At 34.7% G+C, this 57,671-nt stretch carries 55 protein-coding genes, 1 other RNA gene and 1 other annotated feature; of the genes, 49 read left to right on the top strand and 7 right to left on the bottom strand.

Annotation, left to right across the window (positions count from 1 at the left end; translation table 11 throughout):
* Positions 1 to 77: 77 nt before the first annotated feature.
* The 21 genes from ruvC to ACPLVF_RS05440 all read left to right on the top strand — a co-directional run bounded on the left by ruvC (position 78) and on the right by ACPLVF_RS05440 (position 19,708).
* On the top strand, positions 78 to 566 hold the full coding sequence (gene ruvC / locus ACPLVF_RS05540; protein ID WP_424906835.1) for a crossover junction endodeoxyribonuclease RuvC: 489 nt from the start codon (positions 78 to 80) through the stop codon (positions 564 to 566).
* Positions 567 to 569: 3 nt separating this feature from the next.
* On the top strand, positions 570 to 1,130 hold the full coding sequence (ruvA, locus tag ACPLVF_RS05535) for a Holliday junction branch migration protein RuvA (protein ID WP_424906834.1): 561 nt from the start codon (positions 570 to 572) through the stop codon (positions 1,128 to 1,130).
* A gap of 12 nt (positions 1,131 to 1,142) precedes the next feature.
* The gene (gene ruvB, locus ACPLVF_RS05530; protein ID WP_424906833.1) at positions 1,143 to 2,141 is read left to right on the top strand and encodes a Holliday junction branch migration DNA helicase RuvB; all 999 of its coding nucleotides are present in this window, start codon (positions 1,143 to 1,145) and stop codon (positions 2,139 to 2,141) included.
* A gap of 14 nt (positions 2,142 to 2,155) precedes the next feature.
* Entirely contained in the window at positions 2,156 to 3,487 is a 1,332-nt protein-coding gene (locus tag ACPLVF_RS05525) for a SpoIID/LytB domain-containing protein (protein ID WP_424906832.1), read from the top strand.
* Between the two features lie 9 nt (positions 3,488 to 3,496).
* On the top strand, positions 3,497 to 4,522 hold the full coding sequence (gene queA, locus ACPLVF_RS05520) for a tRNA preQ1(34) S-adenosylmethionine ribosyltransferase-isomerase QueA (protein ID WP_424906831.1): 1,026 nt from the start codon (positions 3,497 to 3,499) through the stop codon (positions 4,520 to 4,522).
* Between the two features lie 24 nt (positions 4,523 to 4,546).
* A complete protein-coding gene (locus ACPLVF_RS05515; RefSeq protein WP_424906830.1) occupies positions 4,547 to 5,179 on the top strand; it encodes a transporter associated domain-containing protein in 633 nt (210 codons plus the stop codon).
* Positions 5,179 to 6,288 (top strand): tRNA guanosine(34) transglycosylase Tgt, encoded by a 1,110-nt coding sequence (tgt, locus tag ACPLVF_RS05510; RefSeq protein ID WP_424906829.1) that lies wholly within the window; start codon positions 5,179 to 5,181, stop codon positions 6,286 to 6,288. Before ACPLVF_RS05515 ends, tgt begins: the two co-directional genes overlap by 1 nt.
* 82 nt (positions 6,289 to 6,370) lie before the next feature.
* Positions 6,371 to 6,670 (top strand): preprotein translocase subunit YajC, encoded by a 300-nt coding sequence (yajC, locus tag ACPLVF_RS05505; protein ID WP_424906828.1) that lies wholly within the window; start codon positions 6,371 to 6,373, stop codon positions 6,668 to 6,670.
* Between the two features lie 62 nt (positions 6,671 to 6,732).
* On the top strand, positions 6,733 to 7,116 hold the full coding sequence (locus ACPLVF_RS05500) for a TIGR04086 family membrane protein (RefSeq protein WP_424906827.1): 384 nt from the start codon (positions 6,733 to 6,735) through the stop codon (positions 7,114 to 7,116).
* A 103-nt stretch (positions 7,117 to 7,219) separates the two neighbouring features.
* On the top strand, positions 7,220 to 7,369 hold the full coding sequence (scfA, locus tag ACPLVF_RS05495; RefSeq protein WP_424906826.1) for a six-cysteine ranthipeptide SCIFF: 150 nt from the start codon (positions 7,220 to 7,222) through the stop codon (positions 7,367 to 7,369).
* Between the two features lie 119 nt (positions 7,370 to 7,488).
* Positions 7,489 to 8,730 (top strand): protein translocase subunit SecD, encoded by a 1,242-nt coding sequence (gene secD / locus ACPLVF_RS05490; RefSeq protein WP_424906825.1) that lies wholly within the window; start codon positions 7,489 to 7,491, stop codon positions 8,728 to 8,730.
* Positions 8,731 to 8,743: 13 nt separating this feature from the next.
* On the top strand, positions 8,744 to 9,610 hold the full coding sequence (gene secF, locus ACPLVF_RS05485) for a protein translocase subunit SecF (protein ID WP_424906824.1): 867 nt from the start codon (positions 8,744 to 8,746) through the stop codon (positions 9,608 to 9,610).
* 22 nt (positions 9,611 to 9,632) lie between these two features.
* Entirely contained in the window at positions 9,633 to 9,947 is a 315-nt protein-coding gene (locus ACPLVF_RS05480) for a phasin family protein (protein ID WP_424906823.1), read from the top strand.
* Between the two features lie 82 nt (positions 9,948 to 10,029).
* A complete protein-coding gene (locus tag ACPLVF_RS05475; RefSeq protein WP_424906822.1) occupies positions 10,030 to 11,331 on the top strand; it encodes a magnesium chelatase in 1,302 nt (433 codons plus the stop codon).
* On the top strand, positions 11,328 to 12,959 hold the full coding sequence (locus ACPLVF_RS05470; protein ID WP_424906821.1) for a vWA domain-containing protein: 1,632 nt from the start codon (positions 11,328 to 11,330) through the stop codon (positions 12,957 to 12,959). Before ACPLVF_RS05475 ends, ACPLVF_RS05470 begins: the two co-directional genes overlap by 4 nt.
* A 95-nt stretch (positions 12,960 to 13,054) precedes the next feature.
* Positions 13,055 to 15,610 (top strand): single-stranded-DNA-specific exonuclease RecJ, encoded by a 2,556-nt coding sequence (recJ, locus tag ACPLVF_RS05465; RefSeq protein ID WP_424906820.1) that lies wholly within the window; start codon positions 13,055 to 13,057, stop codon positions 15,608 to 15,610.
* A 19-nt stretch (positions 15,611 to 15,629) separates the two neighbouring features.
* A complete protein-coding gene (locus ACPLVF_RS05460; protein ID WP_424906819.1) occupies positions 15,630 to 16,151 on the top strand; it encodes an adenine phosphoribosyltransferase in 522 nt (173 codons plus the stop codon).
* Between the two features lie 46 nt (positions 16,152 to 16,197).
* Positions 16,198 to 18,357, top strand: coding sequence for a RelA/SpoT family protein (locus ACPLVF_RS05455; protein WP_424906818.1), 2,160 nt, complete (start codon positions 16,198 to 16,200; stop codon positions 18,355 to 18,357).
* 14 nt (positions 18,358 to 18,371) lie between these two features.
* Positions 18,372 to 18,821 carry a D-aminoacyl-tRNA deacylase gene (gene dtd / locus ACPLVF_RS05450; protein ID WP_424906817.1) on the top strand — a complete coding sequence of 150 codons (450 nt, stop codon included), beginning with the start codon at positions 18,372 to 18,374 and terminating at the stop codon, positions 18,819 to 18,821.
* Between the two features lie 21 nt (positions 18,822 to 18,842).
* Positions 18,843 to 19,463: an MBL fold metallo-hydrolase gene (locus ACPLVF_RS05445; RefSeq protein ID WP_424906816.1), complete on the top strand. Its 621-nt coding sequence runs from the start codon at positions 18,843 to 18,845 to the stop codon at positions 19,461 to 19,463.
* A 14-nt stretch (positions 19,464 to 19,477) separates the two neighbouring features.
* Positions 19,478 to 19,708: a hypothetical protein gene (locus ACPLVF_RS05440; protein WP_424906815.1), complete on the top strand. Its 231-nt coding sequence runs from the start codon at positions 19,478 to 19,480 to the stop codon at positions 19,706 to 19,708.
* 36 nt (positions 19,709 to 19,744) lie between these two features.
* Here ACPLVF_RS05440 and ACPLVF_RS05435 read toward each other — a convergent pair whose 3' ends face one another.
* Entirely contained in the window at positions 19,745 to 20,902 is a 1,158-nt protein-coding gene (locus ACPLVF_RS05435) for a S1C family serine protease (RefSeq protein ID WP_424906814.1), read from the bottom strand.
* Positions 20,903 to 21,109: 207 nt separating this feature from the next.
* Between ACPLVF_RS05435 and hisS the strand changes: the two genes are divergently transcribed.
* From hisS to ACPLVF_RS05370, 13 genes are all read left to right on the top strand, one after another.
* Positions 21,110 to 22,384 carry a histidine--tRNA ligase gene (hisS, locus tag ACPLVF_RS05430; protein ID WP_424906813.1) on the top strand — a complete coding sequence of 425 codons (1,275 nt, stop codon included), beginning with the start codon at positions 21,110 to 21,112 and terminating at the stop codon, positions 22,382 to 22,384.
* The gene (gene aspS, locus ACPLVF_RS05425) at positions 22,384 to 24,156 is read left to right on the top strand and encodes an aspartate--tRNA ligase (RefSeq protein WP_424906812.1); all 1,773 of its coding nucleotides are present in this window, start codon (positions 22,384 to 22,386) and stop codon (positions 24,154 to 24,156) included. Before hisS ends, aspS begins: the two co-directional genes overlap by 1 nt.
* Positions 24,157 to 24,220: 64 nt before the next feature.
* Positions 24,221 to 24,406: non-coding RNA, 6S RNA (gene ssrS, locus ACPLVF_RS05420), on the top strand.
* Positions 24,407 to 24,513: 107 nt separating this feature from the next.
* Positions 24,514 to 24,798 (top strand): metal-sensitive transcriptional regulator, encoded by a 285-nt coding sequence (locus ACPLVF_RS05415; protein ID WP_424906811.1) that lies wholly within the window; start codon positions 24,514 to 24,516, stop codon positions 24,796 to 24,798.
* Between the two features lie 12 nt (positions 24,799 to 24,810).
* Positions 24,811 to 25,245, top strand: coding sequence for a SoxR reducing system RseC family protein (locus ACPLVF_RS05410; RefSeq protein ID WP_424906810.1), 435 nt, complete (start codon positions 24,811 to 24,813; stop codon positions 25,243 to 25,245).
* A 78-nt stretch (positions 25,246 to 25,323) separates the two neighbouring features.
* Positions 25,324 to 27,960: an alanine--tRNA ligase gene (gene alaS / locus ACPLVF_RS05405; RefSeq protein ID WP_424906809.1), complete on the top strand. Its 2,637-nt coding sequence runs from the start codon at positions 25,324 to 25,326 to the stop codon at positions 27,958 to 27,960.
* Between the two features lie 39 nt (positions 27,961 to 27,999).
* Positions 28,000 to 28,233 carry an IreB family regulatory phosphoprotein gene (locus ACPLVF_RS05400; RefSeq protein ID WP_424906844.1) on the top strand — a complete coding sequence of 78 codons (234 nt, stop codon included), beginning with the start codon at positions 28,000 to 28,002 and terminating at the stop codon, positions 28,231 to 28,233.
* 25 nt (positions 28,234 to 28,258) lie between these two features.
* On the top strand, positions 28,259 to 29,206 hold the full coding sequence (locus ACPLVF_RS05395; protein ID WP_424906808.1) for an aldo/keto reductase: 948 nt from the start codon (positions 28,259 to 28,261) through the stop codon (positions 29,204 to 29,206).
* Between the two features lie 16 nt (positions 29,207 to 29,222).
* Positions 29,223 to 29,660, top strand: coding sequence for a Holliday junction resolvase RuvX (gene ruvX / locus ACPLVF_RS05390; RefSeq protein WP_424906807.1), 438 nt, complete (start codon positions 29,223 to 29,225; stop codon positions 29,658 to 29,660).
* A gap of 37 nt (positions 29,661 to 29,697) precedes the next feature.
* Positions 29,698 to 30,006 carry a DUF1292 domain-containing protein gene (locus ACPLVF_RS05385; RefSeq protein ID WP_424906806.1) on the top strand — a complete coding sequence of 103 codons (309 nt, stop codon included), beginning with the start codon at positions 29,698 to 29,700 and terminating at the stop codon, positions 30,004 to 30,006.
* A gap of 72 nt (positions 30,007 to 30,078) precedes the next feature.
* Positions 30,079 to 30,273 (top strand) — a binding site (T-box leader).
* Positions 30,274 to 30,420: 147 nt separating this feature from the next.
* A complete protein-coding gene (locus tag ACPLVF_RS05380; protein WP_424906805.1) occupies positions 30,421 to 31,560 on the top strand; it encodes a pyridoxal-phosphate-dependent aminotransferase family protein in 1,140 nt (379 codons plus the stop codon).
* A 1-nt stretch (position 31,561) separates the two neighbouring features.
* Entirely contained in the window at positions 31,562 to 32,536 is a 975-nt protein-coding gene (gene serA, locus ACPLVF_RS05375; protein WP_424906804.1) for a phosphoglycerate dehydrogenase, read from the top strand.
* A 131-nt stretch (positions 32,537 to 32,667) separates the two neighbouring features.
* On the top strand, positions 32,668 to 33,060 hold the full coding sequence (locus ACPLVF_RS05370) for a Fur family transcriptional regulator (protein ID WP_424906843.1): 393 nt from the start codon (positions 32,668 to 32,670) through the stop codon (positions 33,058 to 33,060).
* Between the two features lie 54 nt (positions 33,061 to 33,114).
* Here the strand turns inward: ACPLVF_RS05370 and ACPLVF_RS05365 are convergent, their stop codons facing one another.
* Positions 33,115 to 35,826, bottom strand: coding sequence for a calcium-transporting P-type ATPase, PMR1-type (locus ACPLVF_RS05365; RefSeq protein WP_424906803.1), 2,712 nt, complete (start codon positions 35,824 to 35,826; stop codon positions 33,115 to 33,117).
* Between the two features lie 324 nt (positions 35,827 to 36,150).
* Here ACPLVF_RS05365 and ACPLVF_RS05360 point away from each other — a divergent pair, with 324 nt between their 5' ends.
* From ACPLVF_RS05360 to ACPLVF_RS05295, 14 genes are all read left to right on the top strand, one after another.
* Positions 36,151 to 36,450: a LysO family transporter gene (locus ACPLVF_RS05360; RefSeq protein WP_424906802.1), complete on the top strand. Its 300-nt coding sequence runs from the start codon at positions 36,151 to 36,153 to the stop codon at positions 36,448 to 36,450.
* Positions 36,407 to 37,006 (top strand): lysine exporter LysO family protein, encoded by a 600-nt coding sequence (locus ACPLVF_RS05355; RefSeq protein WP_424906801.1) that lies wholly within the window; start codon positions 36,407 to 36,409, stop codon positions 37,004 to 37,006. The genes ACPLVF_RS05360 and ACPLVF_RS05355 overlap by 44 nt, the downstream gene beginning before the upstream one ends.
* A 39-nt stretch (positions 37,007 to 37,045) precedes the next feature.
* On the top strand, positions 37,046 to 37,516 hold the full coding sequence (locus ACPLVF_RS05350) for a QueT transporter family protein (RefSeq protein ID WP_424906800.1): 471 nt from the start codon (positions 37,046 to 37,048) through the stop codon (positions 37,514 to 37,516).
* Positions 37,517 to 37,526: 10 nt separating this feature from the next.
* Positions 37,527 to 38,606 carry an endolytic transglycosylase MltG gene (gene mltG, locus ACPLVF_RS05345; RefSeq protein WP_424906799.1) on the top strand — a complete coding sequence of 360 codons (1,080 nt, stop codon included), beginning with the start codon at positions 37,527 to 37,529 and terminating at the stop codon, positions 38,604 to 38,606.
* Positions 38,607 to 38,632: 26 nt separating this feature from the next.
* The gene (locus tag ACPLVF_RS05340; RefSeq protein WP_424906798.1) at positions 38,633 to 39,859 is read left to right on the top strand and encodes a peptidase U32 family protein; all 1,227 of its coding nucleotides are present in this window, start codon (positions 38,633 to 38,635) and stop codon (positions 39,857 to 39,859) included.
* Positions 39,860 to 39,900: 41 nt separating this feature from the next.
* Positions 39,901 to 41,487 (top strand): peptidoglycan D,D-transpeptidase FtsI family protein, encoded by a 1,587-nt coding sequence (locus tag ACPLVF_RS05335; RefSeq protein ID WP_424906797.1) that lies wholly within the window; start codon positions 39,901 to 39,903, stop codon positions 41,485 to 41,487.
* Positions 41,488 to 41,628: 141 nt separating this feature from the next.
* The gene (locus ACPLVF_RS05330) at positions 41,629 to 42,915 is read left to right on the top strand and encodes a YjiH family protein (protein WP_424906796.1); all 1,287 of its coding nucleotides are present in this window, start codon (positions 41,629 to 41,631) and stop codon (positions 42,913 to 42,915) included.
* 97 nt (positions 42,916 to 43,012) lie between these two features.
* Positions 43,013 to 44,656 carry a urocanate hydratase gene (gene hutU, locus ACPLVF_RS05325; RefSeq protein ID WP_424906795.1) on the top strand — a complete coding sequence of 548 codons (1,644 nt, stop codon included), beginning with the start codon at positions 43,013 to 43,015 and terminating at the stop codon, positions 44,654 to 44,656.
* A gap of 14 nt (positions 44,657 to 44,670) precedes the next feature.
* Positions 44,671 to 45,906, top strand: a complete 1,236-nt coding sequence (locus ACPLVF_RS05320; protein WP_424906794.1) for a helix-turn-helix domain-containing protein — start codon at positions 44,671 to 44,673, stop codon at positions 45,904 to 45,906.
* Between the two features lie 92 nt (positions 45,907 to 45,998).
* Positions 45,999 to 47,648 carry a urocanate hydratase gene (gene hutU / locus ACPLVF_RS05315; protein ID WP_424906793.1) on the top strand — a complete coding sequence of 550 codons (1,650 nt, stop codon included), beginning with the start codon at positions 45,999 to 46,001 and terminating at the stop codon, positions 47,646 to 47,648.
* Between the two features lie 22 nt (positions 47,649 to 47,670).
* Positions 47,671 to 48,573: a glutamate formimidoyltransferase gene (gene ftcD / locus ACPLVF_RS05310; protein ID WP_424906792.1), complete on the top strand. Its 903-nt coding sequence runs from the start codon at positions 47,671 to 47,673 to the stop codon at positions 48,571 to 48,573.
* Positions 48,574 to 48,632: 59 nt separating this feature from the next.
* Positions 48,633 to 49,883, top strand: a complete 1,251-nt coding sequence (gene hutI, locus ACPLVF_RS05305; protein ID WP_424906791.1) for an imidazolonepropionase — start codon at positions 48,633 to 48,635, stop codon at positions 49,881 to 49,883.
* An 18-nt stretch (positions 49,884 to 49,901) separates the two neighbouring features.
* Positions 49,902 to 51,584 (top strand): formate--tetrahydrofolate ligase, encoded by a 1,683-nt coding sequence (locus ACPLVF_RS05300; RefSeq protein ID WP_424906790.1) that lies wholly within the window; start codon positions 49,902 to 49,904, stop codon positions 51,582 to 51,584.
* Between the two features lie 29 nt (positions 51,585 to 51,613).
* Complete coding sequence (locus ACPLVF_RS05295; RefSeq protein ID WP_424906789.1) at positions 51,614 to 52,240, top strand: cyclodeaminase/cyclohydrolase family protein; 627 nt, start codon at positions 51,614 to 51,616, stop codon at positions 52,238 to 52,240.
* Between the two features lies 1 nt (position 52,241).
* Here the strand turns inward: ACPLVF_RS05295 and ACPLVF_RS05290 are convergent, their stop codons facing one another.
* A complete protein-coding gene (locus ACPLVF_RS05290) occupies positions 52,242 to 53,327 on the bottom strand; it encodes a GerAB/ArcD/ProY family transporter (RefSeq protein ID WP_424906788.1) in 1,086 nt (361 codons plus the stop codon).
* Positions 53,314 to 54,807 carry a spore germination protein gene (locus tag ACPLVF_RS05285; protein ID WP_424906787.1) on the bottom strand — a complete coding sequence of 498 codons (1,494 nt, stop codon included), beginning with the start codon at positions 54,805 to 54,807 and terminating at the stop codon, positions 53,314 to 53,316. Before ACPLVF_RS05285 ends, ACPLVF_RS05290 begins: the two co-directional genes overlap by 14 nt.
* Positions 54,808 to 54,925: 118 nt before the next feature.
* Between ACPLVF_RS05285 and sigK the strand changes: the two genes are divergently transcribed.
* A complete protein-coding gene (gene sigK / locus ACPLVF_RS05280) occupies positions 54,926 to 55,648 on the top strand; it encodes an RNA polymerase sporulation sigma factor SigK (protein WP_424906786.1) in 723 nt (240 codons plus the stop codon).
* A gap of 18 nt (positions 55,649 to 55,666) precedes the next feature.
* Here sigK and ACPLVF_RS05275 read toward each other — a convergent pair whose 3' ends face one another.
* From ACPLVF_RS05275 to rd, 3 genes are read right to left on the bottom strand one after another with little or no spacing between them, the layout of a single operon-like run.
* Positions 55,667 to 56,881 (bottom strand): FprA family A-type flavoprotein, encoded by a 1,215-nt coding sequence (locus tag ACPLVF_RS05275; protein ID WP_424906785.1) that lies wholly within the window; start codon positions 56,879 to 56,881, stop codon positions 55,667 to 55,669.
* Positions 56,860 to 57,363 (bottom strand): ferritin family protein, encoded by a 504-nt coding sequence (locus tag ACPLVF_RS05270; RefSeq protein WP_424906784.1) that lies wholly within the window; start codon positions 57,361 to 57,363, stop codon positions 56,860 to 56,862. Before ACPLVF_RS05270 ends, ACPLVF_RS05275 begins: the two co-directional genes overlap by 22 nt.
* 3 nt (positions 57,364 to 57,366) lie before the next feature.
* Positions 57,367 to 57,528, bottom strand: a complete 162-nt coding sequence (gene rd, locus ACPLVF_RS05265) for a rubredoxin (protein ID WP_424906783.1) — start codon at positions 57,526 to 57,528, stop codon at positions 57,367 to 57,369.
* Between the last annotated feature and the right edge of the window lie 143 nt (positions 57,529 to 57,671).

Raw genomic sequence — 57,671 nt, 5'->3', positions numbered from 1 at the left:
ATTTAAAAGAAGGCTTTTTGTTTTATTGGAGGAAATTTTATTTTTTCTGAAGAAATTATAGTTTAGGTGGTTTTATTATGGTAGTTTTGGGTATAGATCCTGGTATTGCTATATGTGGTTATGGAGTAATAAATGAAAAAGGAAAAATTGAGGTTATAGATTACGGTATTATAGAAACTAAAAGGGAAATTTCTAAACCCCAAAGGCTTAAAAGGGTTTTTGAAGGGTATTTGGAGTTGATAGAAAAGTTTAATCCTGACGCGATTGCGGTAGAGGAACTTTTTTTCAATAAAAATGCCAAAACGGCGATAACAGTAGGGGAAGCCCGTGGAGTAGCACTACTTGCCGCTTCTTTAAAAGGTGTGGAAATTTATGAATATACTCCTCTTCAAATAAAACAGATGGTGGTAGGTTACGGAAGGGCAAAAAAGAATCAAATTCAGGAGATGACGAGGGTAATATTAAATCTCAAGGAATTGCCTAAACCCGATGATGCAGCTGATGCCTTAGCCGTGGCTTTATGTCATCTTTTTTATAAAAATATTGAAAAACTATACGGGGTGTAAAAAATGTTTGAATACATTAAAGGTATACTAATAGAGGCAAAACCGAGTTATGCTATAGTAGAAACAAACGGCTTGGGTTATAAACTAAATATTTCTTATTTAACTTATGAAAAAATTAAAGGACTCATTAATAAAGAAATAATGCTTTATAGTTTGCTTGTAGTTAAAGAAGATGCCTTAGAAATTTATGGTTTTTATGAAAGGGAAGAGAGAGAATTTTTTATAAAGCTAAATAAGGTTTCAGGGATTGGCCCTAAGCTTGCACTTTCTATACTGTCTTACTCTGATATAAATTTATTAAAAAGTGCAATAAATTCTGAAGATGTCAGCAAATTATCCTCAATTCCTGGAATAGGCAAAAAAACAGCTCAAAAAATGATATTGGAATTAAAGGATAAAATTAAGTTTAGTGGAGAAGAAGGGAATTCGATTTATGAAGCAAGGGAAGTATTGCTAACTTTAGGGTTTAGTTTGGAAGAAATAAATAAGGCCTTTTTAAACATAGATAAAACTAAGACAACTGAAGAAATAGTCAAGGAAGCCCTTAAATTTTTTTCAAAATAGAGGTGATTATATTTGAAGGAAAGAATAGTTACTCCTTTATTAAAAACTAATGAAGATGTGGATTTTGAAATTAATCTAAGGCCAAAAACCTTTGATGAATATATAGGTCAGGAAAGCGTAAAGGAAAACTTGAAGATATTTATAAAAGCTGCATTAATGAGGAGAGAACCGTTAGATCATGTATTATTGTACGGCCCGCCTGGATTGGGAAAGACAACCTTAGCTTTTATTATAGCAAAGGAAATGGGGGTAAATATTAGGATAACCTCAGGACCAGCAATAGAAAGGCCTGGGGATTTAGCTGCAATATTAACGGGATTGGGGGAAAGGGATATCCTTTTTATAGATGAGATCCACAGGCTCCATCCTGCTGTTGAAGAGGTTTTGTATCCCGCAATGGAGGATTTTTGTTTGGATATTGTCATCGGCAAGGGGCCTGCTGCAAAATCTATAAGGCTTAACTTAAGGCCTTTTACTTTGATTGGAGCCACAACCAAAGCTGGTATGCTCACCTCGCCTTTAAGGGAGAGGTTTGGAGTAAGATGCCACTTAGAATTTTATAAAAAAGAAGAATTAATGCTTATTATTAGCAGATCAGCAAGTATATTAGGGGTTAAGATAGAAAAAGAGGCCGCGGAGAAAATTGCGGAATGTTCTCGAGGGACGCCAAGGATAGCAAATCGCTTGCTGAGGCGAATAAGGGATTTTGCCCAGGTTAAAGCCAATGGTGTAATTACAAAGGAGGTTGCAGATGAAGGACTAAAACTTTTAAACGTGGATTCTAAAGGGCTTGATCAGGAGGATAGAAAACTTTTGATAACAATAATAGAAAGATTTAAAGGAGGGCCTGTAGGAATAGAGGCATTAGCTTCTGCATTAAATGAAGAGGTTTCAACAATTGAGGATGTCTATGAACCCTATCTTTTAAAGGAAGGTTTTATAATAAGGACATCGAGGGGAAGGATTGCTTCGGACAAGGCCTACGAGCATTTGGGCATTAAGAGGGATTGAAAAGGGGTGCAAAGGTGAAGAAACTTATTTCTTTATTATTAATAATTTTATTTGTGTTTTCTTTTGTTTTAGTAAATTTGCCATTATATGGACAGGATATGTCTGAAAAAAATATTAGAATAGGGCTTTATTTTGACAAAACAGCAAGACAAAATTATTTTCTAAGTTCTTCCTCGGGATTTAATCTCTTTCAAAAAGAAAACAATGATTTTAAAATAATTGCAGAAATAGATTATGTTAATATTGAAGCGGCTTTGCAAAATGGGAAGTTGGTATTTTTAAATTCAAAACAGCTTATTCCTAATCTTAATTTTGCATTATCTTTTGAAAAGCCCGTATACATAGCTTCAAAATCTGAATTTATTTCGATTGAAGGTAAGCGTTATAGAGGGTATATTGGTTTCCTTCCCGATCTTTCTCAAAAGGGTATGACGGTAATAAACGAGCTAAAACTTGAAGAATACCTCTATGGAGTAGTGCCCCTTGAAATGCCTCCTTCATGGCCTATGGAAGCTTTAAAAGCGCAGGCGGTAGCAGCAAGAACTTATGCGGTCTACAATTTGAATAAATGGGGGAAATACGGTTTTGACTTGACTTCTACTACTTCGGATCAGGCATATGGAGGGGTGGATTGCGAAAATCCAAGGACTACCCAAGCGGTAGACTTAACCCAAGGTGAACTTTTATACTATCAGGATAGGCCTATATTGGCTTATTTTCATTCAAATAGTGGGGGATTTATAGAAAATTTCAGCGAATGGTATTTTCAAGATCTACCTTATCTTAAGGCAAAAGAAGATACCTTTTCAGCTGAAGCGCCTAATTTAACATGGGAGAAAAATTTATCCTTTGAAGAATTGGAAAGTATCCTAAAATCAGCAGGTTTTGATTTAGGCAATGTAATAGATTTTATAGTAGTAGAAAAAAGCAGTACTGGACGGGTAAAAAAAGTTTTAATAAAGGGGACAAAAGGAGAGAAAACCTTTACAGCTAATGAAATTCGCAATCTGTTTTCGCTAAAAAGCACGCTATTTGAAGTCGATGCTAAAAAACCGGTTTATGTTGTAAGTAAAAGCGGGAATTTTAGTTTAATGAGTTTTTCAGGACCTATTTTTATAGAGTCAAGGTTTGGGAAAAACCATCTTACTTCTTTTTCGAATATTTTTATGATCGGCCGGGATGCTATAAAGAAGGTAGATATTTCATCGGGGATAAAGATTATCGGCAGAGGTTGGGGTCATGGAATAGGGATGAGTCAATGGGGAGCAAAGATAATGGCTGAAAAGGGCTACAATTACAAGGATATTCTTTCGTTTTATTACAGCAATGTAGACATAAGGAGATGAAGATTAATTATGGATATTAAGGAGTTTTATTACGAATTACCATCCGAACTTATTGCTCAAGAACCCTTAAAGGAAAGGGACAAATCAAGGCTTCTTGTTTTAAAAAGAGGAACAGGCGAAATGGAACATAAAATTTTTTACGAGATAGTAGATTACTTTGAGAAAGGGGATTGTCTTGTATTAAATAATTCTAAAGTAATACCAGCGAGATTAATAGGTGAAAGGGAAGATACTAAAGGTGCCATTGAATTTGTACTTTTAAATAGGGTAAAAGAAAATATATGGGAGGTTCTTGTAAAGCCTGGCAGAAGGGCAAAATTGGGGAGTGTGTTTGTGTTTGGGAAGGGTTTATTAAAGGCTAGGGTATTGGATTATACAGAGGCTGGAGGAAGATTTGTAGAATTTTATTATGAAGGGATATTTGAAGAAATATTAGATAAATTAGGAGAGATGCCTGTACCCCCGTATATAAAAAAGAAACTTGAGGATAAAGATAGGTATCAAACCGTTTATGCAACATGTCCAGGTTCAGCCGCAGCCCCTACGGCAGGGCTTCATTTTACCAATGAACTGTTGGAAAAAATAAGAGTAAAAGGTGTTAAAATCGTTTATATAACCCTTCATGTTGGGCTCGGTACTTTTAGGCCTGTAAAGGTAAAAGAAATAGAAAAACACAAAATGCATGCCGAATACTATGAAATTTCAGAGGAAACAGCAAATATCATCAATGCAACAAAAGAGGAAGGGAAGAGGCTGTTTGCAGTTGGTACCACAACCACCAGGACCCTCGAAACAGTAAGCAACCCTGAAGGATTTGTTACTGCAAAAAAAGGTTTTACCGATTTATTCATTTATCCCGGATATAAGTTTAAAACAGTGGATGCTTTAATCACTAATTTTCATCTACCCGAATCCACTTTAATAATGTTGGTTTGTGCTTTTGCGGGAAGGGAGAAAGTAATGAAAGCATACGAAGAAGCAGTAAAAAGAAGGTATAGGTTTTTCTCCTTTGGAGATGCTATGTTGATAATATAACTAAGCATAGAAAGGAGAAAATGAATGAAAAAAAAGATTGTTAATTTTATTGTAAAAAGTGTTTTTTTGCTTGAATCCTTACTCGCTATTTTTATTATTTTTGGAGTAATAGTAGGTTCAGTAGATCTTTTTCGTTATTTTAAGATGATATACATTACCCCGCCATTACAAACTTTCTCACTTTTGCAAACTTTTTTAGGCCATACTTTGCTTTTGGTTGTAGGGTTGGAGCTTGTAATAATGCTTGTAAGGCATACTCCATCAGGCGTTATTGAAGTGCTTTTATATGCTACTGCAAGAAAGATAATAATTGAAGCAAAGTCAATGTGGGAAATTTTTTTAGGAATAATAGCTATAGGTGCTCTTTTTGCCATTAATAGGATTTTTAATCCTGGGAAGACTTTTTCTCAGGAAGGTGTGTTGGTAAATTCTGCTATGCCTGTAGAGGAGGTAAATAAATTAGCTAAGGTAAACATTCCTAAGGATTTAGGAAATACTATAGGAGGTGTGATTTTTAACCTCGCAAAAGCGGAAGGTAAGGAAATTAAAGAAAAGGATGTTTATTATGTTAATGATGCAGAGATAACCATCGTTTCAATGGAAGAAAACCTTATAAAAAATATTTTAATCAGAAAAGTAAAGGACGGGGAAGATTAGTGAAATTTGAATTAATAAAGGTTTCAGAAAATACAAAAGCAAGAAGAGGAAAAATTATTACGAGCCATGGGGAAATCGATACACCTGTTTTTATGCCTGTAGGAACACAAGCCACGGTTAAGACTATGGCCCCTGATGAATTGGAAAGTATAGGAGCAAAAATTATATTAAGCAATACCTATCATTTGTATTTAAGGCCGGGGCATAAACTTATAGAAGAGGCCGGAGGCCTTCATAAATTTATGAATTGGAAGGGTTCTATATTAACCGACAGTGGAGGCTATCAGGTATTTAGCTTGGGAGAATTGAGGGAGATAAGAGAAGAAGGGGTAACTTTTAGATCACATATTGATGGTTCTATTCATTTCATATCGCCGGAGATATCTATAGAAATTCAGAATTCCTTAGGCTCAGATATAATAATGTGCTTTGACGAGTGCATACCATACCCTTCAACCTACGAATACGTGAAAAATTCGGTTGAAAGGACAACGAGATGGGCTATTAGGTGCAGAGAACATCACAAGAGAAGCGATCAGGCACTTTTCGGTATTGTACAGGGGGGGCTATATGAGGATTTAAGGAAAAAAAGCGCAGAAGATTTAAAAAGTATAGATTTCGAAGGATATGCGGTCGGCGGTTTGAGTGTGGGTGAGCCAAAACAGGAAATGTATAAAGTATTGGATTATACAGTGCCACTATTACCGGAAAATAAACCTCGTTATTTAATGGGTGTGGGATCTCCTGATGCAATTTTTGAAGGAGTAATAAGGGGCATTGATATGTTCGACTGCGTACTTCCTACAAGAATAGCAAGGCACGGGACGGTATTTACAAAAAGAGGAAAACTTGTTGTGCGAAATGCAGTTTATGCCAAAGATTTTTCTCCCCTTGACCCTGAATGCGACTGTTATGTCTGTAAAAACTATACTAGGGCTTATATAAGACACTTAATAAATGCAGGAGAAATTTTAGGCCTTAGGTTAACAACCATGCACAATCTATATTTTCTTTTAAGACTTATGGAGGATATAAGAAAGGCAATTGAAGACGGTTATCTTTTAGAATTAAAAGAGGAATTCTTTAAAAAGTTTGGTTATGTGGTTTGAAACAAAAAAAGGATTTTTAAAAATTTTATCGAATTAACTAATATGCTATTTTTAAAAGTAATGGGAAGGGTGTGGTTTTAGATTGAACACTGCAATCTTTTTACAGCAATTTGGTCCTTTAATTCTAATTTTTGCTATTTTTTACTTCCTACTAATAAGGCCTCAGCAAAAAAGGGACAGAGAAAGGAAAATGATGCTTGAAAATTTAAGAGAAGGTGATGATGTAATAACAATTGGTGGCATTTACGGAAGAATTCTAAATATAAAGGATGATGTTATCACACTTGAAGTCGGAGACAAACTGAAGATAAAAGTTACCCGATCTGCTATAGGAACTGTTCTTAAAAAAGCTGATAAAGGAGACACAAAAGATAAATCCTGATTTTGGAATACTGTCTCCCTTTCTCAAATATATATTTATTGAGGAAGGGAGGTTCTTATTTAATGAAAGTTACCATAAAAAAGGGGCCCATAGTTGAATTAAATAGGGTGTTTTTAGGAGTGTTATGGGCATTTTTATTGACATTCTTTTTGCTTCTTATACTCAGTTTGTTTTTATATTTTTCATCTTTTCCTGAAGATTTAATCTCAAAATCCATAGTCATTGTAATCGCGTTTTCTATTGCTGTTTCTTCTTTTTTAGTATCAAGAAATATAGAAGCCAATGGTTGGCTCAACGGAGGTTTAATAGGGTTAATATATTCCTTAATGCTTTTAATGGTGAAAATAGTATTTTTAAAAGAAGGTTTTACTTTTGCTTCTCTTATCGATGTTGTTTTCGGATTTTTGATAGGGGCAATTTCAGGAGCTATAGGTGTGAATTTATAAACCCTTTTCACAAAAAAATTTTTGTGTTATAATTCATTTGCGCATAAGATAAAAAAGTGCGTATACTATTTGCGTATACTATTAATGAGAGGAGGGATATTTGATGAAACACATAATCATGGTACATAAAGGCAATCTGTGCGATAATTTAGAAAAAAAGGGTTGCGGAGAATGCCAGGCTTCATGCCAATCTGCTTGTAAGACCTCTTGTACAGTTGCCAATCAAGTTTGTGAAAATGAAAAGGTTAAGTAAAAGGCCTATAAAAGGCCTTTTAATCTTTTTGAGAGATGTGTTGTTTATTGACAATATTCTTTTTGAAGGGATATAATTAATTTGTTATGCAACCTATTAGGGATTGGAGGAGAATTTTAATGGGTTTTAGGACAAAAAGTTTATTAAAAATCGCACTTATTTTTATTTTAGCTGCTTTTTTAGCATTTTCTTTACTTTATGGTATTAAAATTGGGCCATATAAACAAGAACCGCTAGCAAAATCTATTAAACTCGGTTTGGATTTGCAGGGCGGTGTTTATGTTTTATTAGAAGCAGAGCCCAAACCGGGGCAGGAATTAACGGAAGAAAAGATGAACAGTGCTGTTGAAGTTATTAGAAGAAGAGTGGACCAATTGGGTGTTGCTGAGCCTTTGATAACAAGACAGGGCAGTAACAGAATCAGAGTTGAATTACCGGGCGTCAAAGATTCTCAAAAAGCCCTTGAAATAATTGGTAAAACCGCTTCCCTTCGCTTTGTTGGGCCTGATGGTACGCTGATACTAACGGGTGACAATGTTAGGGATGCACGGGCTATTTATGGACAGGCAAATGAGCCCATGGTAAGTTTAAAATTGGACGATGAAGGTGCAAAAAAATTTGCCGAAGCTACTAAAAAATATTTAAATCAGCCAATAGCAATTCTATTAGATGAAGAAATAATATCTGCGCCTGTAGTAAGGGCAGTAATTACAAATGGTGAAGCAGTAATTGAAGGATTAGAAAGTATAGACAAAGCTGCAGAACTTGCAGCATTGATTAGAGGCGGTGCTTTACCTGTTGATTTAGTCCAAAGAGAAGTAAGAACAGTAGGTCCCACCTTAGGTGCAGATTCTCTTGCAAAAAGTATTGCTGCAGGGAAAATAGGGGTAATATTGGTTATTTTATTTATGATTTTATATTATCGGATTCCTGGGTTAGTGGCAGATATTGCCCTAATGATATATGTAATGTTAGTTTTAACTATTTTTATCGCTATAGGTGCGACTTTGACACTTCCGGGTATTGCGGGATTTATCCTCTCAATAGGTATGGCGGTAGATGCAAATGTATTAATTTTTGAAAGGTTTAAAGAAGAACTTAGAAATGGTAAAACATTGCGTTCAGCCCTTGATGCAGGGTTTAACCGTGCAATGCTAACAATTTTAGACTCAAATATTACTACAATAATAGCCGCTGTTGTACTTTTTTATTTCGGCAGCGGTCCTATTAAAGGATTTGCGGTAACGCTGATTATAGGTATATTAACAAGTATGTTTACTGCAATTGTTGTGACAAGGATGCTTCTATCAAACATTATTGCTTCAAGGCTGTTTGTCAATAAAAAATTATTTAGTGCATAAGAGGTGAATAAAAGTGAAAATATATAAAATAATGGAACGGAAATTTATTTGGTTTTCTATATCCCTTGCAATTATTTTTGCTGGATTGATCTCAATAGCTGTTCACGGTTTAAATTGGGGTATAGATTTTACTGGGGGAACAATTTTACACTATAGCGTAGGCCAAAGTTATGAATTGTCTGATATAAGGAAAACTATGACAGAGTTAAATATTAAGGATTTTGAGGCAAAAAAAGCAGGAGATGAGGGCGATGAATTAATAATAAGGACTGTAGTACTCACAAAAGATGAACAGGCGAAAATTACAGAAAGTTTAAAAGGCAAGTTTCCAAAATTAGAATTGATTAGAGCCGAAAAGGTAGATGCGGTTATTGGGAGTGAATTAAGAAGGCAAGCTATAATAGCTTTAATCATAGCAAACCTTTTGATGTTGGTTTATATTTCTTTGCGTTTTGAATTAAAATCTGGTATTGCAGCGGTTTTGGCATTATTACACGATGTGCTTATTGTAATAAGCTGGTATGCCCTTTTCAGAGTGCCTATTGACAGCTCTATTATAGCGGTGATTTTGACGGTTGTAGGTTATTCTATAAACGATACTATTGTTGTGTTTGATAGGATAAGAGAAAACTTGAAAACCATGAGAAAGATTTCATTTAGTGAAATTGCAAATTTGAGCATTGTCCAAACCTTGACAAGGTCTATTAATACATCCTTAACTACACTTCTAACTATAATAGCATTAAACCTTTTTGGAGGAGAAACCATAAAAGATTTTACTATGGCGTTAATTATAGGTATTGTTAGCGGAACCTATTCTTCAATATTTATTGCAAGTCCCCTTTGGTCAATGTGGAGGAAGGGCGCAAAAACCGCTTAAAGCTTAAAAAGGAGGAAATATTATGTTAAAAGATCTTTTTACTACAGGGCTTTATGCGGGTATCGGGCTTATTGCCCTTACCAAGGAAAAGGCAGAGGAAATAATCCAAGAATTGGTTAAAAAAGGGGAAGTGTCAAAGGAAGAGGGTAAAGATCTTTTAAAAAATCTGGTAGACAAAATCGATCAGGAAAAAAGAAGATTGCAACAAAAAATTGATGAACAAATAGAATTGGCTATAAAAAATATGAATCTTGTAAGGAAGCAAGAGATGGATGAATTAAAATTAAAAATAGAAGAGCTTGAAAGGAAAATAGAAGAATTGAAAAAAGAGGCTTAAAAAGTCTCTTTTTTTTTTTTTTATGATTTTTTTGTTAATCGGATAAGATATGAGGAAAAATATTTACAAGGAGGGATTAAAAATGAAAAGGTATTCCCAAATAGTGGTTCACGATGGTAATAAAAATCTAATAGATATTTTAGATATTTCTGTTTTATCTACCTTTGCAGGATTTCCTATACATGTGCATGCAGAAGGGTTTCGGGGAACAGGAAAAACTACTATCATGAGGGCTTACAAAAGTGTTCTTCCATTTATTGAAAGGATAAAAGGATGTGAATTTAATTGTGATCCTCAAGCACCACACTGTCCAAAACATAAAGATTTAACTTTTGAAGAAATATTAGAAATTGGTGTTGAGAAAATAAGAATGCCCTTTTTAGAAATATCAGCTTCTGCAAAAAAGGGCACTGTAATCGGAAGCATTGACCTTGAAAAATTAATGTCAAAAGATGATCCAAAAGCAGCTCTACTATTAGGGACAATTCCAAAGGCAAACAGGGGTATAATTTTTATTGATGAAATAAACAGGCTTGCCGATATTTCTCCCGAGATAGCCGATGTATTATTGGATGTTATGGGAACAAAACCCGGAAGAATTCAAATTGAAGAAGTAGGCCTTCCAACGATAGAAATACCGATAAATGTGACGATTTGGGCTGCTTCCAATCCTGATGAAGAGCCAGGCCCTTTAGAGGAAGTGCGCAAGCAGCTTTCTGATAGGTTTGATTTTGTAGTTTATGTGGAAAAACCTCATTCTAAAGATGTTGTAAGAACAATTTTAGAAGGCAGCAATAAAGAAGATAGATTATCCGAAAAAATAAAAAAGGATTTATATATCGAGTCAAAACAACGATTGGGGGAATTTCAAATTAATGAAGAGATAAAAGATGTTTTAGCTTTATGTTATATAAATTTCAGCCTTGAAAGCATTAGGGGACTTGAATCTATCCTAAACGGTTTAAAAATGCTTTCTGCGTTGTACAACAGGAGCGTAAATACTAAAGATGTTTCTTTCCTGGCACAATGTGCTTTAAAACACAGAACCGATGAAAAAAATCTTTTTGAAATAATTAAGTTTATAGAAAATACCCTTATGTCAAACAGGATAAAATATGGAGAATATGAAAATAATATGATTCAAAAAAGGAAAATTGAGGAAATAGATAATGCGAATAAAAATAACACAAAGAAAAATCATCAAATACCATTTTTTGACAAAATTAAGTTTATGAGATGGTCTATTTTTCCCAATAAATCTAACTCAAAAGAGAAGACATTAGATCCCATGAATGTGGAAATAAAAGCACCTCCGCAAAAAGCAAAAAGCATAATAGAACTTAAGGAAAAAGATGTGATAAAAACTGAGGAGGAACTGAGGTGAACCCTCTTACTTTTAAGTTAAAAACAGAATTTGAGAAAGGGCGTGGAGTTAGAATTGGAGAAACCTGCTGTGCCAGCAAAAAAGTACATGTAATATCTCCTGATAAGCCCGAGATTGTTAAAGTAATAAAAAATCAGGATGCAGGTATGGTGTTTTATGGAAGAGAAAAAGAGGGAGAAGTTATACATTTAGATATTTTCCACGAAGTAAAGGAAGTGGATGTAAAAAGCCTTGCTAAGGATCTTATTGATCATTTAAAAATGGTGCAAAAAGAAGAAATATTAAATTATATTGATATACAGACGGGTACCGGTGGAGGAAGGCTTACAGGGAGTTTAGAATTTGGACAAACGGAGAGTTTGAAAAAAAATCACTTGAATCATGTACACTTAGCCTTAATGTTAAAGGATGAGGAATTAAATCTATTAATTGATATAGTAAAAGGTGTAGAGGATCATTTGCAAAAGAACAATGTAGGACTCAGAAAGATAGAAAAAATTTTCAGTGAAGTTGGGAATACGCCAGTGGATCTTTCACCATATATGTCAATTTCCGATTCTTTTTTAAAAGGAGAGGGCAAAAAAGGTGAATATAACAGGAAAAACTTTGAGAATGCAGTTGATTTAATGGAATATTTAGGGAGTTTAAAAGAATTGGAGGAAATTCTTGATAGTTTGAGCCAAAAGGGAGAAAATATAAATTTTCTTAAAAGGAAATATTCGGATTTTGAATCTATTTTAGAAAAATTGTATGAAAAAAATTTTTTAGAAAAAAAAGAGGGGAAAATTATACTAAACAATAATGGAGAAGAGTTCAAGAAGTTTATAAAAGAAAATTATAAAGAGTTGGAATTAAAATTAAAAAAACTTATAAAAAATATAAAAATAAATCGTAGCGGTGCTTCTTCAAAAAAGCATAGGGAAATTCATTCAAAGGGCGTACCTCTTTTGACAGAAATAAATAATAAAGAATGGTTGGAAGAAATAGATATCCCAGAAACTTTTAAAAACGCCATTGTAAGAAGTTTTCATGAAAAGGAGAATTTTTATATCAAAAAAGAAGACATAGTATTAAATAAAAGGTTTGGGGAAAAGGAACAAGATATTTGTTTAATAATAGATGCAAGCGCGAGTATGAACGGAAGCCGGCTGAGGAGTGCAAAATTTCTTGCGAAGCATATTTTATTAAATGCAAAAAAGAGGGTAGCGGTACTTGCTTTCCAAGATAAAGAGGTAAAATTATTTGTTCCATACACTAAAAATTTTACAAGCCTCGAGAGTGGAGTGTCGAGCATTGTTTCATCAGGGCTTACACCTCTTGCACTTGCAATAGAAAAGGGTTTTGAATACATGACTGCAAAAAAATTGAAAAATCCTTTAATGATTTTGATTACCGATGGTATTCCTACCGTACCCTTATGGACAAATGATCCTTTAAAAGATGCAATAAAAGCGGCTGAAAAACTTTCAAGAAGGAAAATAGATTTTTTCTGCATAGGACTGCAGCCTAATAAAGACTGCCTTTCAAAAATATCTAAGGCTGCCAAAGGAAAACTTTACGTTGTTGAAGAGTTAAGAAAAGATGCCCTCTTATATGCTTTGTTAAAAAGTGGGAAAATACTCAAATAGTCTTCAATAAAAACCTGCCATAGGGCGGGTTTTTATTGATATAATACATTTATTGAATTATAATATTATTGTTTAAAGCTTGTGGAGGAAAGAATATGATAGATGGAAATTATCTATGGGATATAGGACCGGAGGATTTAGAAATAGATGAAAATATAGAGTTACATCCAGTAATGTTAAAGATTTTGTCAAAAAGGGGTATTAAGGAGAAAGAAAATATAAAAAAATTTATTGAGCCGAAATACAGTGATTTATATAATCCTTTACTTTTGAAGGACATGGATAAAGCTATAGAAAGAATAAATAAAGCTATCTTAAATAGAGAAAAAATAACAATTTTCGGTGATTATGACGTTGATGGGATAACAGGTACCGCAATTTTATACAGGGGTTTATTAGAAAAAGGTGCTTTTATTGATTACTACATACCTACAAGGCAAGAAGAAGGCTATGGATTAAACATTAATGCTGTTGAAAAATTAGCACAAAAGGGTACACAACTGATAATTACGGTGGACAATGGGATTGCTTGTTTTGCTGAAATAAAAAGGGCTTTGGATTTGGGTTTGGATGTGGTGGTATTTGACCACCATGAACCTCATGATGAGCTCCCACCAGCAATTGCAGTAGTAGATCCCAAAAGACCCGACTCGGATTATCCTTTTAAGGAGCTTTCTGGAGTGGGAGTGGCTTTTAAATTTTTGCAAGCTTATTTAGGCCATCAGCAGGCTTTAAAATATTTAGACCTTACTGCTGTAGGTACCATTGCCGATTTAGTACCTTTGCATGATGAAAATAGAGTCATTGTTAAACTTGGCCTTGAAGCTTTGAAAAAAACGGAAAATAAAGGCTTAAGATCTTTATTTTCTATCTCAGGTTGTTCTTTGGCAAAGATAGATGCTGAAAAAATAAGTTTTTTGATTGCACCGAGGTTAAATGCGGCAGGGCGAATGGCAGATGCTGCACTTGCGGTAGAGCTTTTGACAACGGAAGATGAGGAAAGAGCAAAGATTTTAGCAAAAGAGTTAGATAACCACAATAGATTAAGGCAGTCTATAGAAAATAAGATTTATAAAGAAGTAGAAGAGAACATTCAAAGAGATGAAAGCAGTAAAGAAAATTCTGTAATAGTTGTGGCAGGACAAAATTGGCATGAAGGAGTCATAGGTATAGTAGCATCAAAAATTACTCAAAATTATTATAAACCTGCTATTATTATTTCAAAGGAAGAAAACTATAGTAGAGGATCTGCAAGGAGCATACCCGGTTTCAATATTTTTGAAGCTTTAAATAAAATATCTTATCTTTTTGAAAAATTTGGAGGGCACGAACAGGCTGCCGGTTTTACAATAAAAAATGAAAATATTGATTTACTGAAAGCAAAGATTAATGAAATAGCCGAGGAAATGAAAATTAAAGAGCATATCCCCACTTTAAGCATAGATTTAGAATTAAAAGGGAGCGAAATAGATTTAAATTTAGCAAAAGAATTAAGTTTGTTAGAACCTTTTGGTTTTGGGAATCCAAAACCTGTTTTTACCTGTAAAAACCTTTCTGTAAAAAGTATCAAATCCATAGGTAACGGAGAAAAACATTTAAAAATAGAGTTTGTCAAAAAAAATAAGAAATTTATCGCTATCGGTTTTAACTACGGAGACTATAGAGAAAAACTCTTGATGGCACCACTGCTTGATGTTGCTTTTTACCTTGAAGTAAATGAATGGGAAGGTAAAGAGGAACTCCAGCTGAATATAAAAGACGTAAAAATTCCGTATTTAAAAGACTCCCTTTTAAAAAGGGTTGAAGTAGAATACTATAAAGAATTTTTCAGTTTAAATTTTAAAAAACTGTATACCAAAATATCAAATAAAGAAATTTTTTGTGAAAAACTCCAATTATTAATGCCAAAAAATAAAAGAAAATTTATTAATGAACTTTCTAAGAGTCAAAAGGTATTTGTACACTTTCATACCCCTTATCAGGCTTGGAGGTTTTTAGATTATTACATAAAGAAAGAAAAAAAAATCGAAGAGTTAGTTGTTTGTTTTAATATAAAAAATCATATTGAAAATTTCAATAAAAAGGACAGAAGCATTATTATAAATATTAATCCTTTTTTTGATGGGGAAGTGGTAACACAGAATTTATTAAATAATGTCGATTCAATTGTTTTTTATGATCCTCCTTTTACAATGGAACAGTTCAGCAGTGAAATAATTATTGCGGATAAAATTCCAGTTTATATTGTTTTCAATAAAGAAGATTTAAGATATAATTATATGGTTCTTGAAAATATATTAATTAAAGAAAAGAATGTTTTAATAAATTTTATTAATTATTGCAGGGAGAGTTTTAAGAAAGCAGATTCGGATATTTATGAAGAACCTTTAAGCTCAATTTTGAGAAACCTTAATAATAGACTGGGTAGTAAAATAGAGTTGCCTTTAGTTTTTTGTATGTTGCATATTCTGAGAAAATCAAAATTAATAGATTTTGCTATTAAGAAGGATGTTCTACTTATCCGTAACATTGATTTAAAAGAGAAAATCGTTGATTTAGAGGGCCTTGAAATCCTGAAAGATTTATTAAAGTTAAAAAAAGGTTTAATTGGTTTTTATAATAATTTTAATATAATAAAAAATTTTAAATGAATCTAAGGGGGCGATTATAATGACACCGGAACAATTGAAGGAAAAAATAAGGATTATTATGGATTTTCCTAAAAAAGGTATAAGTTTCAAAGATATTACAACACTACTTAAGGATGGAGAAGCTTTTAAAGCAGCTATTAAAGGGTTAGCAGAACTTGTAAAGGATAAGGAATTTGATTTAGTGGCAGGTCCTGAAGCGAGAGGATTTATCATTGGCGCGCCCTTGGCTTACGAATTGGGGAAAGGGTTTATTCCTGCAAGAAAGAAAGGAAAACTTCCAGGTGAAACAATAAAAGCAGAATATAAACTCGAATACGGTACAGATATTCTTGAGATGCATAAAGATGCAATCTTTAATGGACAAAAGGTATTGGTTGTAGATGATTTATTGGCAACAGGGGGAACTATTTTTACAACAATAGAGTTAGTGGAGAAATTAGGTGGTAAAGTTGTGGGTGTGGCCTTTTTAATTGAACTTACAGAGCTGAATGGAAGAGAAAATCTAAGAGGCTATGAGGTATTTTCTTTGATAAAATATTAAATATTAAAAATTTTAATTGTTCATGGAATCTTAAGGGGTGGATATTATGACAACTATAGAAAAACTCGAAAACAAAATACGTTCTTACAACCCTCAAGCCGATTTAAAGCTTATAGAGGATGCGTATTATTTTGCAAAAAAAGCCCATGATGGCCAGCACAGGGCATCAGGAGAGCTTTTTATTTTCCACCCCTTGGAAGTTGCTATGATTTTGGCCGATTTAGAATTGGATACTGCAACAATTGCGGCAGGGCTATTGCACGATGTGGTTGAAGATACACAATACAGCATCGAGGATATTGAAAAAAATTTTGGCTCCGAAATAGCCCTGTTGGTGGACGGTGTTACAAAGCTCGGTAAATTAGAGTTCAAGTCAAAGGAAGAGCAGCAGGCTGAGAATTTGAGAAAAATGCTGCTTGCAATGGCAAAGGATATAAGAATAATTTTGATTAAATTAGCAGATAGGCTCCATAATATGCGCACTTTGAAATCTATGCCTGTAGAAAAACAAAAGGAGAAGGCAATCGAAACCTTAGAAATATTTGCACCTTTAGCGCACAGGTTGGGTATCTCAAAAATAAAATGGGAGCTTGAAGATTTGGCTTTTAGGTACCTTGAACCCGAGCATTATTACGATCTTGTTGATAAAGTTGCAAAAAAAAGAAGAGAGCGCGAAGAACATATAAATGAAATGATAACTATTCTGAAGCAAAAATTAGAATCAGCAGGGATAAAAGCTGATATCCAAGGGAGACCAAAGCATTTTTACAGCATATACAAAAAAATGAAAGAACAAAATAAAACCTTTGATCAAATATATGATCTAACTGCAGTCAGGGTTATTGTTGATACTGTAAGAGATTGTTATGCTGCTTTAGGGGTTGTTCATACATTATGGAAACCTATCCCTGGGAGATTTAAAGACTATATTGCTATGCCAAAACCTAATATGTATCAGTCGCTTCACACTACAGTTATTGATTCAAAGGGTGAGCCATTAGAGATACAGATTAGAACTTATGAAATGCATAAAACTGCAGAATACGGTATTGCAGCTCACTGGCGCTATAAAGAAGGAAACAAGGTAGACGAATTTGACAAGAAACTCTCTTGGCTTAGGGAAATATTGGACTGGCAAAGAGATTTAAAAGATGCCAAGGAGTTTATGGAATCATTAAAATTGGATCTTTTTACTGATGAAGTATACGTTTTTACTCCTAAAGGTGATGTTATAAATCTTCCAGCAGGTTCATGTCCTATAGACTTTGCATATCGGATACACACAGATGTGGGAAACCGCTGCATAGGTGCAAAAGTAAACGGTAAAATGGTACCCTTAGATTATAAACTTTCAAATGGTGATATTGTAGAAATAATTACCTCTTCACACAGCAGTGGGCCAAGCTGGGATTGGCTGAAATTTGTAAAATCCACTCAGGCAAAAAGTAAAATAAAACAGTGGTTTAAAAAAGAAAGAAGAGAAGAAAACATAGTAAAAGGAAAAGAGCTTTTGGAGAAAGAGGCAAAAAGGCAAGGGTATGATTTTTACCAGATTATAAAACACGACTTTTTAGAAAGTTTTTTGAAAAAACTAAGCATGCAGAGTATTGAAGACTTGTATGCAGCAGTTGGTTTTGGTGGGATATCTCCTACTCAGGCCTTTCAGAAGATATTAGATGAATATAAAAAAACAATTAAAAGTGAAAAATTAGTTATTGAGGATAAGGTAGTTCAAAAATCTAAAAAACAAGTTGTCTCAAAAGAAGCTGTAAAAGTAGAAGGAATTGATAATATTCTTGTAAAATTTTCACGATGCTGCAATCCAGTACCTGGAGATAAGATAGTAGGTTACATTACAAGAGGCAGGGGTGTCTCAATACACAGGTATGATTGTCCCAATGTTCAAAATAATCTTTACAAAGAAAGACTTATTGAAGTAAAATGGGACACTTTCAAAGAAAATTCATATCCTGTTGAAATAGAAGCATCTGCCTATGATAGGCCCGGCGTCCTTTCGGAAGTAATTAATCTCATCGGAGATATGAAGACTACTATTGACGCCGTAAATGCGAGGGCTACAAAAAATGGCATTGCAATTATTGATCTTGTCCTTGAAATAAAAGACAAGCAACACCTTGAAAATGTTATTCAAAAGTTAAAAAAGATAAATGGAGTATTTGAAGTAAAAAGGGTTATGAATCAATAGAAGGGAGAAATAAGATGAGGGCAGTGGTTCAAAGGGTATCTAAAGCAATGGTTGAAGTAGAGGGTGAGATTATTTCCTCTATTAATAAAGGCATATTGGTTTTCTTGGGAGTTGGAGATGAAGATACTATTGATGACGCTAAATATATGGCTGAGAAAGTAACAAATCTTAGAATTTTTGAAGATGAAAATGGTAAGATGAACCTTTCTGTACTTGATGTAGATGGAGAAATTTTAGTGGTTTCTCAATTTACCTTATACGGTGATGTAAGAAAAGGGAAAAGGCCGAGTTTTACAATGGCTGCTGGCCACGAAAAAGCACTAAATTTATACGAAGAATTCGTAAAATTATGCAGGGAAAAAACTGAAAAAGTAACTACAGGACAATTTCAGGCTCATATGATAGTAAAATTGGAAAATGATGGCCCTGTAACTATTCTTTTAGATTCGAAGAAGACCTTTTAAAAATTTTAGGAGGAAGCAACAATGTATTTGGAAACGCTTCAAGTAGGTTCGCTTTTGGCCAATTGTTATATAATAGGTTGTGAAAAAACAAATAAAGCAGCTTGCATTGATCCCGGTGGAAATCCGGAGAAAATATTAAATGTGATATATAATAAAAACCTTACCTTGACTCATATTATATTAACTCACGGTCATTGCGATCACATTGAAGGTGCTGATTTATTGAGGGAAAGAACCAATGCTCCCCTTTTAATTCACGAATTGGATAAAGATATGATATTAAGCCCCGAAAAAAATCTATCAATATTTTTGGGTAGAGGATTCAGCTTAAAAGAAGCGGATATTTTCTTAAAGGATGGAGACAATATTTATGTAGGAGAATTAAAATTAGAGATACTGCACACGCCAGGGCATACTAAGGGTAGTATTTCTATAAAAGTGGAGGACATGTTGTTTACTGGAGACACATTATTTGCAGGTTCCATAGGGAGAACAGATTTTCCCGGAGGATCTTACAGTACCCTTAAAAAATCAATAATGGAGAAAATCCTTCCCTTGGGTGATGAAGTTAAAATTTTACCAGGTCATGGATTATCTTCTACTATTGGTGAAGAAAGGATGACAAACCCCTTTCTAAGATAGGTTCCCTTAGTATTTTGGGAAACGGAGGGGTACTTACGAAAAGGAAAAAAAGCACTATTAAACTTTATTCTCACGAGGAAGACTTTTCAGAAATAGCAGAGCTTTTTGAAGAAGGACTTAATGATGAAGAAATTGCTAAAGACATTAAGATGGATGTAAGTGTAGTGAAAAAACTGAGAGAAAAATTTGAAGAAGATGGAGATTTAGAGAAGAATCCTTTTACAAATATTCACAACAAAAAATAGACTCGAGGGATTAATCCTCGAGTCTTATTTTTGAAATTAATTAGGTTTTTTGCCAACTTTGACGGTTACATATAATTGTTTGCCATCTCTCAATATCAATAGGGCTAATATGTCATTTACTTTGGAGTTTTTAATAATATTTGCTACATCATTTGCATTTTTTACAGTTTTGTTATTTATTTGCAGTATTATGTCGCCTTCTTTTAAACCTGCTGCAGAAGCAGGGCTTCCAGGCTGAACGTAGCTAATCAATGCACCATTGGTATTTTTTAAATTAAAATAATTTGCTAAATCTTGAGTAATATCCTGCAAACCTACTCCTATATATGGACGCGTAATGCCACCTTTTTTAAGCTCATCTAACACCTCTTTTACTGTGTTTATAGGTATTGCAAAGCCTATGCCTTGGGCTTCAGCATTTATTGCAGTATTAATTCCTATAACTTCTCCGCTCAAGGATATTAATGGACCTCCGCTGTTACCTGGGTTTATAGCTGCATCTGTTTGAATAAGGTTAGTATAGACCCTTTGTTTACCAGACTTATCGGAGATTGTAATGGGACGTCCTTTAGCGCTGATAACCCCAACTGTAACTGTATGGTCTAACCTGTAAGGATTTCCTATTGCAATAACCCAATCTCCAACCCTCATTTTATCTGAGTCACCCATGGTTATATAAGGTAGAGGCTTCGTAGAATTAATTTTTAGTACTGCCAAATCAAGGTCAAAATCTTTCCCAACAATTTGTGCTTTAAAAGGTTTATCATAGCCTTTTACTGTTACAGAAACTTCAGTAGCACCAGATATTACGTGTTCATTTGTTAAAATGTATCCGTCAGGACTAATTATAAATCCCGAACCTATACTTTTACTAACATTGGGTGTTGATGGGAAATCTTCAAAGAAGAATCTAAAAAAAGGATCGTCAATAAAAGGATTATAGAAGTTTCTACTTTCTACAGTTGTTTCTATAAAAACTACCGCATCACTTACTTTTTCGACTATATCCGGTATATTCGGTAGAGTATATGGTGTTGAGAAATTTGTTACTTTTGCTTCATAATTTCCTGCCTTGACCGTTTTTGAAGGGTAAAAGAAATTATAGGCGAAAAATCCTCCTGCAACAACTCCAATTCCTAATGCAAAACCTATTAGCACAGCGACAAAGTATTTATACCTATAAAAAAGTTTCATAATTTATCTACCTCCTTTTCAAATTATATTTTTTCCAAACAAGTATAGCCTTCGAGTTTAATTTTATAGTAAGATTTTATAAAATGTGTGTAAAATTTGTTAGGAATTTGTGAAATTTTAACCCTCATTTTTTTTATAAATATTGACATTAATATATATTTTAAATATATTGTTTATCAGTAGCAAATATATAAAGGGGCTGATTGAATGCTAACTAAAGCACCGAGAGGTACGAAGGATATACTCCCCGATGAGGTAGAAAAGTGGCAGTTTTTAGAAAGAGAATTTAGGAAAATATGTGATATTTTTGGTTACAAAGAAATAAGAACCCCAACTTTTGAGCATACAGAGCTTTTTTTAAGAGGTGTAGGGGAAACTACTGATATTGTAGAAAAAGAGATGTATACCTTTCAGGATAAATCAGGGAGAAGCTTAACTTTAAAACCTGAAGGTACTGCCGCATGTGCAAGGGCTTTGATTGAACATAAACTATACAATCAATCCCTTCCATTAAAATTATATTACATAATACCGGGGTTTAGGTATGAAAGACCTCAGGCGGGAAGACTTAGAGAATTTCATCAGTTTGGAATTGAAGTCTTTGGTTCGGAAAACCCTGCTGTGGATGTAGAAGTAATAGGTATGGCCGTAAAGTTTTTAAAAGGATTAGGGTTAGAAGATTTAGACCTTAGAGTAAATACCTTAGGATGTAGTAATTGTAGACCTGTTTATAAAAAAGTTTTACACGATTACCTGTCGTCAAAAAAGGGAAAATTATGCGATACATGTAAGGTAAGGTATGAGAAAAATCCTTTGAGGATATTGGACTGTAAAAATGATGAGTGTAAAAAGGTGATTCAAGATTCACCTAAAATATTGGATTACTTATGCGAAGATTGCAAAGGCCACTTCACAAAAGTAAAAAAACTCCTTTCTGCTATACAAATAGAATACACGGTAGATCCTATGATAGTTAGAGGGCTTGATTATTATACAAGAACTGTTTTTGAAATAATTTCTACTGATTTAGGAGCGCAAAATACCCTTTGCGGTGGCGGAAGATACGATGGACTTGTGGAGGAGTGCGGAGGCCCTCACATCCCGGCAGCCGGGTTCGGGATGGGCATCGAAAGGCTCATTTATGTTCTTGAAAGTAAAGGCCTTTTGAGTATTCCTAAAAAAGGTATTGATATTTTTATTGCAGTACTTGACGATGAGAGCTTTGAGACAGGTTATAAACTGCTGTTTGATATTAGGGAAAAAGGGTTATCGGCAGATATTGACTATATGAACCGAAGTTTAAAAGGCCAGATGAAATATGCAGATAAACTTGCAGCAAAGTATACAATTTTTATAGGTGAGGATGAAATAAAATCAAACTTTCTAACGGTAAAAGATTTATCAACTGGTAAGCAACAAAAAATAGGTATGAACGAGATTTATGAATTTTTATATAAAAACATTAGAAAGGGTTGTTGTTAATGGAAGGAATGAAAAGAACGCATGCATGCGGAACATTAAGAGTGAGTGATGTAAATAAGGAGGTTGTACTTTCAGGGTGGGTACAGACACGCAGGGATTTAGGTGGGGTTATTTTTATTGATTTAAGGGATAGAAGTGGCATAGTCCAGGTGGTTTTCAGCGAGGATTATAACAAAGAGGCTTTTGATGTTGCAGAAGATTTAAGAAATGAGTATGTTATAGCCGTTAAAGGAGATGTAAGGGAAAGGCCTGAGGAAAACAAAAATCCAAAAATTCCCACAGGAGATGTGGAAGTATTTGCAAAGGAAATAAAAATTTTAAGTAAAGCAAAAACGCCACCCTTCCCTATCGAAGACAATATAAAGGTAGACGAAAGCTTGAGATTAAAGTACAGATATTTGGATTTAAGAAGACCGTCAATGCTTAATAATTTTGTTTTTCGCCACAGAGTAAATAAGGCTATAAGGGATTTTCTTGACAATGAAGGGTTCTTAGAAGTAGAAACACCTATGCTTACAAGGAGCACTCCCGAAGGAGCAAGGGATTTTTTGGTTCCAAGCCGGTTAAACCCTGGAACTTTTTATGCATTACCGCAATCGCCACAACTTTTTAAGCAGATATTAATGGTATCAGGGATTGAACGCTATTATCAAATTGTAAGGTGTTTTAGGGATGAGGATTTAAGGGCAGATAGACAACCTGAATTTACTCAATTGGACATAGAAATGTCTTTTGTAGATGTTGATGATGTTATAAGTTTAAACGAGAGGCTTATAAAATATGTTGTAGAAAAAGTATTGGGCAAAGAAATACAAATTCCTTTTAAAAGGATTACATACAAAGAAGCTATGGAAAAATACGGCTCTGATAAGCCGGATTTAAGGTTTGGCTTGGAGATAGTCGATGTAACTGAAAACATTAAAAACAGTGAGTTTAAAGTATTCAGAGAAGTGGCAGAAAAAGGTGGTAGGGTAAGAGGCATTAATATTAAAGACGGAGCCAATATATTTTCAAGGAAGGGCATAGATGAGCTTGTGGAAAAGGCAAAGGAATTCGGCGCTAAAGGTCTTGCATGGATTGTGCTCTCTCAAGAAGGCATTAAATCCCCTATTGCAAAGTTTTTTAAAGAAGAAGAACTAAAAGGCATTTTTGAGAAGATGAAGGCTAAAACGGGAGATTTACTTATTTTCTTAGCAGATGAAGATGAAAAATTAGTCGCTCAGCAGCTGGGGCAGATGCGTTTATATTTAGGTAAAACTTTAAATCTAATTGATAAGGATGCTTTGAAGTTCTTGTGGGTGGTCGAATTCCCGCTCCTTGAGTGGGATGACGAAGAAAAGAGGTTTGTTGCAATGCACCATCCTTTTACTTCTCCTATGGATGAAGATATTCCTTTGTTGGATACTGCACCGGAGAAGGTGCGCGCTAAAGCTTATGATATTGTTTTAAACGGAGTAGAGTTGGGTGGAGGAAGTATTAGGATACATAAAACGGAACTTCAAGAAAAGATGTTTAATGTGCTTGGTTTTACTCAAGAAAGGGCATGGAATAATTTCGGATTCTTATTAAAAGCTTTTGAATATGGAACTCCTCCCCATGGCGGAATAGCTTACGGTCTTGACAGGATGGTAATGCTGTTATTGGGTTTGGAAAGTATAAGAGATTGTATTGCTTTCCCAAAAACACAAAATGGCACCTGTCTATTGACTGAAGCGCCTGCTAAGGTAGAACCCAAACAATTGAGGGAACTACACATTAAAATTGACGGCTAAAAATTGGAAAAGCCCTTATCTTGATAAAGGGTATTAAGTGTGGTAATATTATAAATGAAAGAAGAATACCCTGCTGTGTGCGTGGAACCTGACAGAGGAAAGAGCCAACACCACGACATTGGGAGCCTGGGCTCTGAATGTGGATTGCATGCCCTAATTTCCAAGGGAAGCGTGAAGCATTCAGGAGGGCACCCACCTTGTAGAGAGAGGGTCTCTGTTCCTTGTCAGTACACGGCATAGCGGGGATTTTTGTTCCTTAACAATATTTTAAAATTGTAATTGATAAAGCAAAATTGAAGTAATATAATTGATATATAAAAAATACCCTTCCAGGGTATTTCACAAGGAGGAATATTGTTGGACATCCAAAATTGTTCTTACTTATGCAAAAAAGAAAATTTAAAGATAAGGCTATCGAGAATAGAAGGACAAATAAAAGGAATAGAAAAAATGATAGAAGAAGGGAAATACTGCATAGATGTGTTAAATCAAATAGCTGCAGTAAGAGCAGCTTTAAAAAAAGTTGGGATAATCATTCTGAAAGAACACACAAAGGGATGTGTCTTAAATTCTAAAGGAACCGGTGAGGAAGAAGAAAAGATAAGCGAACTTATGGAGTTGATAGAAAAATTTTTAAGGTGAGGTGAAGGGATTGTGCGTGAGAAAGCGGTTGTCTTAAGAAAAATAAAGGATGAAGCTGAGTTAGAGGTATTAAGAGGAGCTGCCTGCGGCTCCTGTAAGGGTTGTGCTGAAAGCTCAAAGAAAAAAAAGTTAATAGTTTGGGCAAAGGATACCATAGGAGTTGAAGTAGGTCAGCTTGTTGAAATAGAAATGGAGGCAAGGGGAGTCCTTTCTGCTACATTTATAATGTATCTTTTCCCATTGATTATGTTTATACTCGGTGTAATTGGAGGATTCGAATTGGCGCCAATATTAGGTATATCTAATGTGGAGCCTTTTGCTTTATTGGCTGGATTATTAGGAATGGGTATTTCTTATCTTATAATTTACTTAAACAATCGTAGATTCGAAAAAAGCCAGCTTTATAAAAGCAAAATTGTAAATATTATTGATAAATTTAGCAAATAATTGCTAATGTAATTGACAATGTTTAACGTTTTCTATATAATTCTTCTCAAATGCGTAGCTATTTGGAGGTTATAGTATATGATGACGAGTAATGAAATTAGAGAGAAATTTTTAAGTTTTTTTGAAAGTAAAGGCCATAAAAGGGTGCCAAGCTCTTCATTAATTCCCCATAACGACCCTACTTTACTTTTTACAAACGCGGGAATGAATCAATTCAAAGATGTTTTTCTGGGAATAAAAAAATTACCCTACACGCGGGCTACAACTGTTCAAAAATGCGTCAGAGCAGGTGGAAAACACAACGATTTAGACAGTGTAGGACGTACAGCAAGACATCATACTTTTTTTGAAATGCTTGGAAATTTTTCCTTTGGTGATTATTTCAAAAAAGAGGCGATTGCCTATGCATGGGAATTTTTGACAGAGGTTCTTATGCTCCCTAAGGAAAAGCTGTGGGTGAGCATTTATGAAAAAGACGATGAGGCTTTTTACTTGTGGCAGGAAATAGCAAAGATTCCACCTGAAAAAATAGTAAGAATGAGCGAAAAGGACAACTTCTGGGCAATGGGCGATACCGGCCCCTGTGGACCCTGCAGTGAAATATACATCGACCGCGGGGAGGAACACAGGTGCAACAGCCCTGAATGCAAATTAGGGGTTTGTGATTGCGATAGGTGGAGGGAACTTTGGAACTTAGTATTCATGCAATACAATAGGGATGAGGAAGGGAACTTGACACCTCTTCCAAAACCCAGCATTGATACGGGTATGGGACTTGAAAGGATAGCAACGGTAATGCAAAATGTCTATAGCAATTACGACACTGATCTTTTAAGGCCAATTATTGCTTTTGTGGAAAATATGACGGGTAAAAAGTATTACGGGGATGATAGAGGATTTCCCTTTAGGGTAATAGCAGATCACATTAGGGCTATTACGTTTCTCATTTCCGATGGCGTACTTCCAGGAAATGAGGGAAGGAGTTATGTTTTAAGGAGGATATTAAGAAGAGCTGCAAGATTCGGTAGGGAACTTGACCTAAATGAGCCTTTCCTTTATAAAATAGTGCCTAAGGTTGTAGAGTTAATGGGAGATGTTTATCCAGAGATAAAGAAAAATCAGGATTATGTGCAGAGGGTAATAGAAAACGAAGAAATAAGGTTCGATCAAACATTAAACGAAGGACTTAGGCTATTATATGAAGGGATTGCAGACCTTGAAAGAGAGGGCAAAAAGGTAGTTCCAGGTGAAATGGCTTTTATGCTTTATGATACTTATGGTTTTCCTTTAGATTTAACGGAAGATGTCGCAAGGGAAAAAGGTTTCAGCGTAGATAAGCAAACCTTTGAAGAATTAATGACTAAGCAGAGGGAAAAAGCAAAAGCGGCAAGAAAAGAAGAATATCCTGTTGATGAACTTTATGAAGTGTTAGCTCCTATGGAAGCTACCGTATTTGTTGGATACGATAAATTAAAGGATGACGCTGAGATTAAGATGATAATGGTAGGCAAGGAACCGGTTACGGAAATAGAGACCGGGAAAGAGGCTATATTGTTGCTCGATAAGACGCCTTTTTACGGTGAAGGCGGAGGGCAGGTCGGGGATACAGGCTTTATATACAATGAAAATTTAAGATTTAAGGTTTTGGATACTAAAAAAACACCTGATGGCAAGATTTATCACATCGGCAAGGTGGAAATGGGAACAGCAAGTATTAACGATAAGGTTACAGCTGAAGTTGATGAAGAAAGAAGAAAAAATATAATGAGAAACCACAGCGCTACCCATCTTTTGCATAAAGCTTTGAAAATGGTGCTGGGAGAGCATGTGAACCAATCGGGTTCTTTGGTAGATTCGGAAAGGCTGAGGTTTGATTTTAACCATTATCAGGCATTGACACAGGAAGAAATAGAAAAAATTGAAGAAATAGTCAATGAAGCAATTTTAGACAACCTACCCGTGAAAATAAAAGAAACTTCATTAAAAGAGGCTCAGGAAGAAGAGGCAATTGCTTTATTTGGCGAAAAATACGGCGAGATAGTAAGAATGGTATCAATGGGGGATTTCAGCAAGGAATTGTGTGGAGGGACTCATGTAAGGGCCACTGGGGAAATAGGACTTTTTAAAATAGTATCTGAAGGAAGTGTTGCAGCAGGTATTCGCAGAATTGAAGCGGTTACGGGTAAAAATTTAATTAGCCTCTTCAGAGAAAATCAGAAGGTATTAGAAAATACATCCAGTTATTTAAAGGTCAGTAATGCTGATATTCCTTTTAAAGTAGAAAGTTTATTTAATGAAATCAAAGAAAAAGATCGTATGATTGAGGAGTTAAAGGATAAAATTATAAACTACAAAGTAAAGGAAATAATTAATAAAGTAGAAAATATAAAAGGTGTAAATGTTTTAATTACAGAACTCGATGATATGAGTTTAGAAGATTTAAGAAAAGTTAGTGATTTTGTAAAAAGCAGATTCAGTTCTTCTTTAATTTTATTGGCATCAAGGAAGGAAGATAAAGCCGTATTTATCTGCTCAGCTACCAAAGATGTGACAAATAAAGGAATTAATGCAGGAGCAATAATTAGAGAAGTGGCTCAGATAGCTGGTGGAAGCGGTGGAGGAAGGCCGGATTTTGCACAGGCAGGCGGTAAAAACCCCGAAAAAATTAAGGAAGCCCTCAGTTTTGCCCGTGAATTAATTAAAGAAAGGTTATAATTTTGAGGGGGAGTAAAATTGGAAAACTTTGAAAACACCATGATGTATAAAATTCAAAAGGAAGAAAAAAAATCCGTAAAGGAAATATTAGTCGAAGTATACAATGCTTTAAAAGAGAAAGGGTATAATCCCATAAATCAGATTGTAGGTTATCTTTTATCAGGGGATCCTGCATATATCACAAGCTATAAAAATGCGAGGAACTTAATTCGTAAGATTGAAAGGGACGAGCTATTAGAGGAAATTATAAAAAGCTATTTGGAGTTAAAGTAATTAAGTATTGATGAGGTAATGGTTTATGGAATATAGAAAACTTGGCAGTACAAATTTAACTGTTTCAAGATTATGTTTTGGTGCGCTTACAATAGGCCCCCTTCAAGCAAATTTGCCCCTTGATGAAGGGGCAAATTTAATTTGTGAAGCCAATGAATTAGGTATAAATTTTGTTGACACAGCAGAATACTATCAAAATTATAGTTATATTAATCTTGCACTGAAAAAGGCAAAAAATGAAATCATCATAGCAACGAAATCCTATGCATATACTTATGAAGGTATGAAAAATAGCGTAGAAAAAGCTAGGAAGGAAATTGGAAAAGACTATATTGATATTTTTATGCTTCATGAGCAGGAATCAAAATTGACCTTAGAAGGTCATAAGGAAGCTTTAAATTATCTTTTAGAAGCAAAAGAAAAAGGGATTATTAAGGCTGTAGGAGTTTCTACTCATACAGTTGAGGTTGTAAGGGCAGCTGCCGATATGCCAGAATTTGATGTTATTCAACCTTTGATAAATTTCAAGGGGATCGGAATAAAAGATGGAACTGCAGATGATATGCTAAATGCGATAGAATATGCATATAATAAAGGGAAAGGGATATACGGTATGAAATGCTTGGGTGGGGGAAACCTGATAAAAGAGAAAGAGAGAGCCTTTGAATATGTATTAAACATACCTTACCTACATTCAATAGCTGTCGGTATAAAGTCAAGATATGAGCTGATCGCAGATATATGTATTTTTGAAGGAAATAAAGTGCCTTTAGAGATTGAAAACATGTTGTTAAAGGAAAAAAGAAAATTAATAATAGAAAACTGGTGTGAAGGCTGTGGGAAATGTACGGAAAGATGCCGATACAGTGCTATTTCAATAAAAGGGGAAAAGGCTTATGTAGATGAAACAAAATGTATTTTATGCGGTTACTGTGCGGGTGCCTGCCCTGAATTTTGTATAAAAATTATTTAAAAGGGGCAATTATATAATGCGTATATTAGGATTGGATATAGGAGAAAAAAGAATAGGTATTGCTCTATCCGATGAACTTGGAATAACGGCAAGGGGACTTATGGTATTACAGAGAAAGGGTATTAGTGAAGATGCAAAAAAGATAATAGAGATTTGCAAGGAAAATAAGGCAGGTAAAATTGTCATAGGATTGCCTATTAACATGAATGGTACTTACGGCCAAGGAGTCGAAAATGTAAAAAAATTTGGTAAAAAACTTAAGTCTTTGCACCCAATTGAAATAGTTTATTGGGATGAAAGGCTTACTACTTTGGCAGCCGAGAAGGTTTTGATAGATGCAGATGTTTCAAGAAAGAAAAGGAAAGGAGTGATAGATAAATTAGCGGCTGTTTTGATTTTGCAAAGTTTTCTGGATTACATTCATAATATTGACAGTAATGGTAAATTACTATAAAATGATGTTAATTTCAATATATCGAGGTGAATTTATTATGGATGAAAGAGAAACAATAACCCTTTATGATGATGAGGGCAATGAAACAGAATTTGAAGTGTTAGGAGTAGTCAACGTAGAAGACAACGACTATGCAATCCTTCTTCCCGTAGATGAAGAGGATGAAGAAACGGCTTATATTTTCAGGATTGATACTGATGAAGACGGGGAAGAGTTTTTAACAGAAGTCGAAGACGAAGAAGAATTTGAAAAGGTGAGAGAAGCTTGGGAATCCTTACAAGAAGAAGACTTTGATTTTGAAGATGAAGACTTTGAAGATGAAGATTTTGAGGATGAAGATGAGTAAAAAAATATTGACATTTCAATTATCTACTATTATAATCAAAAATAACATAAAAAATAACATAATTTTAAATAACAGAAAGCGATGATGAGGAAAATTAAAGGATTAACCTTTAAGAGAGCCGGTGGTTGGTGCGAACCGGTAGGTGTCCTTTATTTCCGCCTCTGAGTGCCGGTGATGAGCCGGACGGTGAATCCGTTACCTAAAATGAGAGTGCTTAAATTTTTTCTAAAATAGGGTGGCACCGCGGTGGAAAAAACCGCCCCTTCAAAGGGGCGGTTTTTTATATCCCTATAATTTAGAGAGATAAAAGATTAATAATGTAATATATTAATTCTACAATTAGTTAATAATATAAAATTTTAGTACTTGAAAAATAAAAGATAATATTTTCATTTAGAGTAGGAGGGTTTTAATATGAATAAAGCGAGGCTTAGGGTTCCTGGACCAACCGAGGTACCAGAAAGAGTACTAAGTAAAATGGCTTTTCCAATGATCAATCACAGGGGAGATGAATTTAGGAACCTTTATTTAAAAGTTTGTAGTGAAATAAAATATGTATTTCAGACTGAAAACGATGTCCTTATATTTCCTTCAGCAGGAACAGGAGTAATGGAGGCAGCAATTTCTAATTTCTTTTCCCCGGGAGACCTTATTGTATCCTTTCAATGCGGCGTTTTTGGCGAAAGGTTTGCTGAGATTGCAAAGGCTTACGGTGCAAATGTCGAAGTAATAAAAGCTGAATACGGAATGCCGATAACAAAAGAAATGGTAAGGGATAGGATAAAAAAAGATAAAAATTATGAAATAAAAGGCATTCTCTTTACTCAAAATGAAACATCCACAGGGGTATTAAATGATATAAAAGCACTCAAAGAAGCAGTAGGAGATCATCCAGCACTAATCATTGTAGATGCAATAAGCTCACTTGGGGCTGTAGAATTGAAAACTGATGAATGGGGAATAGATGTGGTGGTTTCCTCTTCACAAAAGGCTTTCATGCTGCCGCCGGGACTTGGCTTTATTAGCATAAGTGAAAAAGCATGGAAGGCATACGAATATTCCAAAATGCCAAAATACTATTTCGATATAAAAAAAGCAAAAAATACTTTACAAAAAGGTGAAACACCTTATACCCCATTTGTATCATTGATATATGCTCTTGAAGAATCCTTAAAAATAATCAAAGAAGAAGGTTTAGAAAATATTATAAGAAAACACAAAAAAATATCTGAGGCTTTACGAGCGGGAATAAAAGCAATAAAATTAAAGCCCTTTGTAAAAGACGATTATGCCTCACCTACTGTAACGGCAGTTGAAATTCCTGAAGAATATAAAGATTTAACAAAAACGCTGAAAAACAAATTTAATATAACCGTAGCCGGGGGGCAGGGTAGCCTAAAAGGCAAAATTATGAGGATAGGGCATTTAGGGTATGTAGACTTTTTAGATATTATTGCCGTTATTTCAGCTTTAGAAATGGCTATAGGGGACGAAAAGCTTTTTGGTAAAGGTATTAAAGCAGCAGAAAAAAAATACTTAGAGGGAGGAATATAAAATGAATAAAATGAAGGTATTAATTGCTGATAAACTTTCGGAAGAAGGAATGGAATTAATTAAAAGAGAATTTGAAGTGGAAGTTAAGACAGGGCTTAGTGAAGATGAATTAGTAAATATAATAAAAGATTACGATGCGTTAATTGTAAGAAGTGCTACAAAGGTTACGAGGCGAATTATTGAAAACAGTAGGTTAAAGGTAATAGGAAGAGCTGGAGTAGGAGTAGATAATATTGATGTTGAAGCTGCAACTGAAAGGGGTATCCTTGTAGTAAATGCCCCTTGCAGTAATACAATTGCGGCTTGCGAATTAACTTTAGGGCTTATGTTTTCTCTTGTAAGGAACATTCCACAGGCCAACCAAAGCATAAAAGAAGGAAAATGGGAAAAAAATAAATTTTTAGGTACTGAGCTTTATAGAAAAACCTTGGGCGTTATAGGGCTTGGAAGAATAGGTAGAGAGGTTGCAATAAGGGCAAAAGGTCTTGGCATGAATGTCATAGGCTATGACCCTTATATTTCTAAAACTACTGCTGCACAGTATAAAATAAGGATGACTAATTTTGAAGAGCTTTTGAAAACTTCAGATATAATTACAATCCATACCCCCCTCACAAGAGATACGTATCACTTAATAGGGTATAAAGAATTTGAAATGATGAAAAAAGGTGTTTATATTATAAATTGCGCCCGAGGAGGAATAATTGACGAAAAGGCTTTATATGATAATCTGATAAGTCAGAAGGTTGCCGGCTGTGCCTTGGATGTATTTGAAAAGGAGCCTCCCGAAAATAATCCTTTGCTGCAACTTCCAAACGTAATAGCTACACCTCATATCGGTGCTTCTACAAAAGAAGCTCAAAAGATGGTTTCGATAGAGATAGCTGAGGAGGTTATTAATGCATTAAAAGGTGAACCTGTAAGAAGTTGTGTAAATGCCTTGACAAATACTTTTCAAAAGGAATATACTATCTAAAGAAAAATTTTTCGGGAGGGTCATTATTGTCAAATATAACAGAAGGAAATAGAAAGAAGGACTTGACCGAGGAAGAAAAAAGGAAGAAAATCAAAGAATTAGAAAACAAGTTAAGGGATAGAGAATTAAAAATGACTCCGCAAAGGAGAGCAACTTTAAGTGTTTTTTTAGAAAATCCTTCAAAACATATGAGTACAGAGGAAATTTATTCTCTTGTTAAAGAGAAATTTCCTGATATTGGCCTTGCTACGGTTTACAGAACCCTTCAACTATTTGATGAAAACGATATAATTAAAAAACTTAATTTTGGAGACGGTTGTTTTCGCTATGAATTAAGTCAGGAAGAAGATAAACATTCCCATCATCATCTTTTATGTTTAAAATGCGGTAGGGTATTTGAATTTGATGAGGACTTGCTTGATAATTTAGAAAAAGAGATAGAAAAAAGAAATGATTTTGAAATTGTAGACCATATGGTAAAATTCGTAGGATACTGCAGTGAATGCAAATCTAAAGACAAATAATAAAGCTGTTGACACCTTTTTAAAAAGGTTGCCAACAGCTTTATTTATTTTTTTTCAAGATTTAAGGTCCTTTTTTAAAAACAATTTACTGATTTCTGCAGCTGCAAAGGGGATTAAGCCAAAAGCTATTATAAAAAGCCAATCATTGATGGACAATGAAACAGTATCGAAAACATTGCTGAAAAAGGGAATGTACAAAACCACCAGAAGCAATATAAATGATATAGATGTACCCAAAAGCATGTAAGAGTTTGAGAAAAATCCTATTTTGAAGATGGATTCTGTTTCGGAGCGGGAAGTGTAAGCCCTTAGAAGTTCTCCGAATATCAGTGTTACGAAAGCATAAGTACGAGCCTTTTCCAACGGAAAGTTTGCGCTTAATGCGTAGTAAAATGCTCCAAGTATAGCAATTGTCATAAAAGTGCTTTGGACCGCAATCTGTATTCTCATTTTTCTATCCAGAATAGGTTCTTCTGGTTTTCTTGGAGGTATTTCCATTATGTATTTTTCTTTTTGCTCCATGCCTAAAGCAAGGGCAGGGAAGGCATCAGTTAAGAGATTTAACCATAAAAGCTGTATAGGCTTTAACGGTACGGGAAGACCCAATAGCATTGCCAGAAATATTATAAGTATTTCGGCTATATTGCAGGATAGAAGGAAAAAGATGAATTTCCTTATATTCGAATAAATGGTTCTACCTTCTTCAACTGCTGCAACAATGCTCGCAAAGTTATCATCTGTTAAAATCATATCTGCTGTTTCTTTTGCCACATCAGTGCCTGTAATTCCCATTGCAATACCGATATCGGCTTTCTTTAAAGCAGGAGCATCGTTAACTCCATCTCCTGTCATTGCGACTATATGATTGTTTTTCTTAATTGCCTCGACTATTTTTAATTTATGGATAGGAGAAACCCTTGCGTAAACACTAACATCCTTAGAAAGAGAAGCCAATTCTTCGTCGCTTAAATTATCAAGTTCTGCGCCGGTTAGGACCTTTGATTTATCTTCAATTAACCCTAATTCTTTTGCAATGGCTATAGCGGTATTTTTGTAATCACCTGTAATCATAACAGGTTTAATACCGGCTTTTTTGCATATCTTAATTGCTTCAATTGATTCAGGGCGGGGTGGGTCTATCATGCCGATCAGCCCAACAAAAACTAAATTATTTTCTATATTCTCATAAGAAACATCTCTGGGCATATTATCAAAGGGCCTATAAGCGAAAGCGAGCACTCTTAAAGCATTTGAAGATAGTTCTTCGTTAACTTTTAATATTTCTTCCCTGTCTTTTAAGGACATAGGATAAACATTATCATCTCTATAAATCTGGGTTGAAAGGTTAAGTATTATATCAGGAGCTCCCTTTACGAAAGCAATTGTACCTTCAGGTGTAATGTGAAAAGTTGTCATTCGTTTTCTATCGGAATCGAAAGGGATTTCTCCAATTCTCGGCATAATTTTTTCTAATTCTTTTTTATCTAAATTTGCTTTTGCTGCGGCTACTACTAAGGCACCTTCAGTAGGATCTCCTACAATTCTGTAAGTTTTTTCACACTCGTGTTCTAAACCACTTTCTTCTAAAGAGGAGTCATTGCATAAAGCGCCTATTTTTAAAAGCAAAGAAAGGTTAGCATCTGTTGAGGGTTCGATTTTTTGACCATTGTAAATAAAATCTCCTGTTGGTTTATACCCTTCACCGGAAATATTATAAAGTTTACTGTTGGTAAAAGCTTTAACTACCGTCATTTGATTTTGTGTAAGTGTTCCGGTTTTATCTGTGCAAATCACAGTGGTACTGCCTAAGGTTTCTACTGCATGGAGTTTTTTAATTAGGGCATTTCTTTTTACCATCCTTTGCATTCCTAACGCCAAAACTATAGTAACGATTGCGGGTAATCCTTCAGGTATAGCAGCAACAGCAAGGCTCACTGATGTCATGAACATTTCTAAAAAATTTACTCCTCTAAAAATCCCAAGCAAAAATACCACACCACATATTATTAAGCTTACAATCCCCAAAACCTTTCCCAATTCCTGCAGCTTTTTTTGAAGGGGTGTTTCTTCTTCTTCATAAGACTCAAGCATTTTTGCGATCATACCGATTTCTGTATGCATACCTGTTGAAACCACAACACCTTTACCTCTACCGTAAGTTACTATTGTACCCATAAAAGCAGTATTTTTTCTATCTCCCAAAGGAATTTCTTCATTGAATACAATGTTTGCATTTTTCTCAACTGGAACCGATTCACCGGTTAAAGCAGCTTCATCTATTTTTAAATTTAAACTTTCTATGAGCCTTAAGTCAGCAGGTACAAAATTTCCTGCTTCTAATAAAACTATATCTCCAGGTACCAATTCCTTAGCAGGAATTGTTTTTACAATGCCGTCCCTAATAACTTTTGCTTCAGGTGCTGCCATCTTTTTAAGTGCTTCCATTGCTTTGCCTGCTTTATATTCTTGTAATACCCCGAGGATTGCATTTAATACTACTATTAAAATAATTACTACAGAATCGGTGATTTCGCCTAAGAAAATAGATATAATGCTTGCAGCAATAAGTATAAGCACAAGAAAATCTTTAAATTGCGAAAGGAGCATTTCAAAAATAGACGGTCCTTTTTTCTCAACCAATTCATTGTACCCATACTTTTCTAATCTTTTCATTGCTTCTTGGGTTGATAAACCTTTTTCAATGTGGGTGTTTAAAATTTTGGGAACCTCCTCGTGATGTACGGTATACCACTTTTTTACTTCCAAAAAAATCCCTCCTTTAATACTTATTATTTTTAGAAAAAAGTCAATAAATTATTTTAAAGTATAAATAAAATAAGAAAAGTTTACATAGGCAAAAGGGAAAATAAAAAGACCTTCGACACAGCTTTCATGCTGTGCCGAAGGTCTTGCCATCCTCTGAAAGGATGATAAAGCCAGGCAGGAATATCTGCCGTGATGGTGACTTTACCTCTTGGCTACTCCCCTTCGCCACGTTCTTAATTATACCAAAACTATTATTGATTGTAAAGAATATATATATTTGACTAAAAACACTGTATAATATAAACTGGAAAAGGGGGATTTTCATTGCAGTACATATTTTTGAGCCTTATTTTTGGTATAGCCATAGGTTATTATGGAAAAATTACCATTAACCAGAAGTTAATTGATAGAATTATAAATATAAATCTTTTTGTACTTTTATTTTTGATGGGCTTCAAACTTGGAGCCAATGAAAGATTGTTGAAAAGTTTAAATTTCATTGGATTTAAGGCAATTGTCCTTTGTATTTTTTCTATCTTGGGAAGCATTGTTTTATTGAAAGGAGTAGAGGAAAAACTTTATGAGCAGAATGATAATGATAGCAGTAGTATCCGGGATGATTAGCGGCTTATTATTTAATAAATTTATATTTTTTACTAATTTAGACCTTATAATAACCCTTTTGCTCTTGATTCTTATCTTCTTTATCGGTTATGATTTATCTAAAAAAAAGGATATAATATTCAAAATAAAGGAAAAGGGTTTAAATCTCCTTATTATACCTTTTGTAATAGGTATAGGAAGCATTATAGGAGCAAGTATTGGCGGTATTTTTTTAAAAATGCCTATAAGTGAAGCAGCTGCAGTAGGTGCTGGGTGCGGTTGGTACAGCATGTCGGGTGTTTTGTTATCTCAAATCAAAGGTCCTGAACTTGGAACAATTGCATTTTTGGCTAATGTTTTAAGGGAGTTAACAGCCTTTTTATTTCTTCCTTATTTTAAGAAAATAAGTAAACTTGCTCCGATAGGTGTTTGCGGTGCGACAGCTATGGATACTACACTCCCATTAATATCAAGGGTATTGGGATTGGACTATACAGTTATAGCTTTAATTTCAGGTTTCATTTTAACAATGATTGTTCCCGTAATTTTGCCTATTGTTGTAAAATTTCCTTTTTAATGATGAGCGGAAATAAGTATTGAGCAGGGAGGAAAAGTGATGAAAAAAATAGAATACATAATAAAAGCAGCTATTATAGGGGCTATTTATGCATCCCTTACTTATCTTTTAAAGCCTATAAGTTATGGACCTATTCAGGTAAGGGTTTCTGAAGCATTGACATTGATTCCCCTTATTGATTCTTCATCGGTATTAGGGCTTTTTGCAGGCTGTATGATTGCAAACATTTTAGGAGGGCTTGGTCCTTGGGATATTTACGGAGGGAGCCTTATTACCCTGATTGCAGCATACTTGACCAGCAGAATGCCTAATGAGTATTTAGGGGCTTTATGGCCTATAATATTAAACGCCTTTGGAGTATCCTATTACCTTTCATTCTTATATCACATGCCCTATTGGATTACGGTATTATATATTGCGGTAGGTGAAGCAATAGCTGTAATATTTTTAGGTATTCCATTGATTAGGTTTATAAAAAAATCCGGCTTAATAAAGTATTTTAAAAAGTGAGGGACAGCTTTTGAATACAAAGGCAGCCTTTGAGAAGTTTAAAGACAGTTTATTACTAAAGAATAAAAATTTAGTTTATTTTACTGTTTTTTTTATATTATTTTTGATTATTACTTTTGCATATTTATACGTTAATGTTAATTTAAATCCCGTTTCTGACGAAAAAATTCAAGTGGATTTTGAAGTAGAAGAGGGTAAAAATGCAAAGCAAATAGCTGATACTTTAAAAGAAAAGAATCTCATAAGGAATTCTTCAATATTTTATTTATATGCCAAATTAAAAGGTTACGATACAAAAATTAAAGCCGGAGATTATATTTTAAGTCCTTCGATGTCATCAAAGGTAATACTTTTAAAATTAGTCAAGGGCGAAACCTTTTTAGAAAAAGTGACAATCCCTGAAGGATCTAACTTAAAAGAAATTGCTAAGATATTTGAAGAAAAAAGGCTGGTAAAAAAAGACGAGTTTTTAAGGGAAGCAGTAGCAAAAAATTTTAAGGATAAGTTTGATTTTCTAAAAATCCTACCTGATAATGCTACATTAGAAGGTTTCTTATTTCCAGATACATATTTTTTTCCAAAAAATAAACCCGCAAGGTATTATATAGAAAAACTTATTAAACGTTTTGAAGAGGTATATTTTGGTATACCTGATGTAAAATTATTGGAGGAAAAATTAAATTTAAATACTTTACAGGTGGTTACATTGGCTTCTATTATCGAAGAAGAAGCAAAAATTGATAAAGAAAAGCCGATAATTTCAGCTGTTTTTCATAATAGGATAATAAAAAATATTCCTTTGCAATCCTGCGCTACTGTTGAATATATATTGGACGAACATAAGGAAAGATTAACATTGGAAGATTTAAAAAAAGATTCGCCATACAATACTTATCTTTACAGAGGGCTTCCGCCAGGTCCTATATCATCACCGGGATATAAAGCTATTATCGCTGCATTAAAGCCTGACAAAAACGATTATTTATACTTTGTATCGAACGGAGACGGCTCGCATACTTTTAGTGTAACCTATCAGGAACATTTGAAAGCAAAAAATCAGCAAGATAGGAATAGTAATACCGAAAAATAAAAATTATAAAACTGGAGGATATTCGAATGAAAAAACCTGAACTATTAGCTCCTGCAGGAAATTTAGAAAAATTAAAATACGCAATAGTTTATGGAGCAGATGCGGTTTATGTGGGCGGAAAGGATTTTAGCCTGAGGGCAAAAGCGGATAATTTTTCCTTAGAGGAACTTGAAGAAGGAATAAATTTTGCTCATGAAAGAGGTAAAAAGGTATATGTAGCAATAAATATATTTCCCCACAATGAAGACCTTGAGGCTATGCCATCTTTTATTAAAAGAGTAGCACTAATGGGTGCTGATGCTTTTATCTTGTCAGATCCCGGAGTTTTTACCCTTGTGAAAGAACTCGTGCCTCATATAAAAATACACCTCAGCACACAGGCAAATTCTATAAACTGGAGAAGCTGTATTTTTTGGCATAATATAGGTGTTAACAGGATCATTCTTGCGAGGGAGCTCAGCTTAAAAGAAATAAAAGAGATTAGAGAAAAGGTCCCTGAAACCTTAGAATTGGAAGTTTTTGTGCACGGTTCTATGTGTATATCCTATTCAGGCAGGTGTCTTTTAAGCAATTACCTTACTTTTCGCGATGCAAACCGAGGAGAATGTGCTCATCCTTGCAGATATAAATACTACTTGGTTGAAGAAAAAAGGCCTGGCCAATATTTCCCGGTGTTTGAAGATGAAAGGGGCACTTATATTTTCAATTCAAAGGATTTGTGCATGCTTGATAAACTACCTTTACTTCTTGAAACGGGAATAAACAGCTTAAAAATAGAAGGTAGGATGAAGAGCCTACACTATGTAGCTCAGGTAACAAAGCTTTACAGAGAAGCTATTGACAGTGCAGTAGAAAATCCTGATGGATTTGTTTTTAAAGAAGAATGGAAGCAAGAACTTTTAAAAATAACCCATAGGGAGTACACTCATGGTTTTTATTTTGGTAAGCCCGATGTAAATGCTCAAATTTATACATCAAGCACCTATTCTAAAGAATACGAATTTGTTGGAGTTGTAAAAGAGTACAATAAAGATACAAAAAAGGCTTTTATAGAACAAAGGAATCCTGTAAAGGTGGGAGATAAAATAGAGATTTTAAGCCCTGACAAGAAAAGCTTTAGTTTTGTGATAAATAAAATGTGGGATGTAGAAGGCAATGAAATCGATAAAGCGCCTCATCCAAAGCAAATTTTCCAGATTGAAGTAGATATTCCGCTGAAGCCATACGATATATTAAGAAAACCAGCTGAATAAATTGTTAAAAAGAGGGAAAACCTACCTTTTGGTGATGATTTATGGAAAAGGGTAGGTTTTATTTTTTACACCGAATGTTTTTGGTTTGTATAATAATATTGGTTGCAAGGTTATTTTTAATACAAATTTTAGAAAGGCCATATTTATATGAAAAAGCAATTTCTCAATGGACGAGGCCGGAAGAAAAAGCAGTAAGGGGAGGAATCTATTCAAGGAACAATTTTTTACTTCTCGATACCACGAGAAAAAAAGTTGCTTACATCTCTCCCGGTTGGCTCAATGAGGACAAAAAAAACATATTGATTAAAAAAGGAATAATAGAGGAGAAGGATTTAAAGGAACCTTATATTAAAATAACCGAGGCGTCAAAAATTAAAACTATTGAGGAATTTGAAAGGGTAAGCCCGGGGATACTGATTTACAATGAAATCGAAAGGTATGGCGAAAATGCTTTGGCTACTCACCTGGTGGGATTGGATGGTAAAAGCGGTATTGAAAAAGCCTACGATAAAATACTTGGACAGTCTAAGAAAAATGAAGAAATATTTTTTGACGGAATCGGCCAGCCTATTAAGGGGACAATTAAAGAAAGCAATAAAACTTCTTGGGGAGTATATTTGACAATTGATGAAAATATTCAAAAAAAAGTGGAAGAAATCTTGGATAAAGAAGTAAATAAGGGTGCGGTGGTTGTATTGGATGCAAAAACGGGAGAAATACTTGCTATGGCAAGCCGCCCTAATTTCAAACAAAAATTTGTGGAAAATTATTTAAATGACCCCGATTCTCCTTTATTAAATCGAGCGTTAATGCCTTATATTCCCGGTTCCATATTTAAACTTGTGGTCCTCTCAGCTGCATTGGAAGAAAATATAACAGATCTTGATGAAGTCTTTGACTGCCCCGGTTATATAAAAGTTGGGGGAAATATTTTTAAATGTGCAAGTTACAAAAACGGAGGCCACGGCAAGATCACTTTAAAAGATGCTCTTGCGCACTCCTGCAATGTGGTTTTTATTGAATTGGGCTTGAGGCTTGGTAAGGAAAAAATAGTTGAATATGCAAAAAAGTTTGGCCTTGGAGAAAAAGTATTAGAGGATATACCTGAGGAAAAAGCTGGGTTTATACCTGATCCCAAAAATTTATATTATCAGGACTTAGGGAATATATCCATTGGGCAGGGGAAGATTCAAATCACACCTATCCAAGCAGCAAAAATGATGTTAACAATAGTAAATGAAGGACGTGAGATTAAGCCCCATGTGGTCAAAAAAATAATAAATAAGGATGAACAGATAATATTTGATGATAGCAATGTCAATTATGTTGGCAAAAGAGTAATTTCACAGGAAACTGCAAATAAGATTAAAGAGGCTTTGAAAGCTGCATGCCTTTACGGGAGTGCTGTTAAGGCTAATTTACCAGATGAGAAAAAAAGTGCTGGGAAAACGGGTACTGCAGAGTTAGGAGATGGTACTACCCATGCATGGTTTGTGGGTTATTACCCTTACGATGATCCAAAATATATAGTTTCAATTTTCCTTGAAAAAGGAGGCTCAGGCCCTTCAAATGCAGCACCTTTATTTGCAAAGATAATACAGGAAATAAAGGGTTTACAGAATCTGTAGCAAAAATCATGCTACAGATTTTTTGTTCCCTGATTTTTTAAAGCAAAATAATACTCATATAAAGCAATAAATAAAAGAGGTTTTTGAATATAAAATATAGAAAATAAATTACAAAAATTATTGAAAAAGGAGGGCGAAATTATGAATAAGTCCGGTTCTGCATTAAGGTTTTTGATTTATAGTGCGATAGGATTTTTTATGTTTTTTATTCCCGTTAATTTTAATGGAAGTTCATCAATACCTATTGACCACATAGTAACATGGATACGTCAAAATTTAGCGAAACCTGCTTTAATTTATGCCTTAATTGTTACAGCAATTGGAGCTATTATGCCTTGGATTAATGGAGTTTATAAGAAATCCAAAGTAGATTTTATTTTTTCGATTTTTAAAATTGCAGGTATAATAATAGCCCTTATTGTTTATTTCAATGCCGGACCTAAATGGATGATGGATCCCAATGTTGGTCCTTTTCTACTAAATAAATTAGTTGTTCCAGTAGGCCTGATTGTTCCTATAGGTTCGGTATTTTTGGCATTCTTAGTTGGTTATGGTCTTATGGAATTTGTTGGAACTCTTTTACGGCCCGTAATGAGAACGTTATTTAAGACACCTGGAAGATCAGCAATCGATGCTATTGCTTCTTTTGTAGGAAGCTATTCAATAGCTCTTTTGATTACAAACAAAGTTTTTAAAGAAGGGAAATATACCATAAAAGAAGCAGCAATAATAGCAACAGGATTTTCAACCGTTTCTGCAACTTTTATGATTATTGTTGCAAAAACTTTAAAACTCATGGATATGTGGAATACATTTTTCTGGGTAACTTTTTTTGTAACATTTATAGTTACGGCTGTTACTGCGAGAATATGGCCTTTATCTAAAAAGCAAGATGAGTATATTGGAACACCGAATCCTGAAAAGGAGGTAAAAGGCAATCTATTGGCTATTGCTTGGGAGGAGGCTTTAAAATCAGCTTCAGAAGCTCCCGATATTTGGAAAAATATAGTGCAAAATTTAAAAGATGGTTTTAAAATGGCTACATCTATTTTGCCTACAATTATGTCTGTAGGATTTTTAGGATTAATTCTTGCAAAATATACTCCTCTTTTTGATATAATAGGATGGATTTATTATCCTTTTACAGCTATTCTAAGGTTGCCACAGCCTTTTTTAGCCGCAAAAGCATGTGCTGTCGAAATTGCAGAAATGTTTTTACCTGCTATGATTGCTGCTGAAGCTCCGATTGTCACTAAATTCGTAGTAGGAGTAGTTTCGATATCAGCAATACTTTTCTTTTCTGCTTCAATTCCTTGTATTCTATCAACTGAAATACCTTTAAATCTTGCTGAAATACTAGCTATATGGGTAGAAAGAACCATATTATCTATTATTTTTGCTGCAATAATAGCAATGGTAATATTTTAAAAACTTGTTAATATTTAGAGGTAATTATTTGAAATTTATAAAATGGAAGTATATGATTAAAATAATAAATATTTTTATTTATACGAGGATGATTCATATGTCAATTTTCAAATCACCTACCGGGGAAAACATATCTTGCAAAAGCTGGCAGCAGGAGGGGCTTTTGAGGCTCCTCCTGAACTGTCTCGATCCTGATATTGCCAAAAAACCTAAGGAATTAATAGCCTACGGAGGGTGTGGAAAGGTAGCAAGGAATTTAGAGTGTTTAAATGCAATTATAGAAGCACTTAAAAGTTTAGAAAATGATGAAACCCTTTTAATTCAATCGGGCAAACCTGTAGGTATTTTCAAAACCTTTGAATTTTCTCCACGAGTAGTGATGGCAGGTGCTTTACTTGTCCCTAAATGGGCAACCTGGGAGACCTTTTATGAATTAGAAAAAAAAGGACTTACCTCTTACGGGCAGTCTACAGCAGGTTCATGGGCTTTTATAGGCACACAAGGGATTTTACAGGGGACGTGGGAAACCTTTTTACAGGTTGCTATTAGACATTTTAACGGAAGTTTAAAGAAAAAGATTGTTCTTACTTCGGGGCTTGGAGAAATGGGTAGCGCCCAGCCTCTTGCTGTTACAGGCTTAAGAGGTATAGCTATTGTGGCTGAAGTAGATAAAAATGTTATTAAGAAAAGGTTGCTTTCAAATGTTATCGATGTAATGGTATTTTCAGTAGAAGATGCTTTGGAAATAGCTTTAGAATACAAAGAAAGAGGAGAACCGCTATCCATTGGTCTAATTGGAAATGCTGCTGATGTTTATGAAAAGCTTTTGGAAAAAGATTTTATTCCGGATGTGGTTACAGATCAAACGCCTGCTCATGACTTGAAAAGTTATGTTCCTTCTGGGCTGCTGCCTGAAGAAGCTGCATCGATGCGGGAAGCTGACCCGGAAAAATACGAAATAATTGCAAGACAAACTATAAAAAGGCATGTGGCAGCTCTTATAGAATTCAAGCGTAAAGGTGCTGTGGTGTTTGAATACGGTAATAACTTAAGGGAACAGGGAAAATTATCAGGTGTGGATTCTTTTAATGTTATCCCTAATTTTGCTTCAGAATACATAAGGCCGTTATTTTTCGAAGGAAGAGGTCCCTTTAGATGGGTAGCCCTTTCGGGAGACCCTGAGGATATTTATAGAACCGATGAGGTTTTGTTAACACTTTTTAAAAATGATAAAAAGATAATAAACTGGATTGATTTTGTAGAAAGAAGACTTTCCTTTCACGGTCTTCCCGCAAGGGTGTGCTGGTTGAACTTTTATGAAAGAGCTTTGTTTGGGAAAATTATTAACGAAATGGTCAAATCGGGGGAATTAAAGGCACCTATTGCCATTACAAGGGATCATATGGATGCTGCGTCAATGGCATCTCCTTTCAGAGAGACGGAAAATATGAAGGATGGAAGCGATGCCATTGCTGACTGGCCTGTATTAAACGCTATGTTGAATGCTGGTTGTGGAGCAACTTTAGTAGGTGTGTTTCAGGGTGGAGGAGTAGGAATAGGTTATTCTATACATTCAGGGATGACCGTTATTGCCGACGGTTCAAAAGAAGCTGATATAAGGTTGGAAAGATCTCTTCAAGCTGATGCTCAATTAGGTGTAATAAGATATGCTGATGCTGGATATGAAAAAGCAAGGGAGATAGTAAAAAGTCCACTATTTACAGCAAAAGTTATTACTTAAGGGAGAAATTTACTATGGAGAAAAGTAAGATATTAGATTTTGCTCGAAAGGGTTTTTTAAAAGATCTTTTGTTTAACAATTTTGATAGTGTAAAGGAAATTTGGTATCTTTTAAAACAGTTGAATATTAGTATAATTCCCAATACGGTAATGGTCATAAGCCATGACAATTATTATTCAGAAACCATAAATAAAAGTGAAGCCCAAAAAAGGGCTTTAAGAAAAAAGTTTATGGGAATAATGGAAAAAGCAATTTCAGCAGTCAATGGATATTATGTTGAAATTGACGAACAGCGATATGCTGCCGTTTTCGAGTTAAATTATTTTGAAGAGGAAGAAAAATTACAGGCTTTTAAAATTGCGGAAAAAATAAAAAATGATATTGAAAAAGATGCAGGAGTTTTTGTTTCCATAGGGATAGGTACTAGATACAGCAATTTAGATAGCCTGCATCTTTCCTTTAAAGAGGCTTTGGAGGCGCTAAATTGTAAATTTTATCTTGGGCAAAGCCAAGTTATTCATTTTGCTGATATATATCCACAAAAGGATGAAATTGGTGTTTTTTCGATAGAGATTGAATCTAATTTATCTGTTAAAATTTTAAGCTGTGATAAGGAAGGAACCTTCAATCTTATCGACGAGCTTTTGAATTCTATAAAAAGAAATAAAATCTATAATCCTGTAAGCATAAAAAGCAGGGTAATTGAAATTTTATCTTTGATATTAAAACTAGCGTTAGAATCTGGAGTTGATAAAGAAAAAATTAGTGGTTTAAGTAGAAAGTATTTTGAAGGAGTTTTAAAAAGCGATAATATTGTGGAACTGGAAAATCAAGTAAAAGAATATATAGAAAATATAATTAATGAGATATTTAATATTAGGAAAAGGATAAACCTTCAAGCCTTCGAAAAAGCATTGGAATATATAAGGAATAATTACAAAAAAAATATTACTTTAGAAGAGGTTTCAAACTATGTGCATCTAAGCCCTTATTATTTCAGTCATGAATTTAAGAATTTTACGGGAATGAACTTTATTGACTATCTGACGAAGATTCGCATAGAAAAGGCTATTCACCTTTTGTCTACTACAGATATGAGTGTGAAAGAAGTAGGAAAAAGCGTAGGCTATCAAGACCCCAATTACTTTGGAAGAGTATTCAAAAAGGAAGTGGGAATATCGCCAAAAAATTTTAAGGAAAGCAAAAAAATCCCAGGTGGACAAATTTTTTTTAGAGGAAATGAGATATAAATAAAGAATTATAAAAGTGAAAAAATAAATAAAATTAAATTTTAGAATTTAGCAAAACGTTATTTTATTCAATATTTTGGGGAGGTAATATAATGGAAAGGGTAATTCGCGCCCCAAGGGGTAATAAACTAACCTGCAAGGGCTGGCATCAGGAAGCAGCCCTGAGGATGCTTATGAATAACTTGGATCCTGAAGTGGCAGAAAGGCCAGAAGATTTGGTGGTATACGGAGGAGCCGGCAAAGCTGCGAGAAACTGGGAATGCTTTGATAAGATTGTAGAAGCGTTAAAAAATCTCGAAAACGACGAGACCTTATTAATACAGTCGGGAAAGCCCGTTGGCATTTTTAAAACTCACCCTATGGCACCTCGAGTGCTGATATCAAATGCCATGCTGGTTCCGGCATGGGCAAATTGGGAGACCTTTTGGGAGCTTGAAAAAAGAGGGCTTACCATGTACGGGCAGATGACTGCAGGAAGCTGGATATATATAGGCACTCAAGGGATAGTGCAGGGAACCTATGAGACTTTTGCTGCATGCGCAAATAAGTATTTTGGAGGTTCATTAAAAGGGAAACTCGTGTTAACGGCCGGTATGGGTGGTATGGGCGGCGCACAGCCTTTAGCAATTACTATGAACGACGGTGTGGCTTTGGTGGTAGAGGTAGATAGAAAAAGGATCGAAAAGAGGATAAAAACAAGATATTGTGATGTTATGGTTGAAAATTTAGATGAAGCATTAAATATTGCTTTAAAAGCAAAGGAAGAAGGAAAAGCAATTTCTATCGGCTTGGTTGGCAATGCAGCCGAGGTTCACCCCGAATTGGTGAGAAGAGGAATAATACCCGATGTGGTGACCGATCAGACTTCAGCGCATGATCCTTTAAACGGATATGTCCCAGCTCATATGACTTTACAAGAAGCCATTGAACTTAGAAAAACAAACCCCAAGGAATACATTGAAAAAGCTAAGGCAAGTATGGCCGAACATGTAAGGGCAATGCTTGAAATGAAAAAACGGGGAGCAATAGTCTTTGAGTACGGCAATAATATAAGAAGACAAGCTTATGACGCAGGCGTAAAGGATGCCTTTGAAATCTTAGGTTATGTTCCCGAGTTTATAAGGGATCTTTTCTGCGAAGGCAGCGGTCCCTTCCGCTGGGCAGCGCTTTCAGGCGACCCTGAAGATATTTACAGGACCGATGAAAAGGTACTGGAATTATTCCCGGAAGATAAGCATTTAGCAAAATGGCTGAAACTTGCAAAAGAAAAAGTGGCTTTTCAAGGCCTTCCGGCCAGAATATGCTGGCTAAGATACGGGGAAAGGGCAAAAGCTGCTCTTGCCTTCAACGAAATGGTAAAAAATGGAGAATTAAAAGCGCCGATTGTAATAGGTAGGGACCATCATGACACCGGTTCTGTAGCTTCACCCTATAGGGAAACAGAAGCTATGAAGGATGGCAGTGATGCTATAGCCGATTGGCCCATATTAAATGCTTTACTTAATGTGGCTTCAGGAGCTTCATGGGTATCCGTTCACCACGGTGGAGGAGTGGGTATAGGCTATTCTATTCATGCAGGTGTAGTGGTAGTAGCGGACGGCACCGATGATTCAGCCCTCAGAATTTCCAGGGTTTTAAACAACGATCCGGGTACAGGTGTAATGCGCCATGCCGATGCTGGTTATGAAATTGCAATAAGGACTGCTAAAGAAAAAGGGATTAAAATGCCTATGCTGAAGTAAAAAAATTGAGGAGGAAAATATAATGACAAAAATAGTTGAATGCATACCTAATTTTAGCGAGGGAAGGAGAAAGGAAATTATAGAAAAAATTGCAGAAGAGATTAAAAAGGTTCCTAAGGTAAAACTGTTGGACTATTCTTCTGACCAAAACCACAACAGGAGCGTATTTACCTTTATGGGGGAACCAGAAGCGGTAAAGGAAGCAGCCTTTTTATCGGCAAAAAAGGCTGTGGAGCTAATAGATATGACAAAGCATAAGGGTGAGCATCCAAGGATGGGAGCAGTGGACGTTATACCCTTTGTGCCAGTGAAAAATGTTACGATGGAAGAATGTGTAATACTTTCAAAGGATTTAGGGAAAAGGATTGCAGAAGAACTTTCAGTCCCGGTGTTTTTATATGAGGCTTCCGCAACAAGGCCGGAAAGGAAAAACCTCGCGGAAATTAGAAAGGGCGAATTTGAGGGGATGCCTCAAAAGCTGAAAGACCCGGCATGGATGCCCGATTTTGGAAAACCTGAAATACACCCCACAGCTGGGGTTGTAGCGGTAGGTGCAAGAATGCCCCTTATTGCTTATAATGTGAACCTCAACACTTCAGATATTAACATAGCAAAAAACATAGCAAAAGTTATAAGGGAAAGCAGCGGGGGATTAAAGAATGTTAAAGCAATTGGAGTAATGCTTGAAGACAGGCAAATTGCTCAGGTTTCCATGAACCTCACTAACTACGAGCAAACAGCCATTTACAGGGTATTTGAGCTAATTAAGATAGAAGCAAAAAGATATGGTGTGGAAATCATCGGAAGTGAAATTGTTGGCATTACACCGATGAAAGCCCTTATAGATACAGCGAAATATTATTTGAGATTAGAAAATTTTAATGAAGAAAAACAAATCTTAGAAAATTATCTTATCAGTGAATAAAGCGGGGAATACCCCCGCTTTATTCTAAAATATTTAAATTTTTTTCAGGAGGATGGCGGATGAACTTAATAATAAGGAATATAGGAGTTATAGCCACGCCGCATGGGGAAAAGGCAAAAGGAGGGGAAAAACAGGGCGAAATAAGTTTTTTAAAAAATGTTTTTTTAGTAATTAAAGAGGGGAAAATAGCCTACATAGGAGAAGAAAGCAAAAAAACGGATATTGAATATTTAAAAAATAATTTTTGTTATGAGGAGATTGATGCCGAGGGAAAGCTTGTGACACCGGGTCTTGTTGACCCCCATACCCATCTAATATTTGCAGGGTGGAGGCAAAAAGAGCTTTCATTGAAGATAAAAGGGTATAAATACCTTGATATATTAAAAATGGGTGGAGGAATTTTGCATACTGTAGAAAAAACAAGAAAAGCTACATTGGAAGAACTTGTCCAGGGTGCAAAAAAATCCCTTTATACCATGCTTTCATACGGTACTACCACCTGTGAAGCAAAAAGCGGATATGGATTAAATACAGAAGATGAGCTAAAAACCTTGAGGGCTGTAAAAATTTTAAATGAAAGTCAACCTGTGGAAATAGTGCCTACATTTATGGGAGCCCATGCAGTACCAAAGGAATATAAAGACAAAAGGGAGTATATAAGAATTGTTAAAGAAGAAATGATTCCAAAAGTAAGGGAAGAAAACTTGGCAGAGTTTTGCGATGTTTTCTGCGAGGAAGGTGTATTTGATCTAAAGGAATCTGAAGAAATTTTGGAACAAGGCAAAAAATACGGCCTTATACCTAAAATTCATGCAGATGAGATTACTTCAATGGGTGGAGCAAAGCTTGCGGCTAAGGTTGGAGCAATTTCAGCAGAGCACTTAATACATGCAGATGATGAAGGCATAGAAGAATTGGCGAAAAAAGGTGTAATTGCTGTGCTCTTGCCAGGGACTTCCTTTTACCTTAATGAAGATTTTGCAAGGGCAAATTTTATAAAACAAAAAAATGTTCCCATCGCCCTTGCCACTGATTTTAATCCAGGGTCTTCACCAAACGAGTCTTTGCAGATAGTTATGAACCTTGCATGTTTAAAGTATAAATTGACCCCAGAAGAGGTATTGACTGCCGTTACATTAAATGCAGCAGCTGCAATCAATAGAGCATCAACTATAGGTTCTGTTGAAATTGGCAAAAATGCTGACATAGTTATTTGGGAAGCAGAAGACCTGGATTTTATATGCTATCATTACGGAACAAATCTTGTTAAAAGGGTTATCAAAAAGGGGAAATTGGTTTTTGAAAAATAAATGAAGGGGGTTTTTATAATGAAAAGCGATATTGAGATTGCAAGAGAAGCGAAATTAAAGGATATAGGAGAAATTGCTGAAAAGCTTGGTTTAACAGAAGATGATATTTCGCGATTTGGTAAATACAAGGCTAAGGTAAACCATAGATTATTAGAAAAGCTAAAGGACAGAAAAGATGCAAAGCTTGTGTTAGTAACTGCAATAAATCCAACACCTGCAGGTGAAGGAAAAACTACTACAACAGTTGGTTTGGGAGATGCTTTAAATAGACTCGGCAAAAAGGCGATGATTGCCTTAAGGGAGCCTTCCTTAGGGCCGGTGTTTGGAGTAAAGGGCGGAGCAGCTGGTGGTGGTTATGCTCAGGTGGTCCCTATGGAAGATATAAATTTGCATTTTACCGGTGATTTACACGCAGTAACAGCTGCAAATAACCTACTTGCTGCCATGACGGATAACCATATATATCATGGTAATAGTTTAAATATCGATCCTCGCAGGATTACTTTTAAAAGGGTTATGGACATGAATGACAGGCAGTTGAGATTTATTGTAAACGGCCTTGGAGGAAAGGCAAATGGAGTACCAAGGGAAGACGGTTTTGATATAACTGCGGCATCGGAAGTAATGGCTGTGCTTTGCCTTTCAAAGGATTTGGAGGATTTAAAAGAAAGGCTTTCAAATATTATAGTGGGTTACAGCTATGATGGTAATCCCGTTAAGGCAGCGGATTTAAAAGCACAGGGAGCTATGGCAGCACTTTTAAAAGATGCGATTAACCCAAACCTTGTCCAGACTATTGAAGGTAATCCTGCTTTTGTACACGGTGGTCCTTTTGCAAACATTGCCCACGGATGCAACACCCTTATTGCAACTAAACTTGCAATGAAACTATCGAACATTGTGGTTACTGAAGCAGGTTTTGGAGCGGATTTGGGTGCGGAAAAATTTCTGGACATAAAGTGTCGTATAGGAGGAATGTGGCCCGATGCTGTAGTAATTGTTGCAAGCATCAGAGCCCTAAAACTCCACGGAGGAGCGGCAAAAGAGAGCTTAAATATAGAAAACCTTGATGCCCTGAAAAAAGGAGTAAGAAACCTTGAAAAGCATATAGAGAATATAAAAGATATATTTAATATACCTGCAGTAGTGGCAATAAATCAATTTCCTTCGGATACTCAAAGAGAATTAGATTATGTAAAAAAATTCTGTGAAGATAAAGGAGTATATGCAGAAATTTCAAGAGTTTTCTCTGAAGGCGGAAAAGGCGGAGAAGCACTTGCACATAGAGTTTTGGAGTTAATAGAAATAGAAAATGACAAAAAGGATAAAAATAACTTTTTATACCCTCTCGAACTTTCCATAAAAGAAAAAATAGAAATCATTTCTAACAAAATTTACGGTGCAATTGGAGTGGATTATACGAAAGAAGCAGAAAGAGATATAGAAATCTTAGAAAAATTAGGATACAGCAAACTTCCTATATGCATGGCAAAGACTCAATATTCTCTTTCTGATAACCCAAAGCTCTTAGGAAGGCCTGAAGGGTTTAAGATAACGGTTCGTCAGGTAAAAATTTCGGCAGGGGCTGGCTTTATAGTGGCAATTACAGGAGAAATAATGACCATGCCGGGACTATCAAGAGTACCTGCTGCTGAAAAGATTGACATAGATAAAGAAGGAAATATTTTTGGTTTATTTTAATAGCAAACTTTAAAATTGGGGGATGCAGTATGATTTTTCAGGAATTTAAAATTTCGGATTTTCTTGAAGAACTCTCTTCGAAAAGCCCTGCACCAGGCGGAGGTACAGCCTCCGCTTTAATGGGTGCTTTAGGAGTGTCGCTTCTTTGTATGGTGTGTAATTTAACAATTGGAAAAGAAAAATTCAAGGAAAAAGAGCCTATGGTTAAGGAAATTTTAGAAAAAGCAAAGGTTTTATTAGAGGATTTCAAAGATTTGATGGATGAAGATACAGAAGCATTTAAAAAGGTATCAGAGGCTTTAAAGATGCCAAAAAGTACAGATGAAGATAAAAAAAGAAGAAATGAAGCATTACAACAAGCTTTAAAAGAAGCTGCGGAAACACCCTTAAAAATTATGGAGAAGGTTAAAGAAGCGTCAAAGCTTTTGAAAAATGCTTTATCCAATACAAATCCATCAACTGTTACAGACCTTGGAGTAAGTGCTCTTGCATTAAAAAGCTCCCTTTTAGGTGCATGGCTGAATGTTAAGATAAATTTGAAAAGCATTGATGATGAAAAATTTAATATTGATTTGCAGAAAAAAATGGATGAAGTATTAACAGTGGAAAAGGATTTAAACACTATCTTTGAGGAAATTAAAAGCCTTTTAAATTAATTTATGTTTTTTTAATCTTTAACAGTATATAATAGACAAAGGGTATTATAAAGCAAGCGGGTAAAGTCAACATTTCTGCAAAAGAAAGCCATACTTCAATTTCTTCCATATTTTTGGGTATTAAAGAAAGCAAGAATATTATAGGGAAAACCATATCCACAGATAATCCTAATTCTTCAAGCCTTAAAAGACTTTTTAAACACGTGGATGCTGCAAAATAATACGAAGAAATTGTAGTAAATACTGTAATTATCCATAAAGAAATGGCAAGAGCATCTATTCTTTCTAAGAATTCACCAGGTACTATTATTCTTTTTGATAATTCAAAGCAGGGCCATTTGAATATTTTTGCTTCTTCCAAGCCAAGACAGGAAAAAATCATTATTGTAATGAAAATGTAAAATATTACTGTAAAAAGGTTGGAAGATAATACAATTTTTACGGTTTTGTTTGGATTTTTAAGATTAGGACCTATTAACAACAATATTTCAAATCCTACTAAGCTGAATAAAACTTTGTAAGAACCTGTAAAAAATTTTTCAATAGGTATATCAAAAAGGGGAAGCAATCTTGTAAAATCTGCTCTTGAAATACTAAGAAGGTGTATTAAAATACAAGGTATTACCCAATAAGGGGTAAGAATATAACACGTTCGAGCTAAGGCTTCTACCCCGACGCGTATTAAATAAGCTGATATCAAAATAAAGCAAATTACAACAAATTCTTTAGGTGTATGCCTCAATAGAAAATTGTTTATTGCTTCAGAAAAAATTTGTATTACTGTTACTGTTATAATTGAAAAGTATAAAAAATAAAATATTTTTATTAAAAATGAGATTGCTTTACCGAAAAATATGTCAGACATATCTAATGCGTTCATGGAAGTGCTTTTTTTTGCTAATTGAGCAACGAAATAACTGCCAATAAAATTAAATAAACCGCCAGTTATTAATAACATCCATCCATTTTGTCCTGCCTCTTGAGCAAGGGTATGAGGAAGCATTAGTATACCTACACCTATTGTTGCATTTATCAATAAATATATTGTCTGCTTTGTGGTGATTTTGTCGTTGTCAAACACCTGCATTTTTATCACCATCATTCAATTTTTTTTGATCAAGGGGTTGCAGGTAATCGGGCCTCTCTTTCATAAAAGGAAGTGGGGCTCTGATGGCTACATCCTGCATTTTTTCTGGATCTAAATTTACGAAGGGATAAAGATATGCTATACCCAAACTCTTTAAAGTTACAAGATGGCAAATTATTAGGATAAAACCCATTATAATACCAAAAAGTCCAGCGATTGAAGCAAACAGAAGGAAGATAAATGTTAATATTCTAAAGGCTATTGCGATGCTGTAATTGGGAATAGCAAAAGAAGAAATGGCGTTTAAAGCAATGACGATTACCATGATTGGGCTTACTATTCCCGCCTTTACTGCAGCTTCTCCGATCACTAAACCTCCCACTATACCTATGGTTTTACCAATAGGACCGGGGAGCCTTACTCCTGCTTCCCTTAAAACTTCTAAAATAATTATCATCAATAAAGCCTCTATAGGTGATGAAAAAGGTACATTTTCTCTTGTAGAAGCAATGGAAAGTAAAAGATCAGCTGGAATCATTTCAGGATTAAAGGATGTGAATGCTACATATAATGCAGGTGCAGAAGTAGCAAAAAATAGTGCTAAGAAGCGTAGGAATCTGATGATCATTGCAATATACCATTTTTGATAGTAATCCTCAGCAGACTGAAATAGACTTAAAAAAGTTGTAGGACCAATTAATGCATAGGGAGTGTTGTCACATATTATGGCAAAATTCCCTTCTAACAGCGAACCTGCAACGACATCAGGCCTTTCCGTCCTTCTAAATTGTGGGAAGGGAGATAACCAATTGTCTTCGATTAATTGTTCTATGTAACCTATTTCAATGATACCGTCTATATCGATTTTATTTAACCTCTTTAATACCTCATCAATCAGTTTTGGATTAGCAATTCCTTGAATGTATAAAATACCTACATCAGTTTTTGTGTGTCTTCCAAGCTTGATTGTTTTAATTTTTAAGTTGATATCTTTCAACCTTCTTCTTATTAAAACAATATTTGTCCTATAGTTTTCTGTAAAACTGTCTTTTGGGCCTAAAATTACAGCTTCTGCTGAGGATTCTGAGACGCTCCTTTTTTCATATCCTTTCGAGCTTATTATTATTGCTTCATCAAACCCATCTATAAATAAAGCTGTATCTCCTGAAAGAACAAAATCAAATACTTTATCTAAACTTTTTTCGTTTTTAATATCAACAGCAGTTAAGACTGTTGTTTCAATTATTTTTTTCTTTAAAATATCTAAGTTAAAAATTTTTTCTTTGTAGAATAGATTTAAGGATTTTATTATGTGTTCTTGAATTAAATTTTTATCAGCAAGGCCATCAATAAACAACAAAAATGCTCTTAGCTTAGGAAAATTATCTTCAATGTTAATTTCTCTTAAAATAATATCTTCAGAATCTAGCTTTTCTTTGATTATTTTTATATTTTCTTCCAATTTTTTATAAACATTCATTTTTACGCTCCTCCTCTTTTTTATTATTTTTACCAATTTCATTAAAAAAATTTTTAGACTTGCACAATTTAAAGCACAAGGGCATATACTAAAGTAACGCCGAGGGAGGAGGTATTTTATGTTGGATAAATTGGCGTTACTTGGTGCCCTTGGTATTTTACTATTAAAAGAACTTTTTTCGCTTTTTGGTTTTATATCTGATAGTGAAGCGTTTCCACAGCCTCTTTCCCCTGAAGAAGAGGAGAAGTATTTAGAACTTTTCAGGAAAGGGGTAAAAGAAGCGAGAGATATTCTTATTGAGCGGAATTTAAGGCTTGTTGCACATGTAGTTAAAAAATATTCAAATAGAAGTGAGGAAATTGAAGATTTAATATCAATAGGAACGATTGGACTTATAAAAGCCATTGATACTTATGACAAAGATAAAGCAAGTAGGCTTGCAACATATGCAGCAAGATGTATTGAAAACGAAATCTTAATGAGTTTGAGGTCAACAAAAAAATTTAAAAATGAAGTTTTTTTGCAGGAGCCAATAGGAATCGATAAAGAAGGAAACGAAATATCATTAATAGATATATTGGGCAGTGATACCGATGCAGTTTTAGATGAAATTGCAAACAAATTTGAGAAAAAAAGGATGATAGAAAAGATAAAAAACTCGCTAAAGGGTAGGGAAAAAAAGGTTTTGGAGCTGCGATTTGGCCTTTCTAACGGAGTAGAAAGGACACAAAGAGAAGTAGCAAAAATGTTAGGGATTTCCCGCTCGTATGTGTCAAGAATAGAAAAGAAGGCAATTAAAAGATTATCTGAAGAACTTTTAAATAAAAAAAGCTGCGATTGATAACCGCAGCTTAAAATTTTAAAAGCTATTTTTTATTATTTTTGCTATTTCTTTTGCTTTTTCAATGATTTCTTGTTTTTCATTGTAATCAGGAGTCATATTGATAAGTAAGGGTTCACAAATGATTTTTATTCCGATTTCTTTCATTTTTTCATTCAATTCTTTTACACCTAAGCCTGCCCATCCGTAAGTACCAAAGGCCATGCCCAGCTTGCAGTTTGGTTTTATGATTTCTAAGAAAGTTAAGAAAGCATACATCAAGGGATGGATTCCTTTAACAAAGGTTGGAGTACCCAAAAGTACCGCACTAGCTTCTAAAGTCTCTGAAAGGGCTTCAGAAAAAGGAGTATTGGCAAGATCAATTACTTTTACGGGTATGTCCTCTTTTGAAAGGCCTTCACTTAGAAGTTCTGCTATTTTTTCTGTTCCCTTCCACATGCTGACATATGCTACAATGGCTTTTTTCGTTTCCGGATTTAAGCACCACTTTTTATAGTAAGATAGCATGTCTTTTACTGCATTGCCTTTTAAAATAGGGCCGTGTGAGGGAGCTACAATATTTGGCGACAATTCTTTTACCTTATCTACCCCTTTTAACGCCTGTTCCCAATAAGCCCTCATAAGAAAAGTATAGTAATCCCTTGATTCTTCAATTATTTTTGAAACATCTTCAATTATAAGGGGTTCTGCCACAACCTGCGTACCAAGAAAATCTGTAGAAAATAATATCTGCTTTTCAGGTATAAAAGCAAAAGTAGTATCAGGCCAGTGAACCATGGGGGTTTCATAAATTTTTATGGAAAAGTCTTCAAATTTTATTGTATCACCATCTTTTATTATATTTATTTTTTCTTCGGGTATTTGATAGAGTTTTTTTATGAAATTGGCACACTTTTTAGTGCATAATATTTTAACCTTTGGTGCATTTTGCAAAATAAAGGGTAAAGATGAAGAATGATCGTTTTCGGAGTGAAGTAAAAGGATAAAATCTAAATCATTAATTGGAATAATTTCTTCTATGTTCTTTTTCAAATCTTCCTTATATTTTTCGTAAACCGTATCAATCAAAATATTTTTTTCACCTAAAAGGAGATAGGAGTTATAAGACCCTCCATTTACAGAAAGTCCATGAAAATCTCTTAAAGGCCAATCGTTTACTCCTACCCAGAATATGCCATCATCAATTTTTTTTAAAGTCATATTATCACCTCTTACATGTTCATCCAGTTCCATACCTTGCTTTCTTCTTCCGAATACCAGACTTCAGATTCCGTAAGGTACCTATATACATTATCGAGAGATTCAAGGTGTTCTTTTTCCTGCTCCATAAGTCTTTCAAAAAATTCTTTTTCCTTTCCTTCTGCATTTTGAAAAAATTCTTTATACATTTCGTAGCCTTTTTTTTCTAATTCCATTGCAAGCTTATAACCTTCTACATGATCAAGGGGGATTTTTCTTTTTTCTTCTTCTAATTCATAAAATACTTTTTTTATTTCATCTTCCATTTTTTTACCATCGCTTAATTCTTTATGCCCCTCTTCAAAACTGCCTTTTTCAAAAATGTCTTCAATCGAACGAATGTGTTCTTTTTCCTGCTCTGCCAAGGATTCAAAAAGCCTTTTGGCAAGGGGCTGGGTTATTTCACCTGCAATTTTTTTATAAAATTCAAAACCCTTTCTTTCAAATTCAATAGCTTTTTTATAAGCTTCCTTCAAGTTTTAATCCTCCTCTTCAAACATATCTTTACCTGCACCGCATACAGGGCATGTCCAATTATCGGGTAGCGCCTCGAAAGGGGTTCCCGGCTTTACTCCATTTTCAGGGTCGCCCTTTTCAGGGTCGTATACATAACCGCAGACTTCGCAAACGTATTTTTTCATATAAAAATTTCCTCCTTTTAAAGTATTATTATTTAATTTTAAACTAATATATCAAGAATTCCATAATTTTTCAACTTTATTTTAAAATTGAGCTTTTTGCTTTGTACCATTTTTTTTAATTTCTATCACAAATTTATTGCATT

Source organism: Thermovenabulum sp. (assembly GCF_049701175.1).
In the GTDB taxonomy this organism is placed as follows: Bacteria; Bacillota; Thermosediminibacteria; order Thermosediminibacterales; family Thermosediminibacteraceae; genus Thermovenabulum.
Note: the sequence above shows the minus strand (reverse complement) of the source record. Positions and strands in the feature narration are given on the sequence as shown.

What these genes read in the sequence shown, in the direction of transcription:
- ruvC (WP_424906835.1), top strand. Translation starts at nt 78, where the DNA reads ATGGTAGTTTTGGGTATAGATCCTGGTATTGCTATATGTGGTTATGGA.
- ruvA (WP_424906834.1), top strand. Translation starts at nt 570, where the DNA reads ATGTTTGAATACATTAAAGGTATACTAATAGAGGCAAAACCGAGTTAT.
- queA (WP_424906831.1), top strand. Translation starts at nt 3,497, where the DNA reads ATGGATATTAAGGAGTTTTATTACGAATTACCATCCGAACTTATTGCT.
- ACPLVF_RS05515 (WP_424906830.1), top strand. Translation starts at nt 4,547, where the DNA reads ATGAAAAAAAAGATTGTTAATTTTATTGTAAAAAGTGTTTTTTTGCTT.
- ACPLVF_RS05500 (WP_424906827.1), top strand. Translation starts at nt 6,733, where the DNA reads ATGAAAGTTACCATAAAAAAGGGGCCCATAGTTGAATTAAATAGGGTG.
- scfA (WP_424906826.1), top strand. Translation starts at nt 7,220, where the DNA reads ATGAAACACATAATCATGGTACATAAAGGCAATCTGTGCGATAATTTA.
- secD (WP_424906825.1), top strand. Translation starts at nt 7,489, where the DNA reads ATGGGTTTTAGGACAAAAAGTTTATTAAAAATCGCACTTATTTTTATT.
- ACPLVF_RS05480 (WP_424906823.1), top strand. Translation starts at nt 9,633, where the DNA reads ATGTTAAAAGATCTTTTTACTACAGGGCTTTATGCGGGTATCGGGCTT.
- ACPLVF_RS05475 (WP_424906822.1), top strand. Translation starts at nt 10,030, where the DNA reads ATGAAAAGGTATTCCCAAATAGTGGTTCACGATGGTAATAAAAATCTA.
- recJ (WP_424906820.1), top strand. Translation starts at nt 13,055, where the DNA reads ATGATAGATGGAAATTATCTATGGGATATAGGACCGGAGGATTTAGAA.
- ACPLVF_RS05460 (WP_424906819.1), top strand. Translation starts at nt 15,630, where the DNA reads ATGACACCGGAACAATTGAAGGAAAAAATAAGGATTATTATGGATTTT.
- ACPLVF_RS05455 (WP_424906818.1), top strand. Translation starts at nt 16,198, where the DNA reads ATGACAACTATAGAAAAACTCGAAAACAAAATACGTTCTTACAACCCT.
- dtd (WP_424906817.1), top strand. Translation starts at nt 18,372, where the DNA reads ATGAGGGCAGTGGTTCAAAGGGTATCTAAAGCAATGGTTGAAGTAGAG.
- ACPLVF_RS05445 (WP_424906816.1), top strand. Translation starts at nt 18,843, where the DNA reads ATGTATTTGGAAACGCTTCAAGTAGGTTCGCTTTTGGCCAATTGTTAT.
- ACPLVF_RS05435 (WP_424906814.1), bottom strand. Translation starts at nt 20,902, where the DNA reads ATGAAACTTTTTTATAGGTATAAATACTTTGTCGCTGTGCTAATAGGT.
- hisS (WP_424906813.1), top strand. Translation starts at nt 21,110, where the DNA reads ATGCTAACTAAAGCACCGAGAGGTACGAAGGATATACTCCCCGATGAG.
- aspS (WP_424906812.1), top strand. Translation starts at nt 22,384, where the DNA reads ATGGAAGGAATGAAAAGAACGCATGCATGCGGAACATTAAGAGTGAGT.
- alaS (WP_424906809.1), top strand. Translation starts at nt 25,324, where the DNA reads ATGATGACGAGTAATGAAATTAGAGAGAAATTTTTAAGTTTTTTTGAA.
- ACPLVF_RS05400 (WP_424906844.1), top strand. Translation starts at nt 28,000, where the DNA reads ATGATGTATAAAATTCAAAAGGAAGAAAAAAAATCCGTAAAGGAAATA.
- ACPLVF_RS05395 (WP_424906808.1), top strand. Translation starts at nt 28,259, where the DNA reads ATGGAATATAGAAAACTTGGCAGTACAAATTTAACTGTTTCAAGATTA.
- ruvX (WP_424906807.1), top strand. Translation starts at nt 29,223, where the DNA reads ATGCGTATATTAGGATTGGATATAGGAGAAAAAAGAATAGGTATTGCT.
- ACPLVF_RS05385 (WP_424906806.1), top strand. Translation starts at nt 29,698, where the DNA reads ATGGATGAAAGAGAAACAATAACCCTTTATGATGATGAGGGCAATGAA.
- ACPLVF_RS05380 (WP_424906805.1), top strand. Translation starts at nt 30,421, where the DNA reads ATGAATAAAGCGAGGCTTAGGGTTCCTGGACCAACCGAGGTACCAGAA.
- serA (WP_424906804.1), top strand. Translation starts at nt 31,562, where the DNA reads ATGAATAAAATGAAGGTATTAATTGCTGATAAACTTTCGGAAGAAGGA.
- ACPLVF_RS05370 (WP_424906843.1), top strand. Translation starts at nt 32,668, where the DNA reads ATGACTCCGCAAAGGAGAGCAACTTTAAGTGTTTTTTTAGAAAATCCT.
- ACPLVF_RS05355 (WP_424906801.1), top strand. Translation starts at nt 36,407, where the DNA reads ATGAGCAGAATGATAATGATAGCAGTAGTATCCGGGATGATTAGCGGC.
- ACPLVF_RS05350 (WP_424906800.1), top strand. Translation starts at nt 37,046, where the DNA reads ATGAAAAAAATAGAATACATAATAAAAGCAGCTATTATAGGGGCTATT.
- ACPLVF_RS05340 (WP_424906798.1), top strand. Translation starts at nt 38,633, where the DNA reads ATGAAAAAACCTGAACTATTAGCTCCTGCAGGAAATTTAGAAAAATTA.
- ACPLVF_RS05335 (WP_424906797.1), top strand. Translation starts at nt 39,901, where the DNA reads ATGGAAAAGGGTAGGTTTTATTTTTTACACCGAATGTTTTTGGTTTGT.
- ACPLVF_RS05330 (WP_424906796.1), top strand. Translation starts at nt 41,629, where the DNA reads ATGAATAAGTCCGGTTCTGCATTAAGGTTTTTGATTTATAGTGCGATA.
- hutU (WP_424906795.1), top strand. Translation starts at nt 43,013, where the DNA reads ATGTCAATTTTCAAATCACCTACCGGGGAAAACATATCTTGCAAAAGC.
- ACPLVF_RS05320 (WP_424906794.1), top strand. Translation starts at nt 44,671, where the DNA reads ATGGAGAAAAGTAAGATATTAGATTTTGCTCGAAAGGGTTTTTTAAAA.
- hutU (WP_424906793.1), top strand. Translation starts at nt 45,999, where the DNA reads ATGGAAAGGGTAATTCGCGCCCCAAGGGGTAATAAACTAACCTGCAAG.
- ftcD (WP_424906792.1), top strand. Translation starts at nt 47,671, where the DNA reads ATGACAAAAATAGTTGAATGCATACCTAATTTTAGCGAGGGAAGGAGA.
- hutI (WP_424906791.1), top strand. Translation starts at nt 48,633, where the DNA reads ATGAACTTAATAATAAGGAATATAGGAGTTATAGCCACGCCGCATGGG.
- ACPLVF_RS05300 (WP_424906790.1), top strand. Translation starts at nt 49,902, where the DNA reads ATGAAAAGCGATATTGAGATTGCAAGAGAAGCGAAATTAAAGGATATA.
- ACPLVF_RS05295 (WP_424906789.1), top strand. Translation starts at nt 51,614, where the DNA reads ATGATTTTTCAGGAATTTAAAATTTCGGATTTTCTTGAAGAACTCTCT.
- ACPLVF_RS05290 (WP_424906788.1), bottom strand. Translation starts at nt 53,327, where the DNA reads ATGCAGGTGTTTGACAACGACAAAATCACCACAAAGCAGACAATATAT.
- ACPLVF_RS05285 (WP_424906787.1), bottom strand. Translation starts at nt 54,807, where the DNA reads ATGAATGTTTATAAAAAATTGGAAGAAAATATAAAAATAATCAAAGAA.
- sigK (WP_424906786.1), top strand. Translation starts at nt 54,926, where the DNA reads ATGTTGGATAAATTGGCGTTACTTGGTGCCCTTGGTATTTTACTATTA.
- ACPLVF_RS05275 (WP_424906785.1), bottom strand. Translation starts at nt 56,881, where the DNA reads ATGGAACTGGATGAACATGTAAGAGGTGATAATATGACTTTAAAAAAA.
- rd (WP_424906783.1), bottom strand. Translation starts at nt 57,528, where the DNA reads ATGAAAAAATACGTTTGCGAAGTCTGCGGTTATGTATACGACCCTGAA.